Origin of the sequence: Streptomyces sp. NBC_01003, assembly GCF_045162695.1 — a bacterium.
GTDB lineage: Bacteria > Actinomycetota > Actinomycetes > Streptomycetales > Streptomycetaceae > Streptomyces.
On record NZ_CP108707.1, the window covers coordinates 5,236,623 to 5,294,293 of the forward strand.

General features: G+C 68.2%; 48 protein-coding genes and 2 tRNA genes (2 of these 50 cut by a window edge). 19 read left to right on the plus strand and 31 right to left on the minus strand.

Features of this window, described 5'->3' with window-relative positions:
* The 3 genes from OG698_RS24000 to pknB all read left to right on the plus strand — a co-directional run.
* Positions 1–1,239, plus strand: partial view of an FtsW/RodA/SpoVE family cell cycle protein gene (locus OG698_RS24000; RefSeq protein ID WP_266562246.1) — the 3' portion only. Its footprint begins 201 nt before the window's first position; only the last 1,239 of its 1,440 coding nucleotides appear in the window; the start codon falls outside the window, past its left edge; its stop codon occupies positions 1,237–1,239.
* Positions 1,236–2,699 (plus strand): peptidoglycan D,D-transpeptidase FtsI family protein, encoded by a 1,464-nt coding sequence (locus tag OG698_RS24005; RefSeq protein ID WP_406105340.1) that lies wholly within the window; start codon positions 1,236–1,238, stop codon positions 2,697–2,699. The genes OG698_RS24000 and OG698_RS24005 overlap by 4 nt, the downstream gene beginning before the upstream one ends.
* A 171-nt stretch (positions 2,700–2,870) precedes the next feature.
* On the plus strand, positions 2,871–4,856 hold the full coding sequence (gene pknB, locus OG698_RS24010) for a Stk1 family PASTA domain-containing Ser/Thr kinase (RefSeq protein WP_406105342.1): 1,986 nt from the start codon (positions 2,871–2,873) through the stop codon (positions 4,854–4,856).
* Between the two features lie 114 nt (positions 4,857–4,970).
* Here pknB and OG698_RS24015 read toward each other — a convergent pair whose 3' ends face one another.
* Genes OG698_RS24015 through OG698_RS24040 form a run of 6 tightly spaced genes read right to left on the minus strand, consistent with a single transcriptional unit; the run spans position 4,971 to position 9,472 of the window.
* Entirely contained in the window at positions 4,971–5,699 is a 729-nt protein-coding gene (locus tag OG698_RS24015; RefSeq protein ID WP_406105344.1) for a class E sortase, read from the minus strand.
* 50 nt (positions 5,700–5,749) lie between these two features.
* Positions 5,750–7,114, minus strand: coding sequence for a class E sortase (locus OG698_RS24020; RefSeq protein WP_406105346.1), 1,365 nt, complete (start codon positions 7,112–7,114; stop codon positions 5,750–5,752).
* Complete coding sequence (locus tag OG698_RS24025; protein WP_399969098.1) at positions 7,111–7,755, minus strand: aminodeoxychorismate/anthranilate synthase component II; 645 nt, start codon at positions 7,753–7,755, stop codon at positions 7,111–7,113. The genes OG698_RS24020 and OG698_RS24025 overlap by 4 nt, the downstream gene beginning before the upstream one ends.
* Positions 7,755–7,913 (minus strand): hypothetical protein, encoded by a 159-nt coding sequence (locus tag OG698_RS24030; RefSeq protein ID WP_384264638.1) that lies wholly within the window; start codon positions 7,911–7,913, stop codon positions 7,755–7,757. Before OG698_RS24030 ends, OG698_RS24025 begins: the two co-directional genes overlap by 1 nt.
* A gap of 31 nt (positions 7,914–7,944) precedes the next feature.
* On the minus strand, positions 7,945–8,673 hold the full coding sequence (locus OG698_RS24035; RefSeq protein WP_406105348.1) for a class E sortase: 729 nt from the start codon (positions 8,671–8,673) through the stop codon (positions 7,945–7,947).
* Positions 8,674–8,689: 16 nt separating this feature from the next.
* Positions 8,690–9,472: a DUF881 domain-containing protein gene (locus OG698_RS24040; RefSeq protein WP_383093616.1), complete on the minus strand. Its 783-nt coding sequence runs from the start codon at positions 9,470–9,472 to the stop codon at positions 8,690–8,692.
* A gap of 141 nt (positions 9,473–9,613) precedes the next feature.
* Here OG698_RS24040 and crgA point away from each other — a divergent pair, with 141 nt between their 5' ends.
* Positions 9,614–9,871, plus strand: coding sequence for a cell division protein CrgA (crgA, locus tag OG698_RS24045; protein WP_326774929.1), 258 nt, complete (start codon positions 9,614–9,616; stop codon positions 9,869–9,871).
* A 243-nt stretch (positions 9,872–10,114) separates the two neighbouring features.
* Here the strand turns inward: crgA and OG698_RS24050 are convergent, their stop codons facing one another.
* Together OG698_RS24050 and OG698_RS24055 are read right to left on the minus strand one after the other, a co-directional pair.
* On the minus strand, positions 10,115–11,008 hold the full coding sequence (locus tag OG698_RS24050) for a rhomboid family intramembrane serine protease (RefSeq protein WP_406105350.1): 894 nt from the start codon (positions 11,006–11,008) through the stop codon (positions 10,115–10,117).
* Between the two features lie 97 nt (positions 11,009–11,105).
* Positions 11,106–11,633, minus strand: coding sequence for a peptidylprolyl isomerase (locus tag OG698_RS24055; protein WP_326774931.1), 528 nt, complete (start codon positions 11,631–11,633; stop codon positions 11,106–11,108).
* Positions 11,634–11,946: 313 nt separating this feature from the next.
* Here OG698_RS24055 and OG698_RS24060 point away from each other — a divergent pair, with 313 nt between their 5' ends.
* Positions 11,947–12,651 carry a DUF5324 family protein gene (locus OG698_RS24060; RefSeq protein ID WP_406105352.1) on the plus strand — a complete coding sequence of 235 codons (705 nt, stop codon included), beginning with the start codon at positions 11,947–11,949 and terminating at the stop codon, positions 12,649–12,651.
* A gap of 74 nt (positions 12,652–12,725) precedes the next feature.
* On the opposite strand, the gene OG698_RS24065 is transcribed toward OG698_RS24060, so the two are convergent.
* Positions 12,726–12,798 (minus strand) — tRNA-Ala (locus OG698_RS24065).
* A gap of 182 nt (positions 12,799–12,980) precedes the next feature.
* Here OG698_RS24065 and OG698_RS24070 point away from each other — a divergent pair.
* Positions 12,981–13,529: a DNA-binding protein gene (locus OG698_RS24070; RefSeq protein ID WP_266562267.1), complete on the plus strand. Its 549-nt coding sequence runs from the start codon at positions 12,981–12,983 to the stop codon at positions 13,527–13,529.
* 119 nt (positions 13,530–13,648) lie between these two features.
* Positions 13,649–15,442: a protein kinase domain-containing protein gene (locus OG698_RS24075; RefSeq protein ID WP_406105354.1), complete on the plus strand. Its 1,794-nt coding sequence runs from the start codon at positions 13,649–13,651 to the stop codon at positions 15,440–15,442.
* 20 nt (positions 15,443–15,462) lie between these two features.
* On the opposite strand, the gene OG698_RS24080 is transcribed toward OG698_RS24075, so the two are convergent.
* Entirely contained in the window at positions 15,463–16,902 is a 1,440-nt protein-coding gene (locus OG698_RS24080) for a hypothetical protein (protein ID WP_406105356.1), read from the minus strand.
* A gap of 221 nt (positions 16,903–17,123) precedes the next feature.
* Positions 17,124–17,252 carry a DLW-39 family protein gene (locus tag OG698_RS24085; protein WP_003999697.1) on the minus strand — a complete coding sequence of 43 codons (129 nt, stop codon included), beginning with the start codon at positions 17,250–17,252 and terminating at the stop codon, positions 17,124–17,126.
* 315 nt (positions 17,253–17,567) lie between these two features.
* On the opposite strand from OG698_RS24085, the gene OG698_RS24090 reads away from it, so the two are divergent.
* The gene (locus OG698_RS24090; RefSeq protein ID WP_406105358.1) at positions 17,568–17,906 is read left to right on the plus strand and encodes a DUF6344 domain-containing protein; all 339 of its coding nucleotides are present in this window, start codon (positions 17,568–17,570) and stop codon (positions 17,904–17,906) included.
* 987 nt (positions 17,907–18,893) lie between these two features.
* Here the strand turns inward: OG698_RS24090 and OG698_RS24095 are convergent.
* From OG698_RS24095 to dnaA, 9 genes are all read right to left on the minus strand, one after another.
* Positions 18,894–18,967: transfer RNA gene (locus OG698_RS24095), tRNA-Ile, on the minus strand.
* A 179-nt stretch (positions 18,968–19,146) separates the two neighbouring features.
* Complete coding sequence (locus tag OG698_RS24100) at positions 19,147–19,809, minus strand: DUF3566 domain-containing protein (protein WP_399969120.1); 663 nt, start codon at positions 19,807–19,809, stop codon at positions 19,147–19,149.
* A gap of 18 nt (positions 19,810–19,827) precedes the next feature.
* On the minus strand, positions 19,828–22,455 hold the full coding sequence (gene gyrA / locus OG698_RS24105; RefSeq protein ID WP_406105359.1) for a DNA gyrase subunit A: 2,628 nt from the start codon (positions 22,453–22,455) through the stop codon (positions 19,828–19,830).
* 42 nt (positions 22,456–22,497) lie between these two features.
* Complete coding sequence (gene gyrB, locus OG698_RS24110; protein ID WP_406105361.1) at positions 22,498–24,594, minus strand: DNA topoisomerase (ATP-hydrolyzing) subunit B; 2,097 nt, start codon at positions 24,592–24,594, stop codon at positions 22,498–22,500.
* Positions 24,595–24,869: 275 nt separating this feature from the next.
* Entirely contained in the window at positions 24,870–25,412 is a 543-nt protein-coding gene (locus OG698_RS24115) for a DUF721 domain-containing protein (protein ID WP_100597235.1), read from the minus strand.
* Complete coding sequence (gene recF / locus OG698_RS24120; protein WP_406105362.1) at positions 25,409–26,533, minus strand: DNA replication/repair protein RecF; 1,125 nt, start codon at positions 26,531–26,533, stop codon at positions 25,409–25,411. The genes OG698_RS24115 and recF overlap by 4 nt, the downstream gene beginning before the upstream one ends.
* A 91-nt stretch (positions 26,534–26,624) precedes the next feature.
* The gene (gnd, locus tag OG698_RS24125; RefSeq protein ID WP_406105363.1) at positions 26,625–27,500 is read right to left on the minus strand and encodes a phosphogluconate dehydrogenase (NAD(+)-dependent, decarboxylating); all 876 of its coding nucleotides are present in this window, start codon (positions 27,498–27,500) and stop codon (positions 26,625–26,627) included.
* A gap of 177 nt (positions 27,501–27,677) precedes the next feature.
* Complete coding sequence (gene dnaN, locus OG698_RS24130) at positions 27,678–28,808, minus strand: DNA polymerase III subunit beta (RefSeq protein ID WP_116512073.1); 1,131 nt, start codon at positions 28,806–28,808, stop codon at positions 27,678–27,680.
* 891 nt (positions 28,809–29,699) lie between these two features.
* Positions 29,700–31,730 carry a chromosomal replication initiator protein DnaA gene (gene dnaA, locus OG698_RS24135; RefSeq protein WP_406105365.1) on the minus strand — a complete coding sequence of 677 codons (2,031 nt, stop codon included), beginning with the start codon at positions 31,728–31,730 and terminating at the stop codon, positions 29,700–29,702.
* 375 nt (positions 31,731–32,105) lie between these two features.
* Here dnaA and rpmH point away from each other — a divergent pair, with 375 nt between their 5' ends.
* The 9 genes from rpmH (at position 32,106) to OG698_RS24180 (ending at position 39,268) form a co-directional block, all read left to right on the plus strand.
* Complete coding sequence (gene rpmH, locus OG698_RS24140) at positions 32,106–32,243, plus strand: 50S ribosomal protein L34 (protein WP_100597229.1); 138 nt, start codon at positions 32,106–32,108, stop codon at positions 32,241–32,243.
* A gap of 18 nt (positions 32,244–32,261) precedes the next feature.
* Positions 32,262–32,633: a ribonuclease P protein component gene (gene rnpA / locus OG698_RS24145; protein ID WP_329572174.1), complete on the plus strand. Its 372-nt coding sequence runs from the start codon at positions 32,262–32,264 to the stop codon at positions 32,631–32,633.
* A complete protein-coding gene (yidD, locus tag OG698_RS24150; RefSeq protein ID WP_100597227.1) occupies positions 32,630–32,989 on the plus strand; it encodes a membrane protein insertion efficiency factor YidD in 360 nt (119 codons plus the stop codon). Before rnpA ends, yidD begins: the two co-directional genes overlap by 4 nt.
* A 3-nt stretch (positions 32,990–32,992) precedes the next feature.
* Positions 32,993–34,282: a membrane protein insertase YidC gene (gene yidC, locus OG698_RS24155; protein ID WP_406105367.1), complete on the plus strand. Its 1,290-nt coding sequence runs from the start codon at positions 32,993–32,995 to the stop codon at positions 34,280–34,282.
* A gap of 15 nt (positions 34,283–34,297) precedes the next feature.
* Positions 34,298–34,813: a R3H domain-containing nucleic acid-binding protein gene (locus OG698_RS24160; RefSeq protein ID WP_100597225.1), complete on the plus strand. Its 516-nt coding sequence runs from the start codon at positions 34,298–34,300 to the stop codon at positions 34,811–34,813.
* 106 nt (positions 34,814–34,919) lie between these two features.
* Complete coding sequence (gene rsmG, locus OG698_RS24165; RefSeq protein ID WP_100597224.1) at positions 34,920–35,636, plus strand: 16S rRNA (guanine(527)-N(7))-methyltransferase RsmG; 717 nt, start codon at positions 34,920–34,922, stop codon at positions 35,634–35,636.
* Positions 35,637–36,153: 517 nt separating this feature from the next.
* Positions 36,154–37,230, plus strand: a complete 1,077-nt coding sequence (locus tag OG698_RS24170; RefSeq protein ID WP_100597223.1) for an AAA family ATPase — start codon at positions 36,154–36,156, stop codon at positions 37,228–37,230.
* Positions 37,227–38,330 (plus strand): ParB/RepB/Spo0J family partition protein, encoded by a 1,104-nt coding sequence (locus OG698_RS24175; protein ID WP_406105369.1) that lies wholly within the window; start codon positions 37,227–37,229, stop codon positions 38,328–38,330. Before OG698_RS24170 ends, OG698_RS24175 begins: the two co-directional genes overlap by 4 nt.
* Before the next feature lie 320 nt (positions 38,331–38,650).
* Positions 38,651–39,268, plus strand: coding sequence for a GNAT family N-acetyltransferase (locus tag OG698_RS24180; protein WP_100597221.1), 618 nt, complete (start codon positions 38,651–38,653; stop codon positions 39,266–39,268).
* Between the two features lie 107 nt (positions 39,269–39,375).
* Here the strand turns inward: OG698_RS24180 and trxA are convergent, their stop codons facing one another.
* From trxA to OG698_RS24215, 7 genes are all read right to left on the minus strand, one after another.
* Positions 39,376–39,708, minus strand: coding sequence for a thioredoxin (gene trxA, locus OG698_RS24185; protein WP_100597220.1), 333 nt, complete (start codon positions 39,706–39,708; stop codon positions 39,376–39,378).
* Positions 39,709–39,747: 39 nt separating this feature from the next.
* On the minus strand, positions 39,748–40,710 hold the full coding sequence (gene trxB, locus OG698_RS24190) for a thioredoxin-disulfide reductase (protein WP_406105371.1): 963 nt from the start codon (positions 40,708–40,710) through the stop codon (positions 39,748–39,750).
* A gap of 142 nt (positions 40,711–40,852) precedes the next feature.
* The gene (locus OG698_RS24195) at positions 40,853–41,803 is read right to left on the minus strand and encodes a hypothetical protein (protein WP_406105373.1); all 951 of its coding nucleotides are present in this window, start codon (positions 41,801–41,803) and stop codon (positions 40,853–40,855) included.
* Positions 41,800–42,525 (minus strand): RNA polymerase sigma factor SigM, encoded by a 726-nt coding sequence (gene sigM, locus OG698_RS24200; protein WP_406105375.1) that lies wholly within the window; start codon positions 42,523–42,525, stop codon positions 41,800–41,802. The genes OG698_RS24195 and sigM overlap by 4 nt, the downstream gene beginning before the upstream one ends.
* Positions 42,526–42,553: 28 nt before the next feature.
* Positions 42,554–44,272 carry a protein kinase family protein gene (locus OG698_RS24205; protein ID WP_406105377.1) on the minus strand — a complete coding sequence of 573 codons (1,719 nt, stop codon included), beginning with the start codon at positions 44,270–44,272 and terminating at the stop codon, positions 42,554–42,556.
* Between the two features lie 119 nt (positions 44,273–44,391).
* On the minus strand, positions 44,392–46,629 hold the full coding sequence (gene murJ / locus OG698_RS24210; RefSeq protein WP_406105379.1) for a murein biosynthesis integral membrane protein MurJ: 2,238 nt from the start codon (positions 46,627–46,629) through the stop codon (positions 44,392–44,394).
* A gap of 45 nt (positions 46,630–46,674) precedes the next feature.
* Positions 46,675–49,011, minus strand: a complete 2,337-nt coding sequence (locus OG698_RS24215) for a DUF6049 family protein (protein ID WP_406105380.1) — start codon at positions 49,009–49,011, stop codon at positions 46,675–46,677.
* Positions 49,012–49,204: 193 nt separating this feature from the next.
* Between OG698_RS24215 and OG698_RS24220 the strand changes: the two genes are divergently transcribed.
* Positions 49,205–50,656 carry a CCA tRNA nucleotidyltransferase gene (locus tag OG698_RS24220; protein WP_406105381.1) on the plus strand — a complete coding sequence of 484 codons (1,452 nt, stop codon included), beginning with the start codon at positions 49,205–49,207 and terminating at the stop codon, positions 50,654–50,656.
* Between the two features lie 104 nt (positions 50,657–50,760).
* Here OG698_RS24220 and OG698_RS24225 read toward each other — a convergent pair whose 3' ends face one another.
* The 4 genes from OG698_RS24225 to OG698_RS24240 form a co-directional block, all read right to left on the minus strand.
* Positions 50,761–51,249 (minus strand): hypothetical protein, encoded by a 489-nt coding sequence (locus tag OG698_RS24225; protein ID WP_406105382.1) that lies wholly within the window; start codon positions 51,247–51,249, stop codon positions 50,761–50,763.
* Between the two features lie 114 nt (positions 51,250–51,363).
* Complete coding sequence (locus OG698_RS24230; protein WP_406105384.1) at positions 51,364–52,620, minus strand: MFS transporter; 1,257 nt, start codon at positions 52,618–52,620, stop codon at positions 51,364–51,366.
* A gap of 116 nt (positions 52,621–52,736) precedes the next feature.
* Positions 52,737–53,819: an inositol-3-phosphate synthase gene (locus tag OG698_RS24235; protein ID WP_399969156.1), complete on the minus strand. Its 1,083-nt coding sequence runs from the start codon at positions 53,817–53,819 to the stop codon at positions 52,737–52,739.
* Positions 53,820–53,862: 43 nt separating this feature from the next.
* Positions 53,863–54,543, minus strand: a complete 681-nt coding sequence (locus OG698_RS24240; RefSeq protein ID WP_116512092.1) for a PadR family transcriptional regulator — start codon at positions 54,541–54,543, stop codon at positions 53,863–53,865.
* 385 nt (positions 54,544–54,928) lie between these two features.
* Here OG698_RS24240 and OG698_RS24245 point away from each other — a divergent pair, with 385 nt between their 5' ends.
* On the plus strand, positions 54,929–57,671 hold the 5' portion of the coding sequence (locus OG698_RS24245; protein WP_406105386.1) for a transglycosylase domain-containing protein. 14 nt of this gene lie beyond the right edge of the window; the window shows 2,743 of its 2,757 coding nt (coding positions 1–2,743); the start codon lies at positions 54,929–54,931; its stop codon lies beyond the right edge, outside the window.

A 57,671-nucleotide genomic window follows, 5' to 3' on the forward strand; every position in this document is an offset into this window, starting at 1 on the left:
CACATCGTCGTACGCCGGTTCGCGCCGTACGCAGATCCGCTGCTCCTGCCGATCGCGACCCTGCTCAACGGCATGGGCCTGGTCATCATCTGGCGCTTGGACCAGTCGGAGCGCCTGCAGCAGCTGGCCAAGTCGCAGTACGGGTCGTTCAGCCCGGACGCGCCGAACCAGCTGATGTACTCCGCGATCGGCATCGCCCTGTTCGTGGGCGTGCTCATGCTGCTCAAGGACCACCGCATCCTGCAGCGCTACACGTACATCTCCATGGTGGGCGCGCTGATCCTGCTGCTGCTGCCGCTCGTGCCGGGCCTCGGTATGAACGTGTTCGGCGCGAAGATCTGGATCAGCATCGGCGGGTTCTCCATCCAGCCCGGTGAGTTCGCGAAGATCGTCATCGCGGTGTTCTTCGCGGGCTACCTGATGGTGAAGCGGGACGCGCTCGCGCTGGCCAGCCGCCGCTTCATGGGCCTGTACCTGCCGCGTGGCCGTGACCTCGGACCGATCATCGTCGTCTGGGTGATGTCGATCCTCATCCTGGTCTTCGAGACGGACCTCGGTACGTCTCTGCTGTTCTTCGGCATGTTCGTCGTGATGCTGTACGTCGCCACGGAGCGCACCAGCTGGATCGTGTTCGGTCTGCTGATGTCGGCGGTCGGCGCGGTCGGTGTCGCCTCGTTCGAGCCGCACGTGCAGAGCCGTGTCCAGGCGTGGCTCGACCCGATGCACGAGTACATGCTCAGCAGGCAGGGCGTCGCCGGTCACTCCGAGCAGGCGATGCAGGCGCTGTGGGCGTTCGGCTCCGGTGGCGTGCTCGGCACGGGCCTCGGCCAGGGCCACTCCGACCTGATCAAGTTCGCCGCGAACTCCGACTTCGTCCTCGCCACGTTCGGCGAGGAGCTCGGCCTCGCGGGCATCATGGCGATCCTGCTGATGTACGGGCTGATCGCGGAGCGCGGTCTGCGTACGGCTCTCGCGGCCCGCGACCCGTTCGGCAAGCTGCTCGCGGCGGGTCTGTCCGGCGCGTTCGCGATCCAGGTGTTCGTCGTCGCCGGCGGTGTCATGGGTCTCATCCCGCTGACCGGTATGACCATGCCGTTCCTCGCGTACGGCGGTTCCTCCGTGATCGCGAACTGGGCACTGATCGGCATCCTGATCCGTATCAGCGATACCGCGCGCCGCCCGGCGCCGGCTCCCGCCCCCAGCCCCGACGCCGAGATGACCCAGGTGGTCCGACCGTGAACAAGCCCCTGCGCCGGATCGCGATCTTCTGCGGGCTCCTCGTCCTCGCCCTGCTGATCCGCGACAACTGGCTCCAGTACGCCCAGGCCGACAAGCTGCAGTCCGACAAGCAGAACCCGCGCGTCGCCATCGAGCGGTACGCACAGCCGCGCGGCGACATCATCGTCGACGGCAAGTCGATCACGGGTTCCGTGGCGACGGACGGCACCGACCTCAAGTACAAGCGGACCTGGAAGGACGGGCCCATGTGGTCGCCCGTCACCGGGTACGCCTCGCAGCTGGTCGGCGCGAGCCAGATCGAGTCCATCGAGGACGGCATCCTCACCGGCAACGACGACCGGCTGTTCTTCCGCCGCACCCTCGACATGATCACCGGCAAGAAGAAGGAGGGTGGCAACGTCGTCACCACCCTCAACGCCGACGCGCAGAAGGCCGCGTACGACGGTCTGAAGAACCGTGGCAAGGGTGCCGCCGTCGCGATCGACCCGAAGACCGGCGCGATCCTCGCGATGGCGTCGACGCCCTCGTACGACCCGTCGTCGTTCGCCGGGATCCTGCAGAAGGACGGCGACACGTTCGGCAAGCTCGACAAGAACAAGGACAAGCCGCTCACGAACCGCGCGCTGCGCGAGACGTACCCGCCCGGCTCGACCTTCAAGATCGTTACCGCCGCGGCCGCGCTGGAGCACAACCTCTACAACGGCGCCGACGAGAAGACCGACACCCCGCTGCCGTGGATCATGCCCGGCACCACGACGCCGCTGAAGAACGAGGGCAACATCCCCTGCAAGGACGCGACGCTGCGCGTGGCGCTGCGCTTCTCCTGCAACACCGTCTTCGGCAAGGTCGGCGCCGACCTCGGCAACGACAAGATGCTGGAGACGGCGGAGAAGTTCGGCTTCAACAAGGAGCAGTTCACCCCGGTCCGTTCGAACGCGTCCGTGTTCTCCGACGACATGAACAAGTCGCAGACGGCGCTGTCGTCGATCGGTCAGTACAACACCGCGGCGACGCCGCTGCAGATGGCCATGGTGGCCTCCGCGGTCGCCAATGACGGCAAGCTCATGGAGCCGTACATGGTCAGCGAGCTCCAGGCGCCGAACCTCGACACGATCGAGCACCACACGCCGAAGGAGATGAGCCGGCCGCTGTCGGAGAAGAACGCCCAGATCCTTCAGTCGATGATGGAGACGGTCGTCAGCGAAGGCACCGGTACGAACGCGCAGATCCCCGGCTATACCGTCGGCGGAAAGACGGGTACCGCCCAGCACGGCCTCAACAACAGCGAGAAGCCGTACGCGTGGTTCCTGTCGTACGCGAAGGCCAAGGACGGCAGCTCGCCGGTCGCCGTGGCCGTGGTCGTCGAGGACGGCAGCGCGAACCGTGACGACATCTCCGGTGGCGGTCTGGCGGCGCCGATCGCCAAGAGCGTGATGGAAGCGGTGCTCGCCAAGAAGTGACTCCGATCACGACTCCTTCACAACGGTGCACGTTGCGATACCGGTCCTGTATCGGGTGACGGTTCCAGGCAGGTCAGGCACGACAGGCCGGGTACGGTATGCCCGGACAGCACACCGCCCGACCCCGCACGGGTGACGGTCGGGACCGACGGAGAGGGCTGGTAGGTAACCATGGAAGAGCCGCGTCGCCTCGGCGGCCGGTACGAGCTGGGCCAGGTGCTCGGCCGTGGTGGCATGGCGGAGGTCTATCTCGCCCATGACACCCGGCTCGGTCGCACCGTGGCGGTGAAGACGCTACGCGCGGATCTCGCGCGCGACCCGTCGTTCCAGGCCCGGTTCCGCCGGGAGGCCCAGTCGGCCGCCTCGCTCAACCATCCCGCGATCGTCGCCGTGTACGACACCGGTGAGGACTACATCGACGGGACCTCCATCCCGTACATCGTGATGGAGTACGTCGACGGGTCCACGCTGCGTGAGCTGCTGCACTCCGGGCGCAAGCTGCTGCCCGAGCGTGCCATGGAGATGACGATCGGCATCCTCCAGGCGCTCGAGTACTCGCACCGCGCGGGCATCGTCCACCGTGACATCAAGCCGGCCAACGTCATGCTGACGAGGACCGGCCAGGTCAAGGTGATGGACTTCGGCATCGCCCGCGCCATGGGCGACTCCGGCATGACGATGACGCAGACGTCGGCCGTGATAGGCACCGCCCAGTACCTCTCCCCGGAGCAGGCCAAGGGCGAGCAGGTCGACGCGCGGTCCGACCTCTATTCGACGGGCTGTCTCCTCTACGAGCTCCTGACCGTGCGGCCGCCCTTCGTGGGCGACTCCCCGGTCGCGGTCGCGTACCAGCACGTGCGCGAGGAGCCGCAGCCGCCGAGCGTCTTCGACTCCGAGATCACCCCCGAGATGGACGCGATCGTCCTCAAGGCCCTCACCAAGGACCCGGACTACCGCTACCAGTCGGCGGACGAGATGCGCGCCGACATCGAGGCGTGCCTCGACGGGCAGCCGGTCGCGGCGACCGCGGCGATGGGCGCGGTCGGCTACGGCGGCCACCCGGACGACCAGCAGACGGCGATGCTGCACCCGCAGAACGGCGGCGGCCAGACGTCGATGCTGCCGCCGGTCAGTCCGGACGACGGCGGCTACGGCTACGACGAGCGCCCCGACCGGCGCCGTCAGAACCAGGGCAAGAGCCGTACGTCGACGATCCTGCTCGTGCTCGCGGGCGTCCTCGTCCTCATCGGCGCGATCCTGATCGGCAAGTGGTTCAACAGCGGGAGCGGGAGCGACACACCGTTCGCGGCGCCCAAGTTCGTCGGCAAGACGGTCCCCGAGGCCAGGCTCGCCGCCGACAACACGCACCTCAAGCTCGACTCCTCGAAGAAGGAGCCCTGCGACAAGTTCCCCAAGGGCCAGATCTGCACGCAGAGCCCGGCCGCGGGGGCCGACGTCAAGAAGGGCGACACCATCACGGTGACGGTGTCGACCGGTGCGCCGAAGGTCGCGGTGCCCGACGTCAGGGGCCTGGACTTCACCGAGGCCGAGTCGCAGCTCAACGACAAGGGCTTCGAGGTGGTGAAGGAGACCAAGGAGTCGAGCCAGACTCCTGATGTCGTCATCAGCCAGGACCCGTCGGGCGGCACCAAGAAACAGAAGGGGAGCACCATCACCCTGACTGTCGCCAAGGAGAAGAAGCTCTCCACCGTGCCGGACGTCTCCAACAAGACGTGCGACGAGGCGAAGGCACAGCTGGCAGACAACAACCTCAAGGGCACCTGCACCGAGGAGGAGAACGCGGCCGAGGCCGGCAAGGTGTTCTCGCAGAGCCTCGTGGCGGGATCCCAGGCCGAGCCGGGCTCCACGGTCGTTTTGAAGGTCGCCAAGGCGGCTCAGCAGATCACGGTGCCCGGTGACATCGCTGGCAAGAAGCTGAAGGAAGTACAGAAGCAGCTGACGGACCTCGGTCTCGTCCCGGCTCTGTCGCCCGGCTCGTCCAACGACCCGAACGCCACGGTCGTGACCAGCCAGCCCGGCCCCAACTCGCCGGTGAACAAGGGCGACACGGTCACCCTGCTCACCACCCCGCCCGGCCAGAACGGCGGCGGGGACAACGGCGGTGGCATCTTCGGAGGCGTCACCGGCCGCCAGTAGGCGCCCTCCGTGTCATGAGAGAACCCCGGCACCGCAGACGCGGTGCCGGGGTTCTTTCGTGCGGTGGTTCGGGGGCTTGCGTATGTGGGGTTCTTACGTGTGCCGGTGGCGCCGTCAGCGCAGCTCCGCCGGGGGCGTCCGATCGCTGTCGACCTCGTCGATCCGCTCCAGCTCGCCCCACACCACATAGCGGTACGTGGACGTGTAGACGGGCGTGCACGTCGTCAGCGTGATGTAGCGGCCGGGCTTCTTCACGCCCGACTCCTTGGGGACGGCGCCCAGGACCTTCACGTTGTACTTCGACGTCTCGGGGAGGATGTCGTACACCTTGTAGACGTACCACTTGTCCTTCGACTCGAAGACGATCGGGTCGCCCTTCTTGATCTTGTCGATGTTGTGGAACTTCGCGCCGTGCCCGTCCCGGTGCGCGGCGAGCGTGAAGTTGCCCTTCGCGTCCGTCGGCAGCGCGGACTTGACCGGGTCGGTGTAGTAGCCGGCGACACCGTCGTTGAGGATCTTCGACGAGGTGCCCTTCTCGACGAGCACCTCACCGTTCCTCATCGACGGCACGTGCAGGAAGCCGATGCCGTTCTTGGTGTCGAGCGCGCCGGGGCCGTGGTCGGCCCACTGGTCGCGCACCTTGTCTCCCTGCTTGTGCGCGGCGCGGTCCGCGACCACGTTCGTCCACCACAACGAGTAGGCGACGAACAGGCCGAGGACCAGGCCCGCCGTGATGAGGAGCTCACCGAAGAGACTGACGGCGCCGGCGATGCGGCCACGGCCGCGTCGTGGCGCGGGCGGCGCCTCGCCGGCCCGCTCGTCGTGGTCGGTCGTCGCTGCCACTGCTTGTGCCCCGTCCCTGAACCTGCGCCTGTTACTTGCTACTTGCCCCGCTACTGCACGAGCGCGTCCGGCTTCCCCTTGCTGCGCGGCCGTTCCTCGACCATCTTGCCCCAGACGATCATCCGATACGTACTGGTGAATTCCGGCGTGCACGTGGTCAGCGTGATGTACCGGCCCGGAGCCGTGAACCCGGAGCCCTGCGGGATCGGATTGATGACTGTCGTGTTGCTCGGCGGGGTCTGCGGAAGGATGCTCGTCATCTTGTACACGTAGTACGTGTCCTGCGTCTCGACGACGATCGGATCGCCCGGCTGGAGCCGGTTGATGTAGCGGAACGGTTCGCCGTGCGTATTGCGGTGCCCGGCGACCGCGAAGTTGCCGGTCTTGGCGCTCGGCATCGCCGTCTCGATGCTGTCCTTGCCGTAGTGGCCCACCATGCCGCGGTCCAGGACCTTCGTCTTGCTGATGCCCTCGGCGATCGGCACGACGACGTCCAGCTTCGGGATGTGCATGATCGCGAAGCCCTGGCCGGGCGCGAACTTGTCCGGCTCGCGTTTGCCGTTCGCCCAGTCGTCCTGGAGGTGGTGCGCCGCGCTGCCCGCCTGCTGGTGGGCCCGGATGTTCGACCACCACAGCTGGTACGTGACGAAGAGCAGCATCAGCACGCCGATGGTGATGAACGTTTCGCCGATCGCCCGGCTGGCGACCTCGCCCGTACTCGGCTTGCTCGCCCTCGCGGCCCTGCGCGCCTCCAGACGGCTGCGGGGCGGGGAGGCGGGCTCCGGAGCCTGCGCGGGCGCCACCGAGCGCCTGCCGCCCTGCTTGGCGGCCTTCCTGCGCGCGGCCCGGCCACCGGTCCCCACGGGCGCGGCGGCGCGCTCGCGCTCAGGGGCGCCGGAGTCGGACTCGGTGTCGGTCTCTGCGCCCGTGGAGGCGTCTGCGTCTGTGTATGCGTCCGTATCGGGCCCGGCTGCTCCCCGGGTGTCCGCGGTGCGCAGGGCCACGGTCTCGTCGTCCGGGACCGGCCGCGGCGGTCTCGCCTCGTACTCGCGGACGGGCGGCACGTACGCGGGCTGCTGCGCCTGCTGTACCTGCGGCGGATGTGGTGCCTGCGGAGCCTGCTGCGCGCCGCCGTACCAGTCCTGTACGTAGCCCTGAGGGTCGTACCACTCCTGCTCCGGCTGAGGCGACGGCTGGGCCAGGAGCGGCTGTTGAGCGTCCGGCTGCGGCTGCGAGTACGGCTGGGGCTCCTGAGGCTCGTCCGTGGCGCGGAACCAGGGCGAGGGGTGCTGCCCGGGCAGTGGATCGTTCAGCGGGTCGTCGAGCCGCTGAACGGCCGCCTCGAACGCACCGGCAGCCTCGTACGGTTCCTGCTCGTACGAGGCTCCCTCGCGCTCGGGGCGCAGGGCGGTCACGCCGAGGCCCTGCCCACGACCGGGGCGAGCCCGGCCGATCGTGCCACCGCGGTCTTGTCGCCGCAGACGGTCAGCCAGTTGGCCAGCATCAGGTGACCGTGTTCCGTGAGGACGGACTCGGGGTGGAACTGCACGCCCTCGACGGGCAGTTCGCGGTGGCGCAGGCCCATGATGATGCCGTCGTCGGTGCGCGCGGTGACCTCGAGCTCGTCCGGGACGGTGTCCGGTTCGGCGGCGAGCGAGTGGTAGCGGGTCGCCGTGAACGGGTTCGGCAGCCCCGCGAAGACGCCCTTGCCCTCGTGCCGCACCAGGGACGTCTTGCCGTGCAGCAGTTCGGGCGCCCGGTCCACGACACCGCCGTACGCGACCTGCATGGACTGCATGCCGAGGCAGACGCCGAAGACGGGCACGCCGGTCTCCGCGCAGTGGCGCACCATCTCGACACAGACACCGGCCTGTTCGGGGGCGCCGGGGCCCGGGGACAGCAGTACGCCGTCGAAGCCGTCCTGCGCGTGCCGGGTACCGACCTCGTCGTTACGCAGCACTTCGCACTCGGCGCCCAGCTGGTACAGGTACTGGACGAGGTTGAAGACGAAGCTGTCGTAGTTGTCGACCACGAGAATGCGGCTGCTCGCGCCCACTAGTTGTTCACCGTCACATCGTTGAAGGGGAGCAGGGGCTCGGCCCACGGGAAGACGTACTGGAACAGTACGTAGACCACCGCGAGGACGAGCAGAAGCGAGATCAGTGCCCTGATCCACGTGTTTCCCGGCAGATGCCGCCAGATCCAGCCGTACATGCCGTCCCTTCCGTCGCCGTACGGCAACAGACTAACGGCGCAGGGCCTCCGGTTTCCCGGCCTCCGTGGGCTGGGTGGCATCAAGGTGCGCCCAGACGATCAGCCGGTGGCTGTGACCCCACTCCGGCTCGCACGTCGTCAGCGTCAGATAGCGGCCCGGCTCCGTGTATCCGGACTTGCGCGGCACCGGGTCGATGACGGCGACATCGCTGGGCAGCGTCTTGTAGGGCTTGGTGTCGATGCGGTACGTGAACCAGGTCGTACCGTCGGTGAGGACGACGGCGTCGCCGGGGCGCAGCTTGGGGAAGTCCTTGAACGGATCGCCATAGGTGCGGCGGTGGCCGGCGACGGAGAAGTTCCCCTTCTGCCCGAGCTGCGCCGTGCCCGCGTAGTGGCCGAGGCCCTTCTTGAGGATGTCCACGCCCGTCCCCTGGAGCACCGGTTTGTTCCACGTGAAACCGAGCCGCGGGATGTACATGACGGCGAACGGCTTGCCGTCCTTGTAGGCGGACGGGGACGGCGAGGGCGTCTGGGGCCGGCTCTGGTCCTGGGCAGGGCTCTGGCTCGGGGACGGGCGGGGCTGTTCGACCGCCACCGACCCCTTGGACCACTGGTCCTGGAGGGTGTCGATCTGGTGGTCCATGGCACTGTCGGCCTTCACACCGGTCCAGAACAGCACGTAGGCGACGAACAGCACGATCAGGGCGCCGACCGTGATGCACAGTTCGCTGAACGTCCTGACGACCACTCGGACCGACACAGGCTCCCCCAGGCGGCTACTCCACGGGCTTCGCGTAGTGGAGATCCACTGTGCCCGAGTAACCGGGAAGAGTCACCGCCCCGTCGTCCTCGACTTTCCAGCCGAGGCCGTAGGCGTTGACGTAGAGCATGTAGTTCTGGATCTGGGGCGAGACGGCGAGCGCCTGCTTCAGCTTCTCCGGGTCCCCGACCGCGGTGATCTTGTACGGGGGTGAGTAGACGCGGCCCTGGAGGATCAGGGTGTTGCCGACACAGCGCACGGCGCTGGTGGAGATGAGCCGCTGGTCCATGACCTTGATGCCCTGCGCGCCGCCGTTCCACAGGGCGTTGACGACGGCCTGGAGGTCCTGCTGGTGGATGACCAGGTCGTTCGGCTGGGGTTCGGGGTAGCCCGGGAGCTTGGCTGTGGCGTTCGGCGGGGCGTCCGCGAGCGTGACCGAGACGGCCTGTCCGCGCAGTTTCTTCGTGCCGGACGCCTTCTCCAGGGCGGACAGCTTGGTGTCCTCGGCCTTGGTGCCGACGCCGCCGCGCTCGGTGAGGGCGTCGACGTCGTCGCGGATCGCGCTGTTGGACTCCTCTAGCTGGCCGTTCTTGTGGCTGCGCTCCTGGATGAGGTCGGAGAGCTTCAGCAGCGAGGTGTCCGTGCGGATGTTGGTGCCCTTGGCGGTGTTGAAGCTGGTGAAGAAGATCAGCCCGGCCAGGGCGAACACGGCCACGGTCAGCAGCCGCACGGGACGGAGGCGCACACGGGGGCGGCCCCCGCCGGGGGGCTCTTCCCGGGAGTCGGCAGAATTGCTCAACGTACCCTTATCTCCTTCAGCGCCGCGGAAGCACTACGCTAACGGACGCCCGGGGGAGCGCAGAGATTCCCCTTGTACGCTGCCCGGAGCCAGCCCACCTTCCCTGCGCGGCCACGCAGCGCATCGACAGGAGAGACCCTCGTGCCGAAGTCACGTATCCGCAAGAAGGCCGACTACACGCCGCCTCCGGCGTCGAAGCAGGCGGCGAATATCAAGCTGACCAATCGCGGCTGGGTAGCCCCGGTGATGCTCGCGATGTTCCTGATCGGGCTCGCCTGGATCGTCGTCTTCTACGTCACCGACGGCACCCTGCCGCTGGACGCACTCGGCAACTGGAACATCGTCGTGGGCTTCGGCTTCATCGCGGCCGGGTTCGGCGTTTCCACGCAGTGGAAGTAGCTCTGCCCCTAGCTATCCACTGAGTTATCCACAGCTGTTTCCACAGTGGGGAAAAGGTCGGAAGATCTGTGGATAACCCACCGGGCGTTGACGCCGGTGTGACTGACGCACCGCAGCTCGCCCACATGTTCGCCCCTTGTCCTGGCTGGGGAAACCCAGGTCAGCGACGAGGGGCACACCTGTTCCCCACCGAGTGCACAGGATCCGGCACCGTCTGTGGACAACGTGGGCCACAGACCGAGCTCAAGTGAGCTGGGACGTCCTCACAAGCACAGTGACGACCACCACGGCGAGGACGAGCGCACAGGTCCCGTACTGCACCAGCGAGCGGCGCTCCCTGGGGGCGTGGACCATCGCGTACCCGACGACCACACCGGCGACGAGCCCGCCGACGTGGGCCTGCCAGGCGATGTTGCCCCACGTGAACGTGAAGAGCAGGTTCAGCGCGAGAAGGCCGATGACGGGGCGCATGTCGTAGTTGAGGCGCCGCACCAGCACCGCGGTCGCGCCCATGAGTCCGAAGACGGCCCCGGACGCACCGAGGGACTGTTCGCTCGGCCCCGCGATCGCGTAGGTCAGCGCACTGCCGGCCAGCCCCGAGACCATGTACAGCGCGATGTAGCGGGCCCGGCCGAGCGCCGCCTCCAGCGGGCCGCCGAGCCACCACAGGCCCAGCATGTTGAACGCGATGTGCCACACCTCCTGGTGCGTGAACATCGCCGTCACCAGGCGGTACCACTCGCCCCCTGCCACGCCCTGGTCCGGGACGAAGGGCGCGGGAGGCCAGGCCCCGATCAGAACGAAGTCGGAGAGCAGCCGGTCCCACACATGGACCGCGATGAACACCGCCACGTTGATCCCGATGAGGATCTTCGTGACCAGGCGCGGATCGGCCGCGATCGTGCCGCCCGTGATCGTCCTCGGCCTGCTGGCGGCCGGGCCGTGCCCCGTACCGGAACCGCCCCGCACACAGTCCGGGCACTGGAAGCCCACCGAGGCGCTGACCATGCATTCCGGGCAGATGGGCTTGTCGCAGCGGGCGCAGCGGATCCCGGTCTCGCGGTCAGGGTGCCGATAGCAGCGGGGCGTGCCCTGCGCGTCCTGAGAACTCTGCGGACTGCCTGGCACCTGATCCATCGGAATCCCCTCGTACGAAACGTGCGCGGTCAACACATGGCCCCGCCCATCCTTACGGATGAGCGGGGCGTATTGGTTCCCGTCGGCCCGGTTCGCGTCAGCGGGTCTCGACGACGACCGACTCGATGACCACGTCGTTGACCGGCCGGTCCGTACGCGGGTTGGTCTGCGCGGTCGCGATGCCGTCCACGACCTTCTGGCTGGCCTCGTCGACGACCTCGCCGAAAATCGTGTGCTTACGGGTCAGCCAGGCCGTCGGCGACACCGTGATGAAGAACTGGGAGCCGTTGGTGCCCGGGCCGGCGTTCGCCATGGCCAGCAGGTACGGCCTGTCGAAGGCGAGGTCGGGGTGGAACTCGTCCCCGAACTGGTAGCCGGGGCCGCCCGTGCCGTTGCCCAGCGGGTCACCGCCCTGGATCATGAAACCGCTGATCACCCGGTGGAAGACCGTGCCGTCGTAGAGCTTGTCAGTGGACTTCTCGCCCGTCTCCGGGTTCGTCCACTCCCGCTCGCCCCGAGCGAGCTCGACGAAGTTCTTGACCGTCTTGGGCGCGTGGTTCGGCAGCAGCCGGACTTCGATGTCGCCTTGGTTGGTCTTCAGGGTGGCGTAGAGCTGCTCAGCCACGATCTGCCTTCCGTTGCCTTCTGTGACGATCCGATCCTCGCACGCCCCCGTTGACCCGTCGCCCGGCGACAGCCGCAGAATTTCCGGCCGAGTCGCCACCGAGGAGGCGCGCCGCAGGACGATCCGTGGCATTGTCGTCCGCAAGCCCCCATTGCACCGTATTGATCAGCTATTGCCTGGAGTACGTCGGTACGCCCAAAGGCGGCTTGTGCCCCGAATGCCCGCCCTCGCATGCCGCGCTGCCGCCGGGCAGGCATGATCCGAAAAAGGGTGGAAAGGTGAAAACCTATACGCCACCGAGGAGGAGGATCCCGTGACCCGCATCGACAGCGTGCGCGCCGCGACCGGCTCGGCGAAGGACAGCGTGCTGCACGCCGCGGAAGTGGTGGCGCCCTACGCCGAGACGGCCAAGGACCGGACCGCACTGTATGCGCAGGAAGCGCGCGTACGGCTCGCGCCCGTGATGTCGCAGGCTGCGCAGCAGACCCGCGACCAATACGACACGTACCTCGCACCGCATCTTGAACAGGCCCGCAGCCATGTGCCGCCGAAGATCGACCAGGCCGCGCAGGACGCAGCCGTCCGCACCCGGAAGGCAGCACGCCAGGCCGCCGTCTACGCCAGGCCGCGGATCGAGCAGGCCGTGGCCGCCGCCCAGCCCGTCCGCGAGGAGGCGACGGCCCGCAGCATCGCGGCGATCGCCGCCCTGCGTGGGCAGGTGTCGCCGAAGGAGATCCAGAAGCTCGTCCGCAAGCACGAACGGCGGGCGCGGGCGGGACGCGTCGCCAAGGGCTTCCTCGTCGTCGGCATCCTCGCCGGGGGCGCCTTCGCCGCCTGGAAGTGGTGGGACAAGCAGGCCAACCCGGACTGGCTGGTCGAACCGCCGGCCGCGACCGAGGTCGCGGACAGCACGCCCCTGTCGTCGGTGGACGGCAGCCCGAGCGCCCTCGACCCCGAGGTCCAGGCCAAGCAGGCCGAAGCGGAGGCGGACGCCGCCGACCGCGACGACCGCGGCTGAGCCTCGAACGAGCAGTAACGCCGTAGGGCGGGAGACCAGTGGTCTCCCGCCCTACGGCGTTCACGTGGAACCTGTGGAGCCTAGGAGATTCGAACTCCTGACATCTGCCTTGCAAAGGCAGCGCTCTACCAACTGAGCTAAGGCCCCGAAAACGATGCGTCGAACCGGAAGAAGTGCGATCCGGTGCGCATCGCAGACCAGAGTACCGGGTCACCCCCCGGATCTCGCAAAAGGATTGGGGCTCCCGGTCCACGACCACTCTCCGTAAGATGCCCCACGTGGTTCGCGGCAGCGAACCGCCGTATTTGGGGAAGCGATGGGGAGACGCAATGGACGCCGCACAGCAGGAAGCTACCGCAAGAGCCCGGGAGCTCCAGCGAAACTGGTACGGAGAGCCACTGGGGGCGCTCTTCCGTCGCCTCATCGATGATCTGGGCCTCAACCAGGCCAGGCTCGCGGGGGTTCTCGGTCTGTCCGCGCCCATGCTCTCCCAGCTGATGAGCGGTCAGCGCGCGAAGATAGGCAATCCGGCCGTCGTCCAGCGTGTCCAGCTGCTCCAGGACCTGGCGGGTCAGGCCGCCGACGGAAGCGTCAGCGCCGCCGAGGCCACCGAGCGTATGGACGAGATCAAGAAGTCACAGGGGGGCTCGGTGCTCACCAACACCGCGCAGACAACAACCAGTTCGGGCGCACCCACGGTCAAGCGCGTGGTCCGCGAGATCCAGTCGCTGCTGCGCTCCGTCTCCGCGGCCGGGGACATCATCGATGCGGCGGACACCCTCGCCCCGAGCCACCCGGAACTGGCAGAGTTCCTCCGGGTCTACGGCGCCGGGCGCACCTCCGACGCCGTAACCCACTATCAGGCGCACCAGAGCTGATCCCGGCCGAACGCTAGCGACATCGGGCCGGCCGCGAGTCCCGCGGCCGGTCCTGGGCCGCGGGACCATCCGAGAGGCCGGACGCGTCGTGACGGCCGAGGGGGGAGCGACGCACCACGATGGGTGAGGTCTTCGCCGGACGCTACGAACTGGCCGACCCGATCGGTCGCGGGGGAGCAGGCGCCGTATGGCGCGCCTGGGACCACCGGCGCCGCCGATATGTGGCCGCCAAGGTCCTGCTGCAGAGCGATGCCCACACCCTGCTCCGCTTCGTGCGCGAACAGGCACTGCGGATCGACCACCCCCACGTCCTCGCCCCGGCCAGCTGGGCCGCGGACGACGACAAGGTCCTGTTCACCATGGACCTCGTCGCCGGCGGCTCGCTGGCGCATCTGATCGGCGACTACGGGCCGCTGCCACCGTCCTTCGTGTGCCTCCTCCTGGATCAGCTCCTCGCCGGCCTCACCGCGGTGCACGCGGAGGGGGTCGTGCACCGCGACATCAAGCCCGCCAACATCCTCCTGGAGGCGACCGGCACCGCCCGGCCTCATCTGCGCCTCTCGGACTTCGGCATCGCGATGCGTAAGGGCGAGCCCCGGCTCACCGAGACCGACTATGTGGTGGGGACGCCCGGCTACTTCGCCCCCGAACAGGCGATGGGCGGTGAGCCGGACTTTCCCGCAGACCTGTTCGCCGTCGGTCTCGTCGCCCTGTATCTGCTCCAGGGCGCCCGGCCGGACTCCAGGGCACTGATCGAGCACTTCACCGATCACGGCACCCCTGGCGCGCCCCAGGGGATTCCCGGCCCTCTGTGGACCGTCGTGGCCGGTCTGCTGCAGCCCGACCCGGAAGCGCGCTTCCGTACCGCGACAGGCGCCCGCAAGGCCCTCCTGGCGGCCTCCGAGCTGCTTCCCGAGCCCGGACCCGACGACGAACTGGTCGAGGTCTTCGACCAACTCGGCGCGCTCCCACCAGGGTTCGCCCCGACCGGCCCGACCACGACCTCCCGGGCGGTCGCCCCCGGCCTCATACACGACCGGACCCAGAACCATGGCTCGACCGGCCGTGCGACAGGCCGTTCCACGACGCGGAAGCCCGCTCTGGGAGAGTCCCTGCCGGCGCTCCCACCGGAGCCCCCGACACCGGCGCCACCGCCACCGCTGTATGCCCCCGCGGTGCCGGACGTCCCACTGGCGGACTCGTCCGTCCAAGACCCCGCCACCGCCGCGTCCCAGGGGCCGGAGCCCTTCGCACCACAGACCGGCGTGCGCGGGCCCAGCGTCACGCCCGGGCCCACCCCGTCCGGACCCGTCCCGCCCGGGACCATCCCGTCGGCAACCGGCAGGCCTGGGTCCCGAACCTCGGGAACGGTCACGCCCGGCACCAGCATGTCCGAGACCGGCAGCTTCCACCTGCCGCCGCCTCCTCCCGCGCAGCCGCCCACACGGCCACGCGTGCAGCCCCCCGCACAGCCATTCGCGCAGACCTCTCCCGAGCGTCAGCCAATCACCCCCGACACGGCGCCTCACCACGCTCCCGAGTACACCGCCCAGCCACACCCCCACATCACGGCACCACAGACCGCACCACAACCGACCCCACCAACCCGCCCGCACCCCCACGAGCCCTCCCCCCACACTCCGGCCACGACCCCGGCCACGCAGCGCTCCTACGCCGCTCCAGCTCCAGCACAGGCGCCCCCTCAGCCCGCCTCTATCTCTACGTACACCGCCCAGAGCGTTCAGGTTCCACTCCTCGGCCACCCGAATCCCGGCGGCGCGTCCCAGAGCCCGACCCCTCATCGGCGGGTGCGGAAACGGCGGCCGGGACCGCCCGCGAAGGTGGCGATCCCGGTGCTGTTCGTCGCCTTGGTCAGTTTCGCGGTGGGCATCTGGGCGCTGACCCAGGCCTGAGAACCCCCGACTCGCCCCACCTACCAGCCGGCAGACGCCCTCCGGCGAGCGACGTACGTCCATACGCCGAGCCCCAGCACCAGCACGGACCCCGTGCCGATCCCGGCGATCCCGACAACCGTCATGCGGTTCGCCCGACCGGACCCGCCCTGCGCCGCCTGCCCGCCGCCCTGCCCACCCGCCGAGGGCAACGATGAGTCCCCGCCCTGCGCGGACCCGCTCTCAGCGGCGGCCCGGTCCGCGTCAGTGACCTGGAACGCCCCCGGATCCCGCACATACGCGGGCGCCGAAGCCGCGTCCCCCTGGACCGTCAGACGGAGCGTCAGCCCGGACTCCTTGTTCCCGAAGGTCCCCTTCATCTCCGGCGTGAGGGAGACCTTCAGGTAGTACCAGCCGGCGAACCGCACCCCCGCTTCGTCCTCGCGCGACAGATAGCGGTTCTCGTAGGCGACCGGAGGCAGGGAGTCCAGGGCCGCCACGGAGGGCTCCCCTCCGTACGAGGCGTCCTTCGAAGTGACCTGCGTCCGCGCCGGGTTGTACAGCGCCACGCTGAGGGCGCTCGGCACAAAGCCCGAACGGTGCGCGTCCCCCGCCGAAGTGCCCAGCTCGGCCTCGGTGAAGAGCTGCTGTCCCCAGTCCAGCGGCACCCGGTAGAAGAGCGTCTGACCCGGGCGGATCCGGTCCTTCCACACGCCTTGCCGCAAGCTCTGCGCGTCGTTGAAGCCCGTGCCGCCCCGGCGTTCGGAAGGAATTCCGGCGGGCGGCCGCGGCGAAACCGACGGCCAGGCCCCGGGCCCGGTGGTGTCGGGCGGCGACTTGAGCGCGGGCTCCGAGGAGACACTCAGCTCCAGGTCCCAGCGCTCCCGCGTGGAGTCAGGAGCGGTCCTGCGCGCGACGACCACGTAATACGTGCCCGCATCCTGGCAGCGCCCGCCGCCCTCCCGGACGACCCGCTCCGCGGTGGCGGCCATCGGGCTCGGGTACTCGGCGGAGCGGAACGCCGCGACGTCGGAGTCACAGCGATTGCCCAGTCGATCCTGCAGGGTCACGGAAATGCTGTCGTTGAACGCCACCTTCACGTCCGCCCCGACCTTCGGCACCGCCACCGCCGAGACATACGTATCGGAGGATCCATCCAGGTCGACGCGGTAGTAACGCGTGCCGGCCGCCCCCTTCGCACCCGACCCACTGCCGAGCCTGGTGCCCTTCACCCCCGCCTCGACGGAGCTCAGATAGGTCTCCCCGGCCTTGAGCTCCGCCGCATCCGTACTGGTCACCGCACCCTGGACGGTCTTCGCGCCTTGTGCGAAGACATACGGAGCCGAGTCCCCAGCCGCCGCGGTCCCGGGCAGCGCCACCACCGCGACCGGAACGGCCACCGCGCACATCGCCGCCGTGAACGCCGACACCGGCCGTCCCCGCCCGCGCAGCACCACGCGCCGCCCTCCGCGCCGACTCATCACGCGCCCCTTCGTCGCCCCGCCATCGCCACCGCTTCATCGCCGGACGACCATCCTGCCGCCAGGGCCCCATACGCCCCACAGGCATTCGCCAAAGCAAGCAAATGATTTATGTAAGCGAATAAGAAGCCCGGGGCGACCTCACGCCCAACCTCACCCCGGACAGCACAAAGCCCCGACCGCGCATGCGATCGGGGCCCTGAAGAGACTGTCGTCGATACTCACGAACCCGTGGGTACGGAGTCAGTCGCCTCCGTCCACAGATCCTGCTCGGCGCGATCCGCCTGGATCTGGCGGTACACGAGGAGCCCGCCGATGGCGGCCAGTGCGACCAGGAGAAGCTTCTTCACCGCGCGACCTCGTCTTTCTTTGACGTAGGGGACCTCTGGCGCCCGACTATACACACCGGCCGATACCGATCAGTGACCTGCACCCGGGCCCAACTCCCGCACCCCGTCGACCAGTCGAACCGGATCACGGAGCTCCGATCTCACTTCACAGAACGTGACATTCGGCGTGATTGACGACCTCGCGGTGCGATTGCGCCCATCCGAGTGGTGTTCATCTGAACATCGACGCGCCACGGGCGTCGGTCCCCCACTACAGAGCCCACATACACATCATGAGGAAAGTACGCAAATCGCCCAACCCGAAAGTGAGGGATCATGGCCGGCAACAAGGTCATCAAGCTGTGGACCGTCCTCATCACCGCCTTCCTCGCGGTACTGACCGCGATGGGTCTCACCTCCCCGGCCGCCGCGGCCACGCCCGTACAGCAGACGGAGGGCACCCGCAACGCGGCGGTGAGCACCCCCGCCGCTACCGCCGTCCGAGCCCCCTGGGCCGTCAAACGGTCCCTGCCTCCCACAATGAAGCAGCGCATCTGCGCCGAGGCCCACGGTTCCTCCCCCAGCTGCCGCCACCGCCCGCCGGTCGACACGGAGTCCGCGAACGAGTTCGAAGAGACCGCGGCAGGAATCAGCACTCTCCACTCGCAGCCGTAGCAACAGCGGTACGCAAAGACGAAGCGCCACCAGCGGTAACAGCAGCGGCAACGAAAGCGGCAACGGCAAGAAAGCCGGCCCTGGAGAACCGCACCAGACCCTTCGCAGTAGACCCATCGCAGCAAAAGCTCCACCGCAAGAACAGCCGGTGAGGAAGACCGACAGGTACCACCGGCAGGCACCACCGCAGAGAACGTCCGGCAGCACGGTTCATCGGCCCAAGCCGACAGCGCCGCTCAGCAGCCAGTACGAGCACGAGCACCACAGACCAACGCACTACCCGCACCACGGCCACAGCAGCGCGGCACCGCAGAACCACGGCGGCGGTACCAGGCAGCGCTTCACCAGCGCAGCCACGCCCCGAACCTGCCCACCGCACTCCAGATACAGATACAGATCCAGACGGCACTAAACGGCAGGCAAAGCTCTCCCCACCGCGACACCGCGACACCGCGACATCGATGGACCGCGCTCCCGCGCCCTCGACCTTTCACGACCCCGGCCACCACAGGCTGAGGGTCTTCTCGGCGTGTGCCCCCGGGCTACGGCCCCGCCCCGCCGCCTTGGGCGCCGGGTCCGGGCCATTGAGGACGTGACCGTGCGCTGCCCCGAGCACGAGACCGCCGTCCTCAACGACACCTAGGTGTCCAGCCTGGGCACCCTCGCGATGCGCGGCGTGCGCACCACGGAGCAGGTGCTGCTGCTGACCACATCGGGGGGACCGGCGTCAGCCTGGTACGCGGCGAGCAGATCGAACTGGCCGCCACCGCCCTGAGCGTGAAGCAGGGCGGCCGGATCGGTACTGCCACGGTCGGCGGACGCATCACCACCAGCGGGGGTCACCTGACAGCCGTCGAGATCACCGCCGCCGATGGCCAGTCCGTCAGTCGCCGTGCCGACCAGCGGCCGTCAGCAAGTCAAGAAGGACGCCAAAATGAAGAGAGGGCCTCTCCCACCAGGGAGAGGCCCTCTCTTGTACTGCTTCTGTGGGGCTAACAGGATTTGAACCTGTGGCCTCATCCTTATCAGGGATGCGCTCTAACCAACTGAGCTATAGCCCCGCCGCGCTTTGCGGTGTGTGTCCCGCGCGCTGACCTCTGAAGATTAGCGCACGACCCGGCCAGTCCCAAAATCGATAGCTGGGACCCCGCTCCACCGGCCAAAAGGCCTGTGGAGCGCACCCCGTCAGGGAATGCGCTCCACATGTGTCACGGCGGCCGAAGCGGCCCCCGACCGGCTGCTACTCGTCCTCGGCGAGGGTCAGCTCGACTCCGCCCACGAAGCCCGCGGAGAGGTTGTAGATGAACGCGCCGAGCGTGGCCAGCGCCGTCGCGAGGACGACGTCGATGACCGCGATGATCGACGTGAAGATCAGGACGCGCGGCAGCGACAGGAACGACTGGAGGTCGAAGCCATTGGACTCGTTCGAGCCCGTGGCCTCGGAGATCGTGCCGCCGACGGTCGAGAAGACGCCCATGGCGTCCATGACCATCCACAGCACCGCGGCCGCGACGATGGTGCAGATACCGAGCGCGATGGAGAGCAGGAAGCTGACCTTCATCACCGACCACGGATCGGCCTTGGCGACCCTCAGGCGCGCCTTGCGCGTACGAGGCGTCGTGCGGGCCCCCGTGCGCGGCCTGCGGACCGCTCCGGCCGGCGGAGCCGCCTGGTAGGCCTGCGGCGGGTGGTACGGCTGCGAGGACTGCGGGGGCTGCTGCCGCTCCCCGGGCAGCGCCCCGTCCGTGTCGGCCGCGTACTGCTGCGTCTGCGGACCTCGGGTGTCCGTCACAGTTCCCCCCTGGGATCCATGAGACTCGTGCGAGTCGTTCGAGTCAGTGGCGGGGCCACGACCGCCGTCCGTTTCCGTACCGGTCGATCCGGCGCCCGTGGCTCCGCTCACGATGACTCACTCCTCGCGCTACTCGGCCGTGGACTCCGTGCCCTCGTCCGTTTCGACAGCCGCCTCGACCTCGACGGACTCGTCGACGATGACGTCACCGTCGACCTCCTCCGCCTCGCGACCGGCCTCGGCGTTACGAGCGATGCCGACCACGGCATCGCGCTTGCCCAGGTTGATCAGTTGGACGCCCATGGTGTCACGGCCCGTCTCCCTGACCTCGTTGACTCGCGTACGAATCACACCGCCGGACAGCGTGATGGCGAGGATCTCGTCGGTCTCCTCGGTCACCAGCGCGCCGACGAGCGATCCGCGGTCCTCCACGATCTTGGCGGCCTTGATACCGAGGCCGCCGCGACCCTGGACGCGGTACTCGTCGACGGCGGTCCGCTTCGCGTACCCGCCGTCGGTGGCAGTGAACACGAACGTACCCGGCCGGACGACATTCATCGAGAGCAGCTGGTCGCCCTCGCGGAAACTCATACCCTTCACACCGGATGTGGCGCGGCCCATCGGGCGCAGCGCGTCGTCCGTTGCGGTGAAGCGGATGGACTGCGCCTTCTTGCTGATGAGCAGCAGGTCGTCCTCGGCGGAGACCAGCTCGGCGCCGATCAGCTCGTCGTCGGAGCCGTCCTCCGTCTCGCGGAGGTTGATGGCAATGACGCCGCCCGAGCGGGGCGAGTCGTAGTCCTTGAGGGGGGTCTTCTTCACGAGGCCGCCCTTTGTGGCGAGGACCAGGTAGGGGGCCGCCTCGTAGTCGCGGATCGCGAGGATCTCGGCGATCGCCTCGTCCGGCTGGAAGGCCAGCAGGTTGGCCACGTGCTGGCCGCGGGCGTCACGGCCGGCGTCCGGGAGCTCGTACGCCTTCGCGCGGTAGACGCGGCCCTTGTTCGTGAAGAACAGCAGCCAGTGGTGCGTCGTCGAGACGAAGAAGTGGTCGACGATGTCGTCTTCCTTGAGCTTCGTGCCGCGTACGCCCTTGCCGCCGCGCTTCTGCGAGCGGTAGTCGACCGTCTTGGTGCGCTTGACGTAGCCGCCGCGCGTGATGGTGACGACGATGTCCTCTTCGGCGATCAGGTCCTCGATGGACATGTCGCCGTCGAAGGGCACCAGCTTGGAGCGTCGGTCGTCGCCGAACTTCTCGACGATCGCCGCGAGTTCCTGGCTGATGATCTGGCGCTGGCGCTCCGGGGAGGCCAGGATCGCGTTGTACTCGTTGATCTTGATCTGCAGTTCGTCGTGCTCGGCGACGATCTTCTGGCGCTCCAGGGCGGCCAGTCGGCGCAGCTGCATCTCGAGGATCGCGTTGGCCTGGATCTCGTCGATCTCCAGGAGGCCCATCAGGCCCGCGCGGGCGATCTCGACGGTGTCACTGCGCCGGATGAGCGCGATGACCTCGTCGATGGCGTCCAGGGCCTTCAGGAGGCCGCGCAGGATATGGGCGCGCTCTTCGGCCTTGCGCAGCCGGAACTTCGTACGGCGGACGATGACCTCGACCTGGTGGCTCACCCAGTGACGGATGAAGGCGTCCAGGGAGAGGGTGCGCGGCACGCCGTCGACGAGCGCCAGCATGTTGGCGCCGAAGTTCGTCTGGAGGTCGGTGTGCTTGTAGAGGTTGTTCAGGACGACCTTGGCGACGGCGTCGCGCTTCAGGACGATGACGAGGCGCTGGCCGGTGCGCGACGAGGTCTCGTCGCGGACGTCGGCGATGCCACCGACGCGGCCGTCCTTCACCAGGTCGGCGATCTTCTGCGCGAGGTTGTCCGGGTTGACCTGGTACGGGAGCTCGGTGACCACCAGGCACTGGCGGTTCTGGATCTCCTCGACCTCGACGACCGCGCGCATCGTGATGGAGCCACGGCCCGTGCGGTACGCCTCCTCGATGCCCTTGCGGCCCACGACCAGGGCGCCGGTCGGGAAGTCGGGGCCCTTGATGCGCTCGATGAGCGCGTCCAGGAGCTCCTCGTGCGTGGCCTCCGGGTTCTCCAGGTACCACTGGGCGCCGGAGGCGACCTCGCGCAGGTTGTGCGGCGGGATGTTGGTGGCCATGCCGACCGCGATGCCCGCGGAGCCGTTGATCAGCAGGTTCGGGAAGCGGGCCGGCAGGACGGTCGGCTCCTGGGAGCGGCCGTCGTAGTTGTCCGTGAAGTCGACGGTCTCCTCGTCGATGTCACGGACCATCTCCATGGACAGCGGCGCCATCTTGCACTCGGTGTAGCGCATGGCGGCGGCGGGGTCGTTGCCCGGGGAGCCGAAGTTTCCGTTCGAGTCCACCAGCGGCATACGCATCGACCACGGCTGGGCCAGGCGGACCAGGGCGTCGTAGATCGAGGAGTCGCCGTGCGGGTGGTAGTTGCCCATGACGTCGCCGACGACGCGGGCGCACTTGTAGAAGCCCTTCTCGGGCCGGTAGCCGCCGTCGTACATCGCGTACAGGACGCGGCGATGGACGGGCTTGAGGCCGTCCCGTACGTCGGGCAGGGCGCGCGACACGATGACGGACATCGCGTAGTCGAGGTACGAGCGCTGCATCTCGGTCTCGAGCCCGACGGGCTCGATGCGCTGCGCGCCCTCCTCGGGCACCGTTTCGACGCTGACGCTGATCTCGACGCCTTCTTCAGGCGTGGGGGGAGTGTTCTCGTCGGTCATTGCTGGTGAAGATCCTTTCTGATGCGGTCAGCTGAGACCGACTCAGATGTCGAGGAAGCGGACGTCCTTGGCGTTGCGCTGGATGAACGAGCGGCGTGCCTCGACGTCCTCGCCCATCAGGACCGAGAACAGATCGTCCGCCTGGGCGGCGTCGTCGAGGGTGACCTGGCCGAGCACGCGGTGCTCGATGTCCATCGTGGTGATGCGCAGCTCCTCGGCGTTCATCTCGCCGAGACCCTTGAAGCGCTGGATCGAGTCCTCGCGGATCCGCTTGCCCTGCTGGCGGCCGAGCTCGGTCAGGGCGTCGCGCTCACGGTCCGAGTACGCGTACTCGAAGTCCTCACGACCCCACTTGATCTTGTAGAGCGGCGGGCGAGAGAGGAACACGTAGCCGGCCTCGACGAGGGGCCGCATGAAGCGGAACAGGAAGGTCAGCAGCAGAGTGTTGATGTGCTGGCCGTCGACGTCGGCGTCCGCCATCAGAATGATCTTGTGATAGCGGAGCTTCTCGATGTCGAAGTCCTCGTGGACTCCGGTGCCGAAGGCGGAGATCAGCGCCTGGATCTCCTGGTTCTGCAGGATCTTGTCGATCCGCGCCTTCTCGACGTTCAGGATCTTGCCTCGGATGGGCAGGATGGCCTGGTACTGCGGGTTACGGCCGGACTTGGCCGAGCCGCCGGCGGAGTCACCCTCGACGATGAAGATCTCGCACTTGGTGGGATCGTTCGACTGGCAGTCGGAGAGCTTGCCCGGCAGTGACGCCGACTCCAGCAGGCCCTTGCGGCGGGTGAGGTCGCGGGCCTTGCGGGCCGCCACGCGCGCGGTGGCCGCCTGGATGCCCTTGCGGATGATGTCCGCGGCCTCGACGGGGTTACGGTCCAGCCAGTCGTTCAGGTGCTCGTAGACCACCTTCTGGACGAAGGTCTTCACCTCGGTGTTGCCCAGCTTGGTCTTGGTCTGGCCCTCGAACTGCGGCTCGCTCAGCTTCACCGAGATGATCGCCGTCAGACCCTCGCGGATGTCGTCACCCGTGAGGTTGTCGTCCTTCTCTCGAAGCAGCTTCTTGTCGCGCGCGTACTTGTTGATCAGCGAGGTCAGCGCGGCGCGGAAGCCCTCTTCGTGGGTACCGCCCTCGTGCGTGTGGATGATGTTGGCGAAGGAGTACACGCCCTCGGTGTAGCTGCTGTTCCACTGCATCGCGACCTCGAGGGACAGGAGCTTGTCCTTGTCCTCGGCCTCCAGGTCGATGACGGAGGGGTGCACCACGTCTCCCTTGCGGGAGTTGAGGTACTTCACGAAGTCGACGATGCCGCCCTCGTAGTGGTACTCGACGGCCTTGACCTCGGGCTTCTCGTCGGCGCCCGCCTCGTCCGCCCCGGCGACGGCCTTCGCCGACTCACGCTCGTCGGTGAGTTTGATCCTCAAACCCTTGTTGAGGAACGCCATCTCCTGGAAGCGCCGCGACAGCGTCTCGAAGGAGTACTCGGTGGTCTCGAAGATGTCCGGGTCGGCCCAGAAGGTGACCGACGTGCCGTGCTCGTCCGTGGCCTCGTGCTGCACGAGCGGGGCCGTGGGGACGCCCAGCTTGTAGTCCTGGGTCCAGCGGTGGCCGTCGGTCTTGACCTCGACGGCGACCTTCATGGACAGCGCGTTGACGACGGAGACGCCCACGCCGTGCAAACCGCCGGAGACCGCGTAGCCGCCGCCGCCGAACTTGCCGCCCGCGTGCAGCACGGTCAGCACGACCTCGAGGGCGGGCTTGCCCTCGGACGGGACGATGCCCACCGGGATGCCGCGGCCGTTGTCCACGACGCGCACACCGCCGTCGTGCAGGATCGTCACGTCGATCGTGTCCGCGTGGCCGGCCAGCGCCTCGTCGACGGAGTTGTCGACGACCTCCTGCACCAGGTGGTGCAGGCCGCGCTCACCGGTCGAGCCGATGTACATGCCGGGCCGCTTGCGGACCGCGTCCAGACCCTCGAGGACTGTGATGGCGCTGGCGTCGTAGGCCGAGGTCACCTCGCCGGAGGACTGATGGGCCTCCGCCGGGGCCTGGCCGACGGCGTCGGCGGCAGTGGACGGGATGTTCTCGTTGGGGTTGCCGGAATCGGCCACGAAGCGCCCTTTCTGGCACAGCACAAGCCAAGCTCCCGGCGGTGGCCGGAGCGGCTGCGTCGTTCAGCGATAGTCAGCGTTGCTCGGTGTGTCCCACAAGTGGGGCGGGATTAGCTCTCAGTCTACCGGTAGCGCCGACAGTGATGGGGGTTTGCCGGTACCTGAGTCCGCATGTGCCGCCCTGAACCGGCCTCTGCCGACTCCCCATATGCGTCCCGGGGCTCCAAGAGGCTCACAGCGGCACTCAGCGCTTCCGGGCGTCAACCGGGTGTCAACCCCCGGTCGGCAGCTCCCCCGACTCACCCGTAGGTGTCGCCGGGACCCTTGCTTCCTGGGGCGCGCAGGGGGCCGAAGCGGCGTGCGGGAGCGTTGGGCCCAAGGATCTTCAGAAGCCGTACGGTGCCGTGCCCGAGGTCCTCGTTGAGCCGTGCCACCAGCGTCGGAGCCAGGTAACGCAGCTGCATCGCCCAGGCCGTCGAGTCGCACTGGACGGTCAGGACACGCTCGTCCTCGTCGTACTTCAGGGGCTCAGAGTGCTTGGCGAGGTCCTCGCCCACGATCTCCGGCCAGCGGCCCATGACACCGCCGACAGCGGCCGGCGCCTCCCAGCCGCGCTCGGTGATCAGCCGGTTGATGGCCGCGCCGAACGCGACCGGGTCGCGGCCGTCGGCGCGCGCCCCGGACCTCAGTCCGCCGCCTCGCCGGGCCTGCTTCTTCTGCTGGTCGGCCACCCCACGCGCGCGTGCCTGCTCCTTCGCGGCGCGCAGGGCCACGCGCGCGAGGTCGACGCCGGACGGCTCGGGGGCCTTCTGGGGGGCGTCGCCGGATGTGTTCTCGGTCATACCCGCTCCACCGTTCCTTCGGACACCGCGTACCGCGTGCCCGCCAGGACGCCCGGCACGTCGTCGTCCACCGCGGCCGTCACCAGAACCTGCTCGCCGGGGGCGACCAGCTCGGCGAGACGCTCCCTGCGCCGCGCGTCGAGCTCCGCAAAGACGTCGTCGAGCACGAGCACCGGCTCGTTCCCCTCGGCCCGCAGCAGGTCGTACGAGGCCAGGCGCAGAGCCAGCGCATACGACCAGGACTCGCCGTGGCTGGCGTACCCCTTCGCCGGCAGCTGGCCGAGCTTGAGGATCAGGTCGTCGCGGTGCGGTCCGACGAGGGTGACGCCCCGCTCGATCTCCTGTTTGCGGGCCGCTTCGAGGGCGGCCATCAGCTGCTCGTAGAGCTCTTCGCGCGCGTGGCCGTCTATTTCGGGCGAGGACGGCTTGTAGTCGAGGGCGAGCGGGCCGCCGCCGGGCGCCAGCTGCTCGTACGCCTTGTCGGCGAGCGGCTGGAGCATGGCGATCAGGTCGAACCGCTGCGCGAGCAGCTCGGCGCCCACGCGCGCGAGGTGCTGGTCCCACACGTCGAGGGTCGACAGGTCCATTGACCGGCCGCCGTGCCTGCGGGCGAGCGCGGCCGACTTGAGGAGCGTGTTGCGCTGCTTGAGTACGCGGTCGTAGTCGGACCGCACGCCGGCCATGCGCGGGGAGCGGGCGGTGATCAGTTCGTCGAGGAAGCGGCGGCGCTCGCCGGGGTCGCCCTTGACGAGTGCGAGGTCCTCCGGCGCGAACAGGACCGTGCGCACGATGCCGAGCACGTCACGAGGTCTGACCTGCGAGGATCGGTTGATCCTGGCGCGGTTCGCCTTGCCCGGGTTGAGCTCGAGCTCGATGAGCTGCTGGCGCTCGCCCTGCCGGACCGCGGCCCGGATGACGGCGCGCTCGGCGCCCATGCGGACCAGCGGCACGTCCGAAGAGACCCGGTGGCTGCCGAGGGTGGCGAGATAGCCGACGGCCTCGACGAGGTTGGTCTTGCCCTGCCCGTTCGGACCCACGAACGCGGTGACGCCCGGATCGAGAGGGACCTCGACCCGGGCGTACGAGCGGAAGTCGGCCAGCGACAGATGCGTCACGTGCATGGTCGTTCGCCGACCTCCCCCAAGGTGTGGAGCGGGTGTGGATGACTTCTTCGTGGAGCTTCGTGGACGCGTTGTGGGTTCGCTTTGTGGATTAACTCTTCTCGACGGCGTGGCCGCCGAACTGGTTACGCAGGGCGGCGATCATCTTCATCTGCGGCGAGTCGTCCTGGCGCGAGGCGAAGCGCGCGAAGAGGGAAGCGGTGATCGCGGGCAGCGGCACCGCGTTGTCGATGGCCGCCTCGACCGTCCAGCGGCCCTCACCCGAGTCGGCGGCGAAGCCGCGCAGCTTGTCCAGGTGCTCGTCGTCGTCCAGCGCGTTGACCGCCAGGTCGAGCAGCCAGGAACGGATGACCGTGCCCTCCTGCCAGGAGCGGAAGACCTCACGCACGTCGGTGACGGAGTCGACCTTCTCCAGGAGCTCCCAGCCCTCGGCATAGGCCTGCATCATGGCGTACTCGATGCCGTTGTGAACCATCTTCGCGAAGTGGCCCGCGCCGACCTTGCCCGCGTGGACGGCGCCGAAGTCGCCTTCGGGCTTGAGGGCGTCGAAGATCGGCTGGACCTTGGCGACGTGCTCCTTGGTGCCGCCGTACATCAGGGCGTAGCCGTTCTCCAGGCCCCAGACGCCGCCGGAGACGCCGCAGTCGACGAAGCCGATGCCCTTGATGCCCAGCTCGACGGCGTGCTTCTCGTCGTCGGTCCAGCGCGAGTTGCCGCCGTCCACCACGACGTCGCCGGGAGAGAGGAGGTCGGCGAGCTCGTCGACGGTGGCCTGGGTCGGGCCGCCGGCGGGCACCATCACCCACACCACACGCGGGGCCTTGAGCTTGTCCACAAGCTCCCCGAGGCTGTGGACATCCGCGAGGTCGGGATTGCGGTCGTATCCGATGACGGTGTGGCCTGCGCGGCGGATGCGCTCGCGCATGTTGCCGCCCATCTTGCCGAGGCCGACGAGACCGAGCTCCATCAGGTGGTTCCTTAAGTTGCGACGGGGCGTGAGGTGGTGCGTGAGGTCATCCCGCACCTGTGTTCCGAGCCTAAACCTGGGGATACCACCCACGCCTTTCGGGCAGAGGGGGAACTCACACACACCTGTGGGCACAGCCGCTCAGGCGAACGCCCCGCGGCCGTGCCCTGTGGAACGTCAGCCCGACAGCCGCACCGGCATGATCAGGTACTTGTACGCGTCGTCCGCCTCGGCGTCCACGGCAGGCCTGCCGCTGAGCAGCGCCGGCTTCGTGGAGGTCGTGAAGGAGAGCTGGGCGACCGGGGAGTCGATCGCGCTCAGACCGTCCAGGAGGAACGTCGGGTTGAAGGCGATCGAGATGTCGTCGCCGTCGAGCTGGGCGTCGACCCTTTCCACAGCCTGTGCGTCGTCGCTGGAGCCGGCCTCCAGGATCAGCACGCCCTGCTCGAAGCTGAGCCGCACCGGGGTGTTGCGCTCGGCGACGAGGGCAACACGCTTGACGGCCTCCACGAAGGGGGCGGTCTCGATGACGGCCACGGAGTTGAACTCCGTCGGGAACAGGGTGCGGTACTTCGGCAGGTCGCCCTCGAGCAGACGCGTCGTCGTACGGCGGCCGGCGCCCTCGAAGCCGATGAGACCCTCACCGGCGCCGGAGCCCGACAGGGCCAGGGTGACCGTGTCACCGCTCGTGAGCGCCTTGGCGGTGTCCAGGAGCGTCTTGGCGGGCACCAGGGCGACAGCGGACGCCTCGGGGTCCTCCGGCTTCCACAGGAACTCGCGGACCGCGAAGCGGTAGCGGTCGGTGGACGCCAGAGTGACCGTGTCGCCCTCGATCTCGATGCGCACACCCGTGAGCACCGGCAGCGTGTCGTCACGGCCCGCGGCGATGGCCACCTGGGCCGCGGCGGAGGCGAAGACCTCACCGGGGACGGTGCCCGTCGCGGTCGGCATCTGCGGCAGCGCCGGGTACTCCTCCACAGGCAGGGTGTGGAGTGTGAATCGCGAGGAGCCACAGACCACGGTCGCTCGTACACCGTCTGTGGAAATCTCCACCGGACGGTTCGGCAGGGCACGGCAGATGTCTGCCAGGAGCCGGCCGGAGACGAGGACGGTGCCCTCCTCGTCGATCTCCGCGTCGACCGAGACCCGCGCCGAGACCTCGTAGTCGAAGCTCGAGAGGCTCAGTGCGCCCTCCTCGGCCTTCAGGAGAAGGCCCGCGAGGACAGGCGCAGGCGGTCGGGCCGGGAGGCTGCGCGCCGCCCAGGCCACTGCCTCCGCGAGTACATCGCGTTCCACCCGGATCTTCACCGTAAGCCGCCTCCTGCTGTTGCTGGCTGCTCTCGCCCTGCGTTGGTCTTCGGTCTTCGTCGTGTGACTCGGTGTCGCTCAGCCGCCACATGGGAAGGACACCGGGGAACAGTCTGACGTACGGCGCTGACAGTCGTTGCCGCTCGGGGTCAAGTCGTGCCGACCCGCTGTCGGGCACCGGACCCCGAGTTGTGCACAGCCCCCACTTCGATCCTGATTCCCAGCTCTCTCTAGTTGGGAGTAGTAGTAGGGGCTGTGGAAACCGTGGATAACTGCCTTTTCGCAGGTCAGAGTCGGTTTTTTGTCCACCGTGCCTGTGGGCGCGAGCGGTGGACAACCGGGGTTCTCTGTGGACGGGGAAAAGTTCTGCACACCCGATGCACAGGCCGGGGCCACTTCTCCCCAGGGCTGTCCCCAGCTTTTCCCCGGTTCCCCACAGCCCGATCACACGCCCTGATGTGACGCCTTTCACTCGGCACGGTGATTCCACGCGTTCTGTTGCCGAACAGTGGACAGCCGTGTGGAGAAGCCGCTCGCAGCTGTGCACAAGGGCTTCTGACCTGTGGGTCGACGGTGGACAACGAAACCCACACCCTGTGGAGGAAAAACTTGTCCACAGCCTGTGGAGATCTTTTGTCCACGAATCCACAGCTGTCTGACCTGGTCCGATGGTCATTCAGTACGGGGCCCTGTGGACACAGTCTGGACAACTTGGCAGTCCCCAGGGTGTGGACGCAAGAAAGTCCGCACATCTGTGGAGAACACCCGTAACCAGGGACCGGAATCGAACACCGTGTCCGGCCGCGCAGTCCCGCCGCAACGAAGAAGGGCGCCCCAGGAGTTGTCCCGGGGCGCCCTTCGACGGCGTACAGAGGGGTCGTAAGGCTGCTGTCAGCCGTTCTTGATGCGGTTGGTGAGCTCGGTGACCTGGTTGTAGATGGACCGCCGCTCGGCCATCAGCGCGCGGATCTTGCGGTCCGCGTGCATGACGGTCGTGTGGTCGCGGCCGCCGAACTGCGCCCCGATCTTCGGCAGGGACAGGTCGGTGAGCTCACGGCACAGGTACATCGCGATCTGGCGTGCCGTCACCAGGACGCGGCTGCGCGACGATCCGCACAGGTCCTCCACCGTCAGGCCGAAGTAGTCGGCCGTCGCTGCCATGATCGCCGTCGCCGTGATCTCGGGGGCCGAGTCCTCGCCGCCGGGGATCAGGTCCTTGAGGACGATCTCCGTCAGACCGAGGTCCACCGGCTGCCGGTTCAGCGACGCGAAGGCCGTGACCCGGATCAGCGCCCCCTCCAGCTCGCGGATGTTGCGCGAGATGCGGGACGCGATGAACTCGAGGACCTCCGGCGGAGCGTTCAGCTGCTCCTGCACCGCCTTCTTACGAAGGATGGCGATACGGGTCTCCAGCTCGGGCGGCTGGACGTCGGTGATCAGACCCCACTCGAAGCGGTTGCGCAGCCGGTCCTCCAGGGTCACCAGCTGCTTGGGCGGCCGGTCACTGGAGAGCACGATCTGCTTGTTCGCGTTGTGGAGCGTGTTGAAGGTGTGGAAGAACTCCTCCTGCGTCGACTCCTTGTCCGCGAGGAACTGGATGTCGTCGACAAGAAGGATGTCCATCTCGCGGTACCGCTTGCGGAAGCTGTCGCCCTTGCCGTCGCGGATCGAGTTGATGAACTCGTTCGTGAACTCCTCCGAGCTCACGTAGCGCACGCGCGTACCCGGGTACAGGCTGCGCGCGTAGTGCCCGATCGCGTGCAGCAGGTGCGTCTTGCCGAGCCCCGACTCCCCATAGATGAAGAGGGGGTTGTACGCCTTCGCCGGCGCCTCGGCGACGGCGACCGCGGCCGCGTGGGCGAAACGGTTCGAGGCACCGATGACGAAGGTGTCGAAGAGATACTTCGGGTTCAGTCGCGCGGTCGGCTCGCCGGGACCCGCCGCGGGCGCGGGCTGCGCGGCGAGCGGTCCGGGGGCGCCACTGGGGACACCGCGTCCGCGGCCACCGTCCTGCCCGGGACGGCCGCCCATCGGACCGTCGTTGAGGTCGCGGCGCTCGTGCCGGCCGTGCCGCCCCTGACGGTCGGACATCTGCTGCTCGTACGACGACCGCTCGGACTGCTGCTCGTATCCGGAGCGCTCGACCTGCTGGTCGTAACCATTGCGGTCCGACTGCTGGTCGTATCCCGTCCGGTCCGGTTGCTGGTCGTAGGGCGACCGCTCCTGCTGCTCATAGGGAGAGCGTTCCTGCTGCTGTTCGTAAGGGGAGCGCTCGTTCTGCTGCTCGTAGGGGGAGCGCTCCTGCTGCCGGTAGTCGTGCTGCGGCTGCTGGGGCGGGTTCGCGTACGGGTCGCGCTCGGGGAAGCCGAGCCGCGGCTGCTGCCAGCTGTACTCGTCCTGCGACCGCGGCCAGGCGCCCGGTTCCGGACGCTGATAGTCCGGGTACGCGGGGCGGGCGGTCGGCAGCTGGTCGGCGCGGGCGCCCTGGGACTGGTCACCGCGGGGACCCTGCGCGTGGTCGTCCGCCCGGCGGCCGTACGGGTCGTACGGCTCATGGGCCTGGTTCTGGCCCTGGGCCGACGGCAGCTCGGGCTCTTCGTAGCGGTGCTGCGGTACGGGGGGTGCGGACGGGACGGGCTGTTCACCGACGGAGTCGTCGACCGTGATCGCGATCCGGATCGGGCGGCCGCACTCGCGGCTCAGCGTCTCGGCCACGACCGGCGCGAGCCGTCCCTCGAGTACGCCCTTCGCGAACTCGTTCGGCACGGCGAGCAGCGCGGTGTCGGCGACCAGCGCGAGAGGCTGGCAGCGCCGGATCCAGTGTTCGTCCTTCGTCTCGACGCCCTGCCCACGGCCCTCCCCGAGGAGCTGCTCCAGAACTCGTGGCCACACTGCGGCAAGATCGGCAGGTACGTCAGCCACAGGGCACGCTCTCTCGCAGGTCCCACGAAGGTGTGGTTCTGGGACGGGTCGGAAGAAAATCGGGGTGGGGCGGTGAGAAGGGAACGAATCGGAGTTCAGCCACGGTAGTCAGGGCAACCGGTGCGGTTCAAGTTGTTGTCCACAGGCTGTGCACAGTGTCCCTCACCCGATGCCGGTTTGACCGGATGGACCAGCCGCGCGTACCGTGACCAGGTCGAGTTGTCGATGGCTGCTGCCGCCTGCCTCCGATGGGCAAAGATCACGATCTGTGATTGTGAAGCGGTGCACTCGGTGCGTATACGCGAGCTTCTCGTGGGCGCACGGTGACAGCCAGGCGATGTCCCGCCACTACACGATCATTTCTGGAGCCCCCGAGTGAGCAAGCGCACCTTCCAGCCGAACAACCGTCGTCGCGCCAAGACCCACGGCTTCCGCCTGCGGATGCGTACCCGTGCCGGCCGCGCGATTCTCGCGAACCGCCGTGGCAAGGGTCGCGCCGAGCTGTCCGCCTGATCGCGTACAGGTCATGACGTGCTGCCTTCCGAGAATCGGCTGAGGCGGCGCGAAGACTTCGCGACCGCGGTACGCCGAGGACGTCGGGCCGGCCGCCCGCTCCTTGTCGTCCATCTACGTAGCGGTGCAACGGACCCGCACGCGCCTGGGGAGAGCGTTCCCCCGACGCGTGCGGGTTTCGTCGTCAGCAAGGCAGTCGGTGGAGCTGTCGTACGTACCGCGGTGAAGCGCAGGCTCCGCCACCTCATGCGCGACCGACTCGCACTTTTGTCCCCCGGTAGCCTGGTAGTCGTACGTGCGTTGCCCGGCTCGGGTGACGCCGACCATGCACAGCTGGCCCGAGACCTGGATGCCGCCCTTCAGCGGCTGCTGGGAGGGGGCGCGCGATGAAATACCCGCTGCTTGCTTTGATCAAGCTCTACCAGTGGACCATCAGCCCTCTGCTGGGGCCTGTGTGCAAGTACTACCCGTCGTGTTCCCACTACGGCTTCACAGCGATCGACCGCCATGGTGCGATCAAGGGAACAGCTCTCACCGCCTGGCGCATCCTCCGGTGCAACCCGTGGTCGCTCGGCGGTGTCGACCACGTTCCGCCGCGCAAGCGTCCGCGGTGGCACGAAATGCTGCGTAACGCCTGGCGCGAACGCAAGGGCGGGCCTTCCGCCGCCGGCGCGCCTTCAGAGTGTGGCCACACCAGCCCCTCGAGCCCCGCCGCCGAGACCCCGTCCCATGCTCAAGGAGCTTGATTAGTGGACACGATTGCCGGTTTTTTCAGTTTCATCACGACTCCAGTTTCGTGGGTCATCGTCCAGTTCCACTCGTTGTACGGGGCGATCTTCGGCCCGGACACGGGCTGGGCCTGGGGCCTGTCCATCGTGTCCCTGGTGATCCTGATCCGTATCTGCCTGATCCCGCTCTTCGTGAAGCAGATCAAGGCCACTCGGGCGATGCAGACACTGCAGCCCGAGATGAAGAAGATCCAGGAGCGCTACAAGAACGACAAGCAGCGCCAGTCCGAAGAGATGATGAAGCTGTACAAGGAGACGGGTACTAATCCGCTCTCCTCGTGCCTTCCCATCCTGGCGCAGTCCCCGTTCTTCTTTGCCCTGTACCACGTGCTCAACGGCATCGCGACGGGCACCACGATCGGTGTCATCGACGACAACCTGCTGGCGAGCGCGCGTAAGGCGCACATCTTCGGCGCCCCGCTCGCGGCCAAGTTCACCGACTCCGCGGACAAGGTCGCCTCGCTCGGCGCCACGCTGACCGACGTCCGCGTCGTCACCGCGATCATGATCGTCCTGATGTCGGCGTCGCAGTTCTACACGCAGCGCCAGCTGATGACGAAGAACGTCGACATGACGGTCAAGACGCCGTTCATGCAGCAGCAGAAGATGCTGATGTACGTCTTCCCGGTCATGTTCGCCGTCTTCGGCATCAACTTCCCGGTCGGTGTTCTCGTCTACTGGCTGACCACCAACGTGTGGACCATGGGCCAGCAGATGTACGTCATCCGCCAGAACCCGACCCCGGGCAGCAAGGCCCAGGCCGCCCACCTGGAGCGCCTGCTCAAGCACGTCACGCACGCCGAGAAGACCCGCAACCGTCGGGAGCGCGGCATCGTGAAGGCGATCGTCGCCAAGGGCCGCGACCGCAACGAGTTCGAGCGCAAGTTCATCAACGGACTGACCAAGGTGAACCTCGCCGCCCAGGCCGACGGAACGGTCATCAAGAGCGCGGCCGGCACCCTGACCGAGGACGAGGAAGGGACTGGGACGACGGGCGGTACGCCGAAGCGGCAGCAGCCCAAGCGCCAGTCCAAGTCGCAGCGCCAGCACGGCACCGCCCAGGGCGCAGCCAAGGACGAGTCCGAAGCGCCCGAGCCCATGTCCCTCGAGAAGAAGGACGAGGCGGAAGACGCCAAGCCGGAGGCCAAGCAGACCGGTGGCAAGCCCGCTTCCGGCACCCCTGCCCGCAGCAAAGCCAAGTCCGGACAGCGCAAGGGCCCGCAGCGGCCCAAGTCCCCGTCCAAGAAGTAAGAAGGAGTCCATCCCGTGACGGAAGGCACCACCACCTCCGCCGCTCCTGAGGGCAGCGACACCCTGACTCGCCTCGAGCAGGAAGGCGAGATCGCGGCGGACTACCTCGAGGGTCTGCTGGACATCGCCGACCTCGACGGCGACATCGACATGGACGTCGAGGCCGACCGCGCCGCCGTCTCGATCGTCAGCGACTCGTCCGGCCGCGATCTGCAGAAGCTGGTCGGCCGCGACGGTGAGGTCCTCGAGGCCCTCCAGGAGCTGACCCGCCTGGCGGTCCACCGGGAGACCGGGGACCGCAGCCGCCTCATGCTGGACATCGCCGGATACCGCGCGAAGAAGCGTGCGGAGCTCTCCGAGCTGGGCGCCAAGGCCGCGGCCGAGGTGAAGAGCAACGGCGAGCCGGTCAAGCTCGACCCGATGACGCCCTTCGAGCGCAAGGTCGTCCACGACGCGGTCAAGGCCGCCGGCCTGCGCAGCGAGTCCGAGGGCGAGGAGCCGCAGCGCTTCGTCGTCGTGCTCCCTGCCTGAGCGGTACGTCGCTCTACGGCCCCGTCTGTTCGCAGGCGGGGCCGATCTTTGTCAGCCTGATAGTCAGCCACCCAACGCGGTAGCGCGGTACGGAAGGACGGTCCACGTGACGGAGGCAGCAGAGCTTCCCCCGGCTCCTGAACAGGCCCGAGCGGTATTCGGCGAGCGTTACGCGGACGCGGTCCGGTACGCGGAGCTGCTGGCCGACGCGGGGGTGCAGCGTGGTCTCATCGGTCCCCGGGAAGTGCCCCGGCTGTGGGAGCGGCACATCCTGAACTGCGCCGTGCTGTCCGAGGTCGTGCCGGAGGGCGTCACCGTGTGCGACGTGGGCTCGGGCGCCGGGCTGCCCGGTATCCCGCTGGCCCTGGTCAGGCCCGACCTGAAGATCACGCTCCTGGAGCCGCTGCTGCGGCGCACGACCTTCCTCACCGAGGTCGTCGAGCTCCTCGGCCTCGATCATGTGACCGTGGTCCGCGGCCGCGCCGAGGAGGTTCTCGGCAAGCTGACTCCCGTCCATGTGGTGACGGCGCGCGCCGTCGCTCCGCTGGACCGCCTCGCGGCGTGGGGCGTTCCACTGCTGCGGCCGTACGGCGAGATGCTCGCCCTCAAGGGGGACACCGCCGAGGAAGAGGTCAAGAGTGCGGGGACCGCCCTGAGCAAGCTCGGTGCGGTGGCGACCTCGGTGCTGCATGTCGGTGAGGGCGTGGTGGATCCCCTCTCGACCGTGGTGCGAGTCGAGGTCGGAGAGAGCCCCGGCGGTGTGCGGTTCGCGGCGAAGCGCGCCAAGGCGGCTCGCGTCGGGCGGGTCCGGCGTCGACGCTGACGTCGCTCCGCGTCTTCGAGGCGTCTGCTGTGTTCTAGGCGACAGTTCGCTTCTTGCGGTGATGGCCGCTCGGGTCCTTGGGACCTGAGCGGCCATTGCTTTTTGGGTGATGCTTGTCTCGTGGGTCTCCTGCGTCTGGTGCCGGCGGCGGGAGTCTCCTGCCGCCGGCTCGTGCGCCGGTCGGCTCTGAGGGGCGAGGCTTGGCTGACTTCGAGGGGCGTCAGTGGACTGGCACTGATCCGTCCGCACTGATCCGTCCTGACGACGACTCGCACTCCGCGAAACCTGCCAAACGTATGTATGTCGGGGTGTCGCACGGGTGCCGACCGGGCTGCGGTGCATCGTGTTTCACGTGAAACGTCGCTCACTGCTGCATGGCATCATCAGTCGCGGTCGCGCCGCGGCTGCACCCCGCGACCGTAGGCCTCTCGGATCCCTCGAATCGGGCACGGAGTTGTCCACAGAGGCCGTTTCCTCCACAGAAGACAGGGCCTCGCTGGTTCACGACCCCGAAAGCATGGGAGGCTCTGTTCATTGCGAGCCTGAAGTCGAGGAGAGTGAATCCTTGCGGTCCGACGCCAACATCGCGGGACCGATGACCGATCCGGTCCCCGGTCCCCGTACCGAGTCGGTGGGGGAGGATGTTTCACGTGAAACACCGCCTCCGATGGACGACACCCCTATCGGTCGTGCTGCCCAGCTGGCGGTAGAAGCTCTTGGTCGCGCAGGCGAAGGCCTGCCGCGACCTGAGCAGACCCGCGTCATGGTGGTTGCCAACCAGAAGGGTGGGGTCGGTAAGACCACCACAACGGTCAACCTTGCCGCTTCGCTGGCACTGCACGGTGCCCGCGTCCTGGTGATCGATCTGGATCCACAGGGCAACGCCTCCACGGCTCTGGGAATCGACCATCACGCCGAAGTCCCTTCGATCTACGACGTGTTGGTCGAGAGCAAGCCGCTCTCCGAGGTCGTGCAGCCCGTGGTCGATGTGGAGGGCCTCTTCTGCGCCCCCGCCACCATCGACCTCGCCGGTGCGGAGATCGAGCTGGTCTCGCTGGTGGCCCGCGAGAGCAGACTGCAGCGCGCGATCCAGGCGTATGAGCAGCCCTTGGACTACATCCTCATCGACTGTCCTCCGTCGCTCGGCCTGCTGACGGTCAACGCTCTGGTCGCCGGCGCCGAGGTGCTGATCCCGATCCAGTGCGAGTACTACGCGCTGGAGGGCCTGGGGCAGCTCCTGCGCAACGTGGATCTCGTGCGCGGGCATCTGAACCCGGATCTGCATGTGTCGACGATCCTGCTCACGATGTACGACGGCCGCACCCGGCTGGCGTCACAGGTCGCCGACGAGGTCCGGAGCCACTTCGGCGAAGAGGTCCTGCGGACGAGCATCCCGCGCTCCGTGCGCATCTCTGAGGCCCCGAGCTATGGGCAGACCGTGCTCACCTACGATCCGGGGTCGAGCGGTGCGCTCTCCTACCTCGAGGCGGCGCGGGAGATGGCGCTGCGCGGGGTCGGTATCCGCTACGACGCTCAGCACGCCCATACGGGCACTCAACTTGACCAGCACAGCACGGTGGAGGGTATCCAGTGAGCGAGCGACGAAGGGGACTGGGCCGTGGCCTCGGCGCACTGATTCCAGCAGCCCCCACCCCCGACAAGACGGCACCGGCCAGCGCGATGGGAGGTGCCTCCGGCTCGCCTTCCGCCGGGCCCGTCCTGATGGCGGAGCGCGGAGTGGCGGCGGCGAAGGTTGCCTCCCTGCCGCAGCCCCAGGTTTCACATGAAACAGGGGACTCGTTCGGCGGCTCTGTGGAAGCTCCGGAGTCGTCGGCGGGAGCGTACTTCGCCGAGCTTCCGATTGACGCCATCACGCCCAACCCGCGGCAGCCGCGTGAAGTTTTCGACGAGGACGCCCTCGCCGAGCTCGTCACCTCGATCAAGGAAGTCGGGCTTCTCCAGCCTGTCGTCGTACGGCAGCTGAGCTCGTCGCGCTTCGAGCTCATCATGGGCGAGCGTCGTTGGCGCGCCTGCCGCGAGGCTGGTCTGGAGCGCATTCCGGCGATCGTCCGAGCGACGGACGACGAGAAGCTTCTCCTCGACGCGCTCCTGGAGAATCTGCACCGCGCTCAGTTGAACCCGCTGGAAGAGGCAGCCGCCTATGACCAGTTGCTGAAGGACTTCAACTGCACGCACGACCAGCTGGCCGACCGGATCGGCCGTTCGCGGCCGCAGGTCTCCAACACGCTGCGGCTCCTGAAGCTCTCTCCGGCCGTTCAGCGCCGGGTGGCGGCGGGCGTGCTTTCGGCCGGGCATGCGCGTGCCCTGCTCTCCGTGGAGGACTCGGAGGAGCAGGACCGTCTCGCTCACCGGATCGTCGCCGAAGGGCTCTCGGTGCGGGCCGTCGAGGAGATCGTGACCCTCATGGGCTCACACCCGGCGAGCACGGCGCGCGCCAAGGGTCCGCGGGCCGGGGCTCGTCTCTCGCCGGCGCTCAGCGAACTTGCCACGCGGCTCTCCGACCGGTTCGAAACGCGGGTGAAGGTCGACCTCGGGCAGAAGAAGGGCAAGATCGTCGTCGAGTTCGCCTCGATGGACGATCTGGAGCGCATCCTCGGTCAGCTCGCTCCGGGTGAGGGGCCCGTCCTCCAGCATGGAGCGACGGAGGACGAGGACCAGGAGAACGAGGTCTAGGGGAACGGGGTTGGTCCCGTTCGGCGTAAGTCTCAGGAGAGCAGGCCGTGTCCGGTGTGTACCGGAACACGGCCTGCTCTTTGCTTTCTGTCGGTATCGATGGAATCGCTTCGTGGATACGATGCGACGGGGAAGAGCGCACCCCTCAAAGTCACCTCATACGGGAGGCGGGTCATGCAATCGGTGAGTCGTGCCGGGCTGATGACCGCGGGTCTCGGGCTGGGCGCGGTCGGCGGGTTCGTCGGCAGCCTGCTCAGGGAACGGAGCGCTCTGACAGCCGCCCGTGACGCGGCGGGCGAAGGAAGTGAGGATCTGCCTTCATGGGGCGTCGGCTCGTACCGCTCACACTGGACAACCTTCCGGACCTTCCCAAGCGTTGCCGATCGTGTGTCTTCTGGGAGCTGGATCCGGTCAGTGGCCAAGCCGCGATAGAGGCAGGCACTCCGGAGCTGGAGAAGGAGGCTTGGATCTCGGCTGTCCTCCTGGAATGGGGTTCCTGCGGACGGGTCGTCTACGTGGACGATGTTCCGGTCGGCTTCGTGCTCTACGCGCCGCCGGCGTATGTTCCCCGCTCGACCGCTTTCCCCACGAGCCCGGTCTCCCCCGATGCCGTGCAGCTGATGACGGCGTGGATCATGCCCGGCTATCAAGGGCAGGGGCTCGGCCGGGTGATCGTGCAGACCGTCGCCAAGGATCTGCTGCGCAGGGGGTTCAGGGCGATCGAGGCGTTCGGCGATGCGCAGTGGAAGGAACCGGCCTGCATGCTGCCCGCGGACCATCTGCTGGCCGTGGGCTTCAAGACCGTGCGTCCTCACCCCTCTTATCCGCGCCTCCGCCTTGAGCTGCGTACGACGCTCTCGTGGAAGGAGGACGTCGAGCTCGCCCTGGACCGGCTCCTCGGAGCGGTGCAGAAGGAACCGGCGCTCCGCCCTCTGTGAGTCCCGATCCATCCGCTGCGGTCACGCAAACGGGCCAACCCGGTTGGGTTGGCCCGTTCGTGTTTCACGTGAAACATCGCCGCTCCGCCGTGGAGCCGCATCGCCGATCAGTTGGCGATGAAGTCCTCGAGGTCGCGCACGATGGCGGCCTTCGGCTTGGCGCCGACGATGGTCTTGGCGACCTCGCCACCCTGGTAGACGTTCAGCGTCGGGATCGACATGACGCCGTACTTCGCGGCGATGGCCGGGTTCTCGTCGATGTTGAGCTTGACGACCTCGATCTTGTCGCCGTACTCCGCGGCGATCGCCTCGAGGGACGGCGCGATCTGGCGGCACGGTCCGCACCAGGCGGCCCAGAAGTCCACCAGTACGGGCTTGTCGCTCTTGAGGACGTCCTCGTCGAAGGAAGCGTCGGTCACGTTCTTGAGGTTGCCGGCCACGGCGGGCTCCTTAGCTACTTTGGTGATGAGGGTGTGAGTTCAGACGGCGGCGGCCGCGGCGGACTCGCTGTCGGTGAGAGCGGCGAGGAAGCGCTCGGCGTCAAGGGCGGCGGAGCAGCCGGTGCCGGCCGCGGTGATCGCCTGGCGGTAGGTGTGGTCGACGACGTCACCGGCACCGAAGACACCGGTCAGGTTCGTCCGGGTCGAGGGGGCCTCGACCTTCAGATAGCCCTCGTCGTCCAGCTCGAGCTGGCCCTTGAAGAGCTCGGTGCGCGGGTCGTGGCCGATCGCGATGAACAGGCCGGTGACCGGGAGCTCGGAGGTCTCACCCGTCTTGACGTTGCGCAGCGTCAGGTGCGAGAGCTTCTGGTCGCCGTGGACCTCGGCGATCTCGCTGTCCCAGGCGAACTTGATCTTCGGGTCGGCGAAGGCGCGCTCCTGCATGGCCTTGGAGGCACGCAGGGTGTCGCGGCGGTGGACGACCGTCACGGACTTGGCGAAGCGGGAGAGGAAGGTGGCCTCCTCCATCGCGGTGTCGCCGCCGCCGATCACGGCGATGTCCTGGTCCTTGAAGAAGAAGCCGTCGCACGTCGCGCACCACGAGACACCGCGGCCGGAGAGCGCGTCCTCGTTCGGCAGGCCGAGCTTGCGGTGCTGGGAGCCGGTCGTGACGATGACGGTCTTTGCGCGGTGCACGGTGCCCGCCGTGTCGGTGACGGTCTTGATCTCGCCCGTCAGGTCGACGGAGATGACGTCGTCCGGGACCAGCTCGGCGCCGAAGCGCTCGGCTTGGGCGCGCATGTTGTCCATGAGCTCGGGGCCCATGATGCCGTCCTGGAAGCCGGGGAAGTTCTCCACCTCGGTGGTGTTCATCAGGGCACCGCCAGCGGTGACAGCACCTTCGAACACCAGCGGCTTCAGCGACGCGCGTGCGGTGTACAGGGCCGCCGTGTAACCGGCGGGCCCGGAGCCGATGATGATCACGTTACGGACGTCGCTCACGGCTTGATTCCTCGTCTCTGCGGGACTGCTGCGTACTGCCGGGGGAGCCCGTCTCCGGACTCTCACCCCACCCAACGGATCCTACGGGGCGTGCATTCCCGCCGTGTCCGGGAGCACACGCGACGTGTGCCCCCGTGTGGAGTCAGCGCCGCGCGTAGGAGTGGGTCAGCAGCAGTTTGCCGGGAGCCGAGGAGGGCTGCTTCACGCAGGTCGCGTCGATGATGTAGGCCGAGACCTGGGCAGGATCCGACTGGTGAGGCAGCACGACGAGGTAGGCGGTGGTGCCCTTGTAGTCTCCCCGCTCCATGGCGAGGGCGGGCGTCTCACGGCCGGTGCCCCGCTGTATGCAGTCCGGCACCACGATGGTCTTCCCTCGCATCGGGGAGTTCGTCCGGGGGGTCTTCGGTCCGGACTGCTCGATGTCCAGGGACGGCTTGGACGTCGACGAGTCGGAGGGCGCGGAGGATTTCTCCGTCAGAAGGCTCTGCACCTGGTTCTCGAGCTTGTTCTCGGAGAAGGAGAGTGCGGAGCTCGCCTGACGGGGCGTGCCGCTCTCGGGAGCGCCGGTAGGTGTGCTGCCCCCGTTCTGCAGGAGTACGACTCCCAGGCCGATCGCGGCCGCCGTGAAGACGGCTCCTAGCGCGGCGCCCCGACGGCGCCGGGTGCGCGTCCGGCTGCCCCGCCCTGGACCTGTCGTGGCACGGGGATGACCGGAAGGGCGGTCCGCGGGGGCGGTCGGCGAGTCGGCCGGCGTCGTTTCAGGCGTTGTTTCACGTGAAACAGGCGACGCGGACTGTGCTTCCGCTTCGGCCTCGTGCTCGGTGTAGGCCGGTGCCTTCGTGTCGAGTAGTGCCTCCGCGGCGAGCGCGGCGTCGATGCGGCCTGCGATGTCGGCAGGCATGTGCGGCGGGCCGGGAAGCGTGCCGAGCGTGCCACGGATCTCCTCCAGGGAGGCGTGGACATCGGCGCACAGCTCGCAGCCGTTGAGGTGCTCCCGTACCTCCTCTGTGCGGGAAGGGGAGAGGAGGCCCTCGGTGAGTTCGGAGATCTCGGCGATCTCGGGGTGCTCGGCCGTGTCGGTCGTGGATGTCACGCTCGCCCACCTCCGCCCTTCACGGCAGCTGAATCATTTGGTCCTGCCCCGTCCCGGGGCCCTGCTGCCGGTGGGACGGATGTCCCCTGCGTCCGGTTCCTTCCGGGCGCTTCCGGGGGCAGGTTGTTGCCACTCTCGCTCTCGCCGTTGTCGGTCCGCAGATGGGTGACCAACGGCAGGAGTCTGGCTCTGCCGCGCGCACAGCGGCTCTTGACCGTGCCGGTGGGAACGCCGAGAACGCGGGCCGCCTCGGCCACCGGGTAGCCCTGCATGTCGACCAGGACGAGCGCGGCCCGCTGGTCGACGGGAAGGGTGCCCAGCGCTTCGAAGAGCTCGCGGTGGAGGTCGTTGCGTTCGGCGGGAGCGGCCGCGGACTCGTGAGGTTCGAGGAGCTGCTCCAGGCGCTCCGTGTCCTCGACCGGAGAGGTCTTCCGCGATGCGGCCTTGCGGGCCCGGTCGAGGCAGGCGTTCACGGTGATGCGGTGCAGCCAGGTCGTGACGGCCGACTGCCCGCGGAAGGTGTGCGCCGCCCGGTAGGCGGAGACCAGGGCGTCCTGGACGGCGTCGGCGGCTTCCTCCCGGTCTCCCAGGGTGCGCAGCGCGACGGCCCACAGGCGGTCACGATGGCGGCGCACGAGCTCGCCGAAGGCGTCCTTGTCACCCGATACATGGCGGGTGAGGAGGTCCTGATCGCTTGCTTCGCCGTAGGCGGCGTCGTCCACTTTCGAACCCCCTCCCCCAGGTGAGCCCTCAGCCGGTGAACTTCACGTCGGTGAGAGCCTGCTTGTAACCCGCGCCGTAGTAACCGTCGGATCCGGACTGCGGCAGGGCCGTCATCCACAGAAGCACGTACCGCGTCTTCACCGGCTTGTCGGCCTCGATCTTCGCGGTGGTGCCCGTCGTGGTGTCCGTACCGATGCTCTTCATGGAGTCGACCGATGTCGTGGGTGACAGCGAATCGGCCGCGTACAGGGAGACCGTCGTGTGGTCGCCACCGTACTGAAGAGCTATCGACGCGGCCGATACGTCCTTGGCCGAGCCGAGGTCGTAGACGATACCGACGCCGGGCTTGTAGGGCGCCAGCTTCGGGCCGTCGTTGTAGGTCTTCGTACGCCAGAAGGTCTTGCTGTCGCCGTCGTAGGTCTTCGCCACATCACCCGGGGCCTGAGCCTCGCCCTTGGCGACGTACTCCCTGGCGTCCTCGATGGCCATCGGCTTCGTGGGCTTGTGCTCGTCGCCCTTGTCGTCGCCGTCGGTGTTGTGCGACGTGTTGGAGTCGCTCGACGTGCCGCGGTCCATCAGAGCTTCCGCGAGCTGCCAGCTGCCGAGGCCGAGGGCCACGATGAGCAATGCCGACACGGCCCACTTGAGCGCCTTGCCCGTCCGGCTCTGCAGCGGCGGCGGAGGCGCGGCCGGCATGGGCTGTGCCACGCCGGGACGCGGGGCCGGACGGCCGTAGGTCCCCTGCTGGTAGGTCGTCCGCTGGTACTCCGCGGGGGCCGTGAAAACGGGCTCCGGGGGCCGGATGCGGGGCATCTCGCCGACGGCCTTCACCAGGTCCTCGGTCGTGGTGCACGGCGGATCCTGCCGCGACGCCGTTGCCCCCTCGTTGACGAGGGCACGCATGGCCAGCTCGGACAGCCCGCGGTGCACCCCGGCCCGCACCTGGTCGGGCGCGATGAGGCCGATGTCCTTGGGCAGCCCGGACAGGCCGTACGCGTCGTCCTCGTAGGGCCAGCGCTGCGTCAGTGCGGCGTACAGGAGGGCACCGATCGCCTCGGTGTCCGTGCGCTGCGGTGTCTCCGAGGTGATGCCGCGCAGGGCGGCGTTGACGGCGAGGCCGCGGATGCGCCACTGGCCGGTCGAGGTGCGTAGCACCGCGCTCGGGGTGAGCCGCAGATGCGCGAGGCCCTCGCGGTGCGCGGCGGCCATCGCCTGGGATACCTGGTTCACGAGCTGGTACGCCTCGTGCACCTCGAGGGGGCCCGAGGCGAGCAGCGCGGTCAGCTCCGTGGCATCGGGCAGCCACTCGTGCACCACGTAAACAAGGTCGTTCTCCTCGACCGCGTCCAGGACCTGGACGAATCGAGGGTCGCCGAGAAGCGCCGATGAGCGGGCCGCCGCGAGGACGGACCGTGCCCGCGGGTGGTCCGCGGGGAGCAGGTGCACCCCGACAGCCCGGCGGAGCTTCTCATCCACCGCGCGCCAGCTGCTGAATCCGTCCAGCCGGGTGACGCACTCCTCCAGGCGATAGCGTCTGGCGAGTTTGTGACCGCTGTGCAGCTCGGGGGGAGTGGACGAGCCGGGGCTCATCGACCCGTCGGTGTCCTCCGCGTCCTCGTTCGCTGCCGTGTCCCGCTCCCGGGTCTGGGCCACCCCGTCGGCCGTGGTCTGCTCCGCTTTCGCGGTCAGTGGCTCGTCACCACTGTTGTCTGCCACGTCGACGGCAGCCGTACTCCGTTCCGCCACCGTCGTTCCTGCCTCCCCATCCGTTGCGCGCTCTGCGACGCCAAAGCCAATTGTGCCCACAGTCCGGCGATAAGCACGACACGCGGCAGCCCGCGATGGTTGTGCGGCCCGCCGGTCCGCTAGCGGCCGAGGCGCCCGCGGACCATTCCGACCATCGAGTTGAGCTCTTCGATCCGCATGCGCCGGGCGGCGACATAGAAGACGCCCAGCAGTACGGCCCCGCCCACGACCAGCGCCGCGAGCGAACCCCCCGCGCCGCTGCCGAGAGCCCCGGTGATCAGGAAACCGACCGCGCCACCGGCGATCGCCCCCGGGATCGCGGCCATGCCGAGGCGGGCGTACGTACGGATGACCTGAGAGCCGTCCAGGTCGCCGCCGAGACGCTTGCGCAGGCGCTGCCAGGCGACGCCCACACCGATCGCGTACGCGAGACCGTACGAGGCAGCCATGCCGACCACGGCCCACTGGGCGGGCAGCAGAAGATAGGCGATCCCCGACGCGGCCGCGTTGACGGCGGCCACGATGACCGTGTTGTAGAAGGGCGTCCGGGTGTCCTCGTACGCGTAGAAGCCGCGCAGCACGACGTACTGCACGGAGTACGGGATCAGGCCGAGGCCGAACGCCATCAGGATGTAGCCCATGGACCGGGCGCCGTCGGTGCCGCTGGAACCGAAGAGCAAGGTGCACATCGGGACGCCGAGGGCGACGAACATGAAGGCGACCGGGACGATCGCGACCGCTGAAGTGCGCAGGCCCTGCGAGATGTCGTCGCGGACCGCGCCGGGGTCGCCGTCGTGGGCGGCGCGTGAGATCCGCGGCAGCATCGCCGCCATGACAGAGACGGTGATGATGGCCTGCGGCATGCCCCAGATCAGCTGAGCGTTGGAGTAGCCCATGATGCCCGCGCCGGCTTCACCGGACGCCTTGCCGGCGGCGGTCGCGAGCTGAGTGACGACGAGGACGCCCGCCTGGTTGGCGAGGACGAACAGCACGGTCCACTTGGCGAGCTTGACCGCCTTGCCGAGGCCGTGGCCCTTCCAGTCGAACCGCAGCCGGAACCGGAAGCCGGTTTCGCGCAGGTACGGGATCATCGCCAGCGCCTGCACCGTCAGACCGAGCAGAGTGCCGATGCCGAGCAGCCGGACACCGTCCGCGGGGATCGTGTCGACGTGCAGCTGCGAGTCCGCGGCCGTGCCGTAGACGTAGATGAACATGCCGAACGTGAAGATCATGACGATGTTGTTCAGGACCGGGGTCCACATCATCGCGCCGAACTTCCCGCGGGCGTTCAGGATCTGGCCCATGACCACGTGCACGCCCATGAAGAAGATCGTGGGCAGGCAGTAGCGGGCGAAGGTGACGGCGACGTTGTTCGCGTCCGGACTGTTGGCGATGGAGGTCGACATCAGCCGGATCAGCAGCGGCGACGCGAAGACCGCCGCGGCGACGATCACGCCGAGCGCGACCATGACGAGGGTCAACAGACGGTTGGCGTAGGCCTCGCCGCCGTCCTCGTCCTCCTTCATGGACCGCACGAGCTGCGGCACGAACACCGAGTTGAGGCCGCCGCCGACGGTCAGGATGTAGATCATCGTCGGCAGGGTGTACGCCACCGTCCACGCGTCACCGAGCGTCGCGGAGCCGAGGGCCGCGGTGATGACCACGGTGCGTACGAAACCGGTGAGGCGTGAGACCAGGGTGCCCGCCGCCATGACGGCACTCGACTTCAGGAGGCTCGACGCGCGGCCCCCCTTCGACGGGGCGGGGGCAGGCGCGGGCGTGCCGCCCTGGACGGGAGGCTGCGCCGGTTCGGCGGTGGGCGCCGGAACGCCGGGGGCGTCGGCCGGCGGACGGCCGCCGCCGTTGCTCTGCTGGTCGCGGAAGAGATGAGCGAACGCGTCGGGCTCGTGCTGTTCCTCGCCGGCCTGCGTCATCAGATCGTCGACCCCCACGAACTGTGTGGTCCTGGCGTCGTCACCGTACGGAAGGTGCCGCGTCGGGCCCTCCGGCTCGGGAGCCGGCGTCTGGGCCCACACGCGCGGGTCCGGGGGGTACTGGGCCGCGGGCGGCGGGGCGTAGAGCGGCTGAGGAGCCTCGTAGGTGCCCGGAGGCGGCGGAGGATGCGCGGCACGGTCGTAGAGCGCCTCCGTCACCGGATCCTGGGCGGTGAGGTCCTGGGCCCGGTACGGATCCTGGTCGTAGGCGTCCTGGAAGTACGCGTCCTGCGGATACGCGTCCGGGGCGGGGTGAGACGGCGGGACGTGGCCGGGCGCTCCCTGATGGCCAGGGGGCGGGCCCCCGGCCGAGGCTGAGCCGCCCGGGTCCTGGCCACGGTCACCGTCGTACGGCGCGTTCATGGTTACCCCACCTCATAGTCCCCGGGCCCACGGCCACGACATCGCTCAACGGTCCACTCTCTCACCCGTGCCGGACGGGTCCGCGCTTTCCGGAGCGGTGTCCGGTGTCGGGTCACTCGGCTGCTCGGGGTCGCCTTCCCCGGGCTCGGAGCCCGACTCCCCGTTCGCACCGTCGTCAGGCCCTTCCTCGGCGCGTTGCGCGGCGGCGCGCTTGCGCTGTGTGTACATGCGGAACCCGGCGAGGACGAGGAGCAGGACGCCGCCGGCCATGACGAGCATCACGGTAGGCGTGATCTCTGTGACGTTCACGTCGAACCGGACCTCGGGGCCGTAGGGCTGGCCGTCCTCGGTGTACAGCTGGGCGAAGACCGGCACCCTGCCGTTGGCGTTGGAGGTGGTCGTGAACTTCACCGACTGGCTGTGCCCGCCGGCGACCTTCACCTGCTGCTCGTAGTACGGTCCGTCGCCGATCTTGAGGCGGGTGCCGTTCGTCGACGTGAGGCGCAGGACGAGGTGCTCGACGCCCTGCACGAGGTTGTTCTGGACCGTCACCGGGATCGTCGCGCTGCGCCCGGAGAGCTTCGCCTCGGACTTGTCGATGAGCCTGACCTGTTTGGTGAGCGCCGAGAGGTAATCGGCGACGCCGTCGCGGTACGTCTGCGCCTCGGCGGGGCGGCCCCGCCAGGACGTGGACATCTGGCGGTCCATGGCCCGTCCGAACGGCGTCACCACGCGGGACGGGTCGGAGAGGATCACCTGGAAATTGGTGAGCTTGGTCTGGGTGTCCTGGATCGCCTGGAAGGCCGACTGGGGCAGTTCCTGCTTGCGCAGGTACGAGGGGTAGGACCGGGAGGAGGGGACCCGGGTCGTCGCTTCGGGGTCGGGCTTCGCCTTCGTGGCGGCGGCCAGGTCCTCGGACTCCGACCAGCTGCTGCCCTGCTCGGCCTTGATCGCCTGCGCCATGGACTGCGCCTGGCTGGCGGACGGCATGCGCTGCGGCGCGACCACGATGTTGCGCTCGTTGTCCGGCTCCTGAAGGTTGATCGTCAGACTCTGCGCGAGGAACTGCTGCACGGCGAGCGTCGAGTTCTCGGCCTTCGTCATGTCGCCCTGGAAGGCCTCCGACAGCCGTGCGTCGGTCACCACGGCCGTCGTGCCGCTGCCGATGGGGCGGGCCGCCGACGGCGTGTACGGCAGGTTGTTCCCCTCCTGGAGGCTGTCGCTGCGGGCGATCACCGTGTCGGCGCCGGCGGACGTCGCGACACTGACGATGCTCGGGTCGATCGCGCCGTCGGCGGGCCAGGCGTAGCTCGTGTCCGGCTTGACGTGCAGGACCGTCTCCACGGTCTTGGCGGCCACATCGGTGGCGTCCTTGAGGTGTCCGAGGGAACCGCTCACCTTCGTGCCGTTGTGGGCCAGCGACGCGAGATCCGGGTCGGCGAAGGGGAGGGCGACGACCTTCTGGTCGGCGACGGCGTTCTTCAGGTCGTTCAGCCACTGCTTGGCGACCGCCTGGTTCCTGCCGTTGATCTCGGTGCCGTCCGGCTCCTTGATCTTGTACGGCCGCGTCATGGCGTCGACCGAGGCCAGGAGGTCGGGGTCGATCACCCAAGTCACGTCGAGGGCGGTACCCAGAGACAGCATCTGCTGGAGGCGCCCGCCCGGAGCGATCTCCTTGGCGAGGTTGTCGTCGTGGAAGACGCGCGTCTGCTGCTCGTCCGATCCCGTCTCCGCCGTGAGGTGGGTCTGCGAGATGAGCGGCCACAGGAACGTCGTCTTCGTCTTCGTGTCCGCGGCCTCGGGCTGCCACGGGAGGAAGGTCCGCTGGATGCCCAGCGTCTGCTCGTACGGCTGCGTCGCCGTCTGGCCGGTCAGCGCGACACCGAGCTGGTAGACGCCCTCGGCGCCGAGATCCATCTCCTTGACGGGGACGGAGAGGCTGAAGCCCTGCGTCGCTCCAGGGGCCAGCTTGGAGATCTTCTTGGCGTACTTGCCGCCGATCTCCGTGCCGTCCGGCGCTCCTCCTGCCGAGTGCCGGGAGGCGTTGTCGATCGAAGCCCGCCCGCCGAGCGCGGAACCGAGGCGGAGCGCCACGTGGGCGTTCGAGACGGTCTGCTTGCCGTCGTTCGTGAGCGTGCCGGTGACGGTGACCGTGTCGCCGTCCACCGGTGCGCTCGGAGTGAGCGAGTTCACGGCGACATCGACGGTGCTCGTGCCGATCGCGTCGGCCGCAGGCGCCTGCGGGGAGGCATGGCCGGGGGAGCCGCCGAACAGGGTCAGGGCGGCCAGCAGAGGCGCTCCGGCGAGCAACGCCCCCGTGCGTCGCCGCCATCGACGGGCAGGTGAGGGAGTCATCCCTTGGAAGTCTGCCGCCTCGGCCACGCGCTCGCCCGTCCCTCGTCGTCGTCAGTGGTCGTCGGATAGTCCACGCATGGTAACGAGGTGCGCTGTGGCGAAGTGCCGCGGACTGCTCCACATGATCGGAAGACAGGGTAGGGGGCATCCGGCACGGCTCGCGCACACCCAGGAAAAACGGGGCGGAACCCCGGGCTCGGGACACGTACCCTTTTCTGTTGTGCCGAACGCCAATGAAGACACTCCCAGTGCCCTGAGCCAGGTGCAGCGCCGCGCGGTGAGCGAGCTGCTGCGGGTGGCCCCTGTCGCCGACGACCTCGCCCGTCGATTCCGGGAGGCGGGGTTCTCCCTCGCCCTGGTCGGCGGCTCGGTCAGGGATGCGCTCCTCGGCAGGCTCGGCAACGATCTGGACTTCACCACGGACGCGCGTCCCGAAGATGTGCTCAAGATCGTCAGGCCTTGGGCGGATGCCGTGTGGGAGGTCGGGATCGCCTTCGGGACGGTCGGCTGCCAGAAGGACGGCTACCAGATCGAGGTCACCACGTACCGCTCCGAGGCGTACGACAGGACCTCCCGCAAGCCCGAGGTTTCGTACGGCGACTCCATCGAGGAAGACCTCGTGCGTCGCGACTTCACCGTGAACGCGATGGCCGTGGCCCTGCCGGAGAAGGAGTTCATCGACCCGCACGGCGGGCTCGACGACCTCGCCGAGCGCGTGCTGCGTACGCCCGGAACCCCCGAGGAGTCCTTCTCCGACGACCCGCTGCGGATGATGCGGGCCGCGCGGTTCGCCGCGCAGCTGGACTTCGAGGTGGCCCCCGAGGTCGTCAAGGCGATGAAGGACATGGCCGACCGCATCGAGATCGTCTCCGCGGAGCGGGTGCGGGACGAGCTGAACAAGCTGATCCTCTCCGCACACCCGCGCGAGGGCCTCACCCTCCTCGTGGACACGGGCCTCGCTGCCCATGTCCTGCCCGAGCTGCCCGAGCTGCGTCTTGAGCGGGACGAGCACCACCGGCACAAGGACGTCTACGACCACACGCTGATCGTCCTCGAGCAGGCGATGGCGCTGGAGTCGGACGGCCCGGATCTCGTGCTCCGTCTCGCGGCGCTGCTGCACGACATCGGCAAGCCGAAGACGCGGCGCTTCGAGGGCGACGGCCGGGTCTCCTTCCACCACCACGAGGTGGTGGGCGCCAAGATGACGAAGAAGCGCATGACGGCGCTGAAGTACTCCAACGAGCTCGTGAAGGACGTCTCGCGACTGGTCGAGCTGCACCTGCGCTTCCACGGATACGGCACCGGCGAGTGGACCGACTCCGCCGTCCGCCGCTACGTCCGTGACGCGGGCCCGCTGCTGGACCGCTTGCACAAGCTGACCCGCTCCGACTGCACGACGCGCAACAAGCGGAAGGCGAACGCGCTGGGGCGCGCGTACGACGGCCTGGAAGAGCGCATCGAGCGGCTCAAGGAGCAGGAGGAGCTGGACTCGATCCGCCCCGACCTCGACGGCAATCAGATCCAGGAGATCCTGGGTATCAAGCCGGGGCCGGCGATCGGGCAGGCGTACAAGTTCCTGCTGGAACTGCGGCTCGAGAACGGGCCGATGGGGCATGACGCGGCGGTGGCGGCGCTCAAGGAGTGGTGGGCGGCACAGCAGAACGCCGAGTGAGTGAACCGGGTCCATGTTTCACGTGAAACATGGACCCGGGACGGACATGCCGAAGGGCGCTGTTTCACGTGAAACAGCGCCCTTCGGCATGGTGATGCGAGGTCTTACTTGGTTTCCTTCAGGCAGAGCACCACGTCGTGGCTGCCACCGCTCTGGTAGTAGGAGACCTCGGTGCCCTGGACCGAGTTGCACTTGTCGACGTCGCTCGTACCGTCGAACTTCTCGATGACCTTGTACTCGGAGTCGCTCGAGGAGCAGTCGACGTCCTTCAGGTCCGGAGAGGACGTCGTGCCGTTGTTGTGCAGGCAGCTGCCGACCGCGGTCGTTTCGGCGTCGCTCTGGCCGAGGTACCACTTCACGCCGTAGAGCGCGATGGCAACCACGATCAGCGCGACGATGCGCAGGGCCTTCTTCTTGCCGCCACCGGCTGGCCGGCCGGGCGGGATGGGCGCGCCCTGGGCGTGCGGCGGGTACGGCTGCTGAGGAACCCCGGGCTGGCCGGCGACCGGAGCGTACGGACCGCCCTGCGGCGGGCCAGAGGGCTGCTGGCCCTGGGCGAACGGATTCTGGCCCTGCGGCGGCGGAGTGGTCACTTTGGGGGTCCCCCTCGAACTTAGGCGCGATGGCGCGGATAAGACGCCCGTAAGTTATCCGTACCGACTGACAACTCTGAAGTCGGGAGGGGCTCTGTGTCATTGATGTGACACTTACTGGGTGTCGAATCGGGTCATAGCGCCAGCAATCGCCGCGTAGATCAGGGCCACGGTGAGCACCAGCGGGACCGACTGTCCGTCAGGAGGCAGCATCAGCGCGGCCACTGCGGCCGCGCCGACGAACGCGACGTTGAACAGCACGTCGTAAACGGAGAAGATCCGGCCACGGAAGCCGTCGTTCACCGAGGACTGCACGACCGTGTCGGTGGCGATCTTCGCGCCCTGGGTCGTCAGGCCCAGGACGAAGGCGGCGACCATCATGGGGGCCGGCGCGAACGGGAGCCCGAGGGCGGGTTCGAGGACGGCTGCCGCCCCCGCGCAGACGATGATCCACCCGGCGGGGCCCAGCCGCCCCGCGGCCCAGGGCGTGACCACGGCGGCGGCGAAGAATCCCGCCCCCGAGATCGCCACGGCGACACCCAGGAGGGCCAGCCCGTCGGACTCCGTGGACGACCAGGAGTAGCGGCAGAGCATGAGGACCATGACCGTCAGCGCCCCGTAGCAGAACCGCATCAGCGTTATGGCGGCCAGGGCGCGGGCGGCCGGGGGGCGGGCGGTCAGATGACGCACGCCAGAGACCAGCCCCTGCGCCGTACCGCTGAGCGCTGTCCGCAAGCCGGGACGCACCAACTGCGCGTCCGGACCGAGCAGTTCCGCGGACATGGGCAGCGAGGCGAGCGCCGCGCACAGGTAGAGCGCCGCCCCGACGAGCACCACGAGGGCGTCGGAGTCCGAGATGAGCAGCCGTACGGCGAACGCGAGTCCGCCGCCCAGCGTGGCGGCGAGGGTGCCTGCCGTCGGCGAGACCGAGTTCGCCATCACCAGGCGCTCGGCGTCGACCAGGCGCGGCATGGCGGCGGAGAGCCCGGAGAGGATGAACCGGTTGACGGCGGTGACGCACAGGGCGGAGGCGTAGAAGAGCCAGTCCGGCGCATCGCTGAGCATCAGGACGGCCGTTGCGGACGCCAGGACGGTCCGCAGGAGATTGCCGTAGAGGAAGACCTGGCGGCGGGGCCAGCGGTCGAGGAGGACGCCCGCGAACGGGCCGACGACCGAGTACGGGAGAAGCAGCACGGCCATGGCCGAGGCGATGGCGCCGGCCGAAGTCTGCTTCTCCGGCGAGAACACCACATAGGTGGCCAGTGCGACCTGGTAGACGCCGTCCGCGCCCTGCGAGAGCAGCCGCAGCGCCAACAGGCGCCGGAAGTCCCTCAAGCGCAGGAGTACCCGCAGGTCACGGACGACAGCCATGGGGCACAGCCTCACACACGGGAAAGGTCCCCGGGTGCACTCCAGGTGCATCCGGGGACCTCAACAGCCCACAAGGAGAGGCGCGTTACCACTGGTGCGCGCCGCACTGTGTGTGGTTAGCGCTCGACCTCGCCCTTGATGAACTTCTCGACGTTCGCGTAGGCCTCGTCGTCGAAGTACTGAACCGGCGGGGACTTCATGAAGTACGAGGACGCGGAGAGGATCGGGCCGCCGATGCCGCGGTCCTTGGCGATCTTCGCGGCGCGCAGGGCGTCGATGATGACACCCGCGGAGTTCGGGGAGTCCCAGACCTCGAGCTTGTACTCCAGGTTCAGCGGAACGTCACCGAAGGCGCGGCCCTCGAGGCGGACGTAGGCCCACTTGCGGTCGTCGAGCCACTGGACGTAGTCCGACGGGCCGATGTGGACGTTCTTCTCGCCCAGCTCGCGGTCGGGGATCTGCGAGGTGACGGCCTGCGTCTTCGAGATCTTCTTGGACTCCAGGCGCTCGCGCTCGAGCATGTTCTTGAAGTCCATGTTGCCGCCGACGTTCAGCTGCATGGTGCGCTCGAGACGGACACCGCGGTCCTCGAACAGCTTCGCCATGACGCGGTGCGTGATGGTGGCGCCGACCTGGGACTTGATGTCGTCACCGACGATCGGCACGCCCGCCTCGGTGAACTTGTCCGCCCACTCCTTGGTGCCGGCGATGAAGACCGGAAGGGCGTTGACGAAGGCGACCTTGGCGTCGATGGCGCACTGCGCGTAGAACTTCGCGGCGTCCTCGGAACCGACGGGCAGGTAGCAGATCAGAACGTCGACCTGCTTGTCCTTGAGGATCTGGACGATGTCGACCGGGGCCTCGGCGGACTCCTCGATGGTCTGGCGGTAGTACTTGCCCAGGCCGTCGTGGGTGTGGCCGCGCTGGACAGTCACGCCCGTGTTCGGCACGTCGCAGATCTTGATGGTGTTGTTCTCGCTGGCACCGATGGCGTCGGAGAGGTCGAGGCCGACCTTCTTCGCGTCGACGTCGAAGGCGGCGACGAACTCGACGTCACCGACGTGGTAGTCGCCGAACTGGACGTGCATCAGGCCCGGGACCTTGGCGTCCGGGTCGGCGTCCTTGTAGTACTCGACGCCCTGGACCAGCGAGGCGGCGCAGTTGCCCACGCCGACGATGGCTACGCGAACCGAACCCATTCCGGTTGCTCCCTGTGTGTATCGGTGAAACCCCGAATGGGCCTCACGTGGCGGTGTCGTCGGACGGATCCGGCCGGGTGCTGTCCCGGTGCCGGGGCAGGCCGCCCGTCTCTCCAGATGTGTCCTGCTGAGCTGCGTCGGAGGGGTCGGATCGCCGCTGATCCCGCCCCGCCCGCTCGCTCTCGATGAGCTCGTTCAGCCAGCGCACTTCGCGCTCCACGGATTCCATTCCGTGCCGCTGGAGCTCAAGGGTGTAGTCGTCAAGGCGTTCCCGGGTGCGGGCGAAGGAGATGCGCATCTTTTCGAGGCGCTCCTCGAGACGGCTGCGACGGCCTTCGAGCACGCGCATGCGTACGTCACGCGAGGTCTGCCCGAAGAAGGCGAACCGCGCGGCGAAGTGCTCGTCCTCGTATGCGTCCGGGCCGGTCTGCGAGAGCAGCTCCTCGAAGTGCTCCTTACCTTCCGCCGTCAACCGGTAGACGATCTTGGCGCGACGCCCTGCGAGGGGTGCGGCGAGGGCGTCCTCGGGTGTGCTCCCCGATTCCTCGATCAACCAGCCGCTTGCGACCAGCGTCTTGAGACAGGGGTAGAGGGACCCGTAGCTGAAGGCGCGGAAGACCCCCAGCGATGTATTGAGCCGTTTCCGCAGCTCGTAGCCGTGCATCGGGGACTCGCGGAGCAGCCCGAGGACGGCGAACTCGAGGATGCCGGAACGTCGGCTCATCGTCGCCTCCTCCTCTGCCGCGATCGGTGTCACGACCTCTTACGGACTCTTTATGCCGAGCTGATGTATCGACTCGATACATCACGACGATAGAACGGCCCCGCGGATGGGACAAGAGGGATCACGGTGAACGGCGTCACATCACCGATTCATACCAAGCGAGTTGCCTGATTTGGGGTGAACTTCGGCCCTAGGTGGGTTTTGACGGTGCGTAGTCTGTCGGCCATGCAGACCGCCGGGAACCAAGTGACGCCTGTGGGCGTCGTTGTCCCCGGTGCATTGCGGGTGAGTGCCAGAAGGGGCGCATCCGTATTTCGGGGGGACCGGAAACCAGCCGCCGTTTCCAGGCGCGTGTCACAGCGCCTGCCCGAGGAGTAGTCGTTCGATGAGCGAGCACCGTCGCAAACCGCCGCAGCCACAGGGCGGCGGACGTGCCGCGGCCCGTCGCGGCACGTCCGGCGCATCGCCGGGCCGTCGCGCGGCACCGCGTGACGCCACCGGATCACCTTCTGACGCATATGGAGCACCGGGGTCCACAGGATCGTCCGGCTCCACGGGCGACGACCGCCCGTACGGAGGCCGCGCGGAAGCGCGCCGAGCCGCACAGCGCAGCGCCGGAGGGAGCCGCAGGAAGGCTCCCGACGGCGGCGGTGGCCGCGGAGGCGGCGGCCGGCGCGGTGGAGGTGGCCCCGAGGGATCGAGCGGGCCAGGGCGCGGCAGGGGTCGCGGACCTTCACGGCCGCCGCAGAAGAAGAGGTTCATCGACTACCCGCGCTCCGACAAGTACGGAGTGCACCGCTGGCTGCCGTCCTGGCGCCTGGTGACGGGTCTGTTCGTGGGCCTCTGCGGCAGCCTCATGGCCGCGGCGGGCATCGGGTACGCCCTTGTGGACGTCCCGAAGGAGGCGGACACGGCCAAGGCCCAGAACAACGTCTACTACTGGGCCGACGGCAAGCCGATGGTCTCGACCGGTGGCGAGACGAACCGGCAGATCATCAAGTACGAAGAGATCCCCGAGGCCATGCGGTACGCCGTCATGTCCGCCGAGAACAAGACGTTCGAGACGGACAAGGGCGTCGACCCCATGGGCATCGCCCGCGCGTTCGTCAACATGGCCAAGGGTGGCGCGACGCAGGGCGGCTCGACCATCACCCAGCAGTACGTGAAGAACGCGATGCTCGACGACCAGTCGCAGACGGTCTCGCGCAAGGTCAAGGAGCTGTTCGTCTCCATAAAGGTGGGCCGTACGGAGCCCAAGGAGAAGGTGATGGCCGGCTACCTGAACACCGCGTACTACGGGCGCGGTGCTTACGGTATTCAGGCGGCTGCCCGCACGTACTTCAACAAGGACGCCTCGGAGCTGAACGCGAGCCAGTGCGCATTCCTGGCCTCGGTGCTCAAGGGCGCGACGTACTACGACCCCGCCGGTGCGCCGGAGATCGACCCGGTCGAGGCGACGCCCGCAAAGAACAGGGCGCGCGCGGAGGAGCGGTGGAGCTGGATCCTCGACGAAGAGGTCAAGGACAAGCGTCTGAACGCCACGGACCGGCAGAAATTCCAGGCAGAAGGCTTCCCCCAGCTGCAGAGCCCGCGGGCCAACGGCAAGCTGGGCGGCCAGGTCGGCTACCTCGTGGACCTTGCCAAGGCCTACGTCATCAACAACAGCGATGGCAAGATCACCGCCCTCGACCTGCAGAAGGGCGGCTACGAGATCCACACCACCTTCGACAGGACGAAGGTGGACAAGCTCGAAGCGGCCGTGAAGAAGGTCCGCAAGGAGAACATCAAAGCGAAGCTCCGCCCGAAGACGGACAAGTACGTCCAGTTCGGCGGCGCCTCGGTGAACCCCACGAGCGGCGCGATCGAGGCCATCTACGGCGGTGAGGACGCGACAACGCACTACACGAACAACGCCGACCAGACCGGTGCGCAGGTCGGCTCGACCTTCAAGCCGTTCGTGCTGGCCGCCGCAATGAGGGACGGCGTACGCGACCCCAAGGGCATCGAGGACCAGGGTGACGAACAGCGCACGCCGGTCTCCCCGAAGAGTCTCTACAGCGGCCAGAACAAGCTGAAGATCAAGAAGTACAACGGCGAGGTCTGGACGGACAAGGACGGCAAGGAGTGGCTCCAGACGAACGACGGCGGGGAGTCCTACAACCGGCCGACCTTCCAGATCGACCTTCGTGAGGCGATGCGGGAGTCCGTCAACTCCGCCTATGTCCAGCTGGGCATGGATGTCGGCCTGGACAAGGTGAAGCAGGCCGCGAAGGACGCAGGCATCAAGGACAACAGCTTCGCCAGCGCCAACTATCCGTCCTTCTCCCTCGGTACCTCCGACCCGAGCGCGATCCGCATGGCCGGCGCCTACGGCACCTTCGCGGCCAGCGGGCAGCGGAACGATCCGTTCTCGGTGACGTCGGTCGACCACGCAGGTGAGACGGTCTACCGGCACGAGAAGGCGCCGTTCAGGGCCTTCCAGCCGGCGGTCGCCGACAACGTCACCGACGTCCTGAGGACCGTCGTCGACAAGGGAACGGGTACCAACGCGAAGCTGCCCGACCGCCAGGTCGCGGGCAAGACCGGTACGACCGACGGCAACAAGTCCGCCTGGTTCGTGGGGTACACCCCGCAGCTGTCGACGGCCATCACGATGTACCGGATGGACGACAACGAGAACAGCAAGAAGCGCGAGTTCTTGGAGATGTACGGTACGGGCGGCCAGGAGAAGATCCACGGTGCCTCGTTCCCGTCCGAGATCTGGCACGACTACATGATGGAGGCTCTCAAGGGAGCGCCGGTCAAGGTGTTCCCCACTCCCGAGCCCATTGGTGAGATCGTCGGCGCCACCCCGAGCCCGAGCATCACTCCCTCGGCGACTCCGTCCCCCTCGGATTCGGCAACGGTGGAACCGTCGCCCAGCCAGTCCTCCCCCGGCCCGTCGCCGTCGACCAGCGAGTCGTGCAGCAGTTGGTCGTGGAACTGCAACGACAACGGCGGAACGTCGAACGGTGGCACCGGTGGGACACCCACGGGTGGCACAGACGGTGGCGTGACCAGCTCGCCGTCGGACCCAGGGGGCGGCAACGGCGGCAGCAACGGAAACGGCAACGGAGGGATCTTCGGAG

Bases quoted from the DNA above. Each gene is read 5' to 3' on its own strand.
- OG698_RS24230 (WP_406105384.1), bottom strand. From the start codon at position 52,620: ATGGCTGTCGTCCGTGACCTGCGGGTACTCCTGCGCTTGAGGGACTTC.
- OG698_RS24240 (WP_116512092.1), bottom strand. From the start codon at position 54,543: ATGAGCCGACGTTCCGGCATCCTCGAGTTCGCCGTCCTCGGGCTGCTC.
- OG698_RS24080 (WP_406105356.1), bottom strand. From the start codon at position 16,902: ATGAGTCGGCGCGGAGGGCGGCGCGTGGTGCTGCGCGGGCGGGGACGG.
- OG698_RS24235 (WP_399969156.1), bottom strand. From the start codon at position 53,819: ATGGGTTCGGTTCGCGTAGCCATCGTCGGCGTGGGCAACTGCGCCGCC.
- OG698_RS24030 (WP_384264638.1), bottom strand. From the start codon at position 7,913: ATGTACGGCTGGATCTGGCGGCATCTGCCGGGAAACACGTGGATCAGG.
- murJ (WP_406105379.1), bottom strand. From the start codon at position 46,629: ATGAACGCGCCGTACGACGGTGACCGTGGCCAGGACCCGGGCGGCTCA.
- OG698_RS24050 (WP_406105350.1), bottom strand. From the start codon at position 11,008: ATGGATCAGGTGCCAGGCAGTCCGCAGAGTTCTCAGGACGCGCAGGGC.
- OG698_RS24090 (WP_406105358.1), top strand. From the start codon at position 17,568: ATGGCCGGCAACAAGGTCATCAAGCTGTGGACCGTCCTCATCACCGCC.
- OG698_RS24070 (WP_266562267.1), top strand. From the start codon at position 12,981: ATGGACGCCGCACAGCAGGAAGCTACCGCAAGAGCCCGGGAGCTCCAG.
- gnd (WP_406105363.1), bottom strand. From the start codon at position 27,500: ATGGAGCTCGGTCTCGTCGGCCTCGGCAAGATGGGCGGCAACATGCGC.
- pknB (WP_406105342.1), top strand. From the start codon at position 2,871: ATGGAAGAGCCGCGTCGCCTCGGCGGCCGGTACGAGCTGGGCCAGGTG.
- OG698_RS24170 (WP_100597223.1), top strand. From the start codon at position 36,154: ATGGGAGGCTCTGTTCATTGCGAGCCTGAAGTCGAGGAGAGTGAATCC.
- gyrA (WP_406105359.1), bottom strand. From the start codon at position 22,455: ATGACCGACGAGAACACTCCCCCCACGCCTGAAGAAGGCGTCGAGATC.
- yidD (WP_100597227.1), top strand. From the start codon at position 32,630: ATGAAATACCCGCTGCTTGCTTTGATCAAGCTCTACCAGTGGACCATC.
- OG698_RS24180 (WP_100597221.1), top strand. From the start codon at position 38,651: ATGGGGCGTCGGCTCGTACCGCTCACACTGGACAACCTTCCGGACCTT.
- recF (WP_406105362.1), bottom strand. From the start codon at position 26,533: ATGCACGTGACGCATCTGTCGCTGGCCGACTTCCGCTCGTACGCCCGG.
- OG698_RS24075 (WP_406105354.1), top strand. From the start codon at position 13,649: ATGGGTGAGGTCTTCGCCGGACGCTACGAACTGGCCGACCCGATCGGT.
- OG698_RS24115 (WP_100597235.1), bottom strand. From the start codon at position 25,412: ATGACCGAGAACACATCCGGCGACGCCCCCCAGAAGGCCCCCGAGCCG.